This window comes from Brevundimonas sp. S1H14, from assembly GCF_047716865.1.
Classification (GTDB): domain Bacteria; phylum Pseudomonadota; class Alphaproteobacteria; order Caulobacterales; family Caulobacteraceae; genus Brevundimonas; species Brevundimonas naejangsanensis.
On the sequence record NZ_CP136679.1, the window covers coordinates 1 to 56,245 of the forward strand.

A 56,245-nucleotide genomic window follows, 5' to 3' on the forward strand; every position below is an offset into this window, starting at 1 on the left:
GTGTTCTTCATGATCGGGGGCGTGGCGATGGCGGGTATGACGGATCCCAACCGTATCTGGACTGAGGCGGCGGACCGCCTGAAGGCTGAGATCGGCGACGGACCCTTCAGCAGCTATATCGCGCCTTCGGCGGTGCGCGTGGACTCTCAGGGCAATCTGATCCTGGTGACCCCGACCGCCTATGCGCGCGACTGGGTGCGCAAGAACGCCCTGCGCCGGATGAACGAGCTGTGGCTGGGCCTGGACGGCCTGTCGCGCCGTCTGGAGGTCCGTTGCCGCGCCGAGATGGGCTCCGTGCCCCCGGCCTCGGCCTCGCGTGAAGCCCCGCGCTTGTCCTCGATCAGCGCCGCGCCTGCGGCCGCCCCGACCGCACCCGCCTTCGCCCCGGCCACCGACGGCGCCCGCGCCGTGCGCGCTGCGGGCCTGCAGGAGCGCCTGACCTTCGACAGCTTCGTCGAGGGGCACGGCAACGCCTTCGCCCTGGCCATCGCCAAGCAGGTGGCGTCCTGGGCCGACGGCCACTTCAACCCCGTCTTCTTCTGCGGCCCTTACGGCTACGGCAAGACGCACCTGCTGAACGCCATCGCCTGGGAGGCGCAGCGCCTGCGCCCGGACGCCAAGGTGGTCTATCTGACCGCCGAACGCTTCCTGTCGACCTTCGTGCGCGCCATGCAGGACCGCTCGACCGCCGCCTTCAAGGAAAGCCTGCGCTCAGCCGACATGCTGCTGCTGGACGACGTCCAGTTCGTGGGCGGCAAGACCAGCACCCAGGAAGAATTGCTGAACACCCTCACGGCCCTGATCGAGGACGGCAAACGCATCGTCCTGTCGGCCGACCGCGCGCCGGTGGCCCTGACCGATGTCGAGCCGCGCCTGCGCAGCCACCTGGCCGCGGGCCTGACCTGCCCGGTCGAGGCGGCCGATCGCGACCTGAAGGTCGCCGTCGCCCAGTCGCGTCTGAACGCCCTGGCCAAGCTGGGCGTCGTTTCGGGCGAGGCCCGCGCTGATGTGCTGGAACATCTGGTGGACCGCACCCCCGGCTCGATGCGCGAGCTGGAAGGCGCCGTGAACACCCTGGCCGCCGTGGCCGGAAGCCGCCTGTCGACCCTGACCGTCGACGAAGTCCAGACCCTGCTGGGCGCCGCCCTGCGCACGGGTCCTGAGCGCCGCATCACTGTGGACGAGATCCAGAAGACGGTGGCCGAGCACTTCAACCTGAAACAGGCCGACCTGCTGAGCGAGCGCCGCACCCGCGCCATCGCCCGCCCGCGCCAGATCGCCATGTATCTGTGCAAGCAGCATACGACGCGCTCCTACCCCGACATCGGCCGCCGCTTCGGCGGGCGCGACCACACCACCGTCCTGCACGGGGTCCGCAAGATCGAGGAGCTGATGCCCAAGGACGACCAGATCGCCCGCGACGTCGAGGCCCTGACGCGCAAACTGCGCGGGTAAGCACTTCTCACTCGTCGTCATCCCGGCCGAAGCCGTCAGGCGAAGAGCCGGGACCGCCCAGGCCTCGACGGCAAGAAAGCGCGCCAAAGGGAGCGCGGGGCGCGCCCGGCTCCATTCCAGCCTCTGCGCTCTTGGCGGTCCCGGATAAGGGCTGCGCCCTTTCCGGGATGACGCGGGGGCGGAATGTGCGCAGTGCAAACAGGCGATCGCCTGTGGAAATCGGGGGCAGACGGCGCGCAGACGCCTCTGCCCGTTGCCCCTTTCGCTCAATGCGCTAGTGTTCCCGCCCATATTTACGGCGGCGCTGCTTCGACAGGGCCGCGACCGGGCGAGACCATATGCAGCTGACCATCGAACGTTCCGCGCTTCTTCGGGCCCTGGGGCACGTCCAGAGCGTGGTCGAGCGTCGCAACACCATTCCGATCCTGTCCAACGTGTTGCTGAGCGCCGGGCGCGACCGCCTGTCGTTCGCCGCCACCGACCTGGACATGGAGATGGTCGACGAGGCCGAGGCCCAGGTGAACGTCGAGGGCCAGATCACGGCCCCGGCCCACACCCTGTATGAAATCGTGCGCAAGCTGCCGGACGGGGCCGAGGTGTCGCTGACCTATTCGGGCGACGATCCGCGTCTGGTGGTGGCGGCGGGCCGTTCGCGCTTCAACCTGCCGGTGCTGCCGGCGGGCGACTTCCCGGTCATGTCGACCGAGGCGTCGGGCGCGCGCTACACCCTGCCCAAGGAAGACCTGGCGCGCCTGATCGACAAGACGCGCTTCGCCGTCTCGACCGAAGAGACCCGCTACTATCTGAACGGCCTTTATCTGCACACCGTGGCCGACGGCGGCATTCCGCTGCTGCGCGCCGTGGCCACGGACGGTCACCGCCTGGCCTTGGCCGAAACCCCGGCGCCGGAAGGCGCGGCGGGCGGCCCCGGCGTCATCGTGCCGCGCAAGACGGTGGATCAGGTCCGCCGCCTGCTGGACGACGGCGCCGGCCCGGTCGAGGTCCAGGTCTCGGCCCAGAAGATCCGCTTCGAGTTCGGCGAGGCCAGCCTGACCTCCAAGGTCATCGACGGCGCCTTCCCCGACTATCTGCGCGTCATTCCCAAGGGCAACGACAAACAGGCCGACATCGACAACAGCCTGTTCGCCAAGGCCGTGGACCGCGTCGCCACCATCTCGGCCGAGAAGAGCCGCTCGGTGAAGCTGGCCTTCGACAACGACCGGGTGAAGCTGACCGTCCGCAACATGGAGGCCGGTCAGGCCGAGGAAGAAGTCGAGATCGGCTATTCCGACGAGCCGTTCGAAATCGGCTTCAACGCCCGCTACCTGCTGGACGTCGCTGGCCAGATCACCGGCGAGACGGCCCACTTCAAGTTCGCCGATCCCGCCAGCCCGACGCTGGTCCTCGACCCGGCCGACGTGGGCGTCCAGTACGTGTTGATGCCGCTGCGGGTGTAGGGCTAGCCGGTGCTGCCCCTCTTCCGCTCATCCGGGCGGACGCCGGGACCCAGTGAGAACCGGGGACGGTCGGCCGGATGTTCTACGTCTACATTCTGGCCAGTCGCCGCAACGGCACGCTCTATACCGGCTCTACGGATGACTTGCTGAAACGGGTCGCCGAGCATCGCGAGAAGCTGCGCGACGGGTTCACCGCCCGCTACGCTGTCTCTCGTTTGGTTTGGTATGAGGCTCATAACAGTCGAGAGACCGCCTTTCTTCGCGAGCGACGCATCAAGGAATGGCGGCGCGAGTGGAAGCTGGACCTGATCGAGCGTATGAACCCTGAATGGGCTGATCTGTTCGAGACGCTCCTTTGAACCGCGCCGCTTGCGGCCAATGCACTGGGTCCCGGCGTCCGCCGGGATGAGCGGATAGATTGAGCCTCACCTCCCTCGCCCTCACCGACTTCCGCTCTTACGCGGGCGCGACCCTGCCGGTTTCCGGCGGGACGGTGGTGCTGCACGGGCCGAACGGGGCGGGAAAGACCAATCTGCTGGAAGCCATCAGCCTGCTGACCCCCGGCAAGGGGCTGCGCGGTGCGACGGCCGCCGAGATGGGACGGCGCGAGCCGGGCGAGGCGGTCGGGCGGCCCTGGGCCGTGGCGGCGACGCTGCAGGCAGCCGACGGCGACGAAGTGCGTCTGGGCACCGGCGTGCAGACGATGGGGCCGTCGGCGCGGCGCATCGTGCGTATCGACGGCGAGACAGCGCCGCCGGGCCGGCTGCTGGATCATCTGCGCCCCGTCTGGGCCACGCCGGAGCAGGATCGGCTGTTCTCGGATGCGCGGGCCGAGCGGCTGCGTTTCTTCGACCGGCTGGTTTTCGCCGCCCATCCTGACCATGCCGCTGTCGTCTCGACCTATGAAAAGGCCCTGCGCGAGCGGCTGCGCCTGCTGACCGACGAGACACGCCCGGCCGATCCCCTGTGGCTGGACGCGCTGGAGGCCCGGCTGGCCGAGAGCGGCGCCCGAGCCGCCGTGGCGCGCGCCTCTGCCCTGCAAGAGCTTCAGGCCGGGATCGACGCCCGCGCCGACCGCCCTTTTCCTCAGGCCGATCTGGGGCTGGCCGGTCCGGCCGAAGAGATGGCTGCGGCGGGCGCGGACGAGGCCGACATCATCGAGGCGCTGGGCGAAGGCCTGATGCGCGCCCGCGTCCGCGACGCCGCCGCCGGACGCAGCCTGTTCGGCCCGCACCGCTCGGACCTCACCGCCCTGCACCGCGAGAAGAACCGGCCCGCCGCCGAAGGTTCGTCGGGCGAGCAGAAGGCCCTGGCGCTGAACCTGATCCTGGCCCAGGTGACGCGCCTGGCCCATCCTGAATCCGGGCGCCCCGCCCAACCGATCCTCCTGCTGGACGAGGCCCCCGCCCATCTGGACGAAGCCCGCCGCGCCGCCCTGTTCGACGAGATCGAGGCGCTGAAGCTTCAGGCCTTCATGACCGGGACGGAGCGCCCGCTGTTCGCGGCGCTGGAAGGCCGTGCGCAGTTCGTGGCGGTGGAAGGCGGCGGGCTGTCCGGATAGGGCTTAAAGGCTCGCTTTTCCCGTCAAATTTCCTATATATCGGAGACTTCGGGACGTGCTGATTTGCACGCCTGAGACGGGCGGCCTGCGTGTCGCCTCTTCCCTGTCCGCCTGCGGACCCTGAGCCGACGTTTTCATGACCGAACAGACTGCTCCCTCGCCCGAGTACGGCGCCGATTCCATCAAGGTTCTCAAAGGCCTGGACGCGGTGCGCAAGCGCCCCGGCATGTATATCGGCGACACGGACGACGGCTCGGGCCTGCACCACATGGTCTATGAGGTGGTGGACAACGCCATCGACGAGGCCCTTGCCGGGCACGCCGATCTGGTCACCGTCACCCTGAACGAGGACGGCTCGGTCACCGTGACCGACAACGGGCGCGGCATTCCGGTGGCCACCCACACCGAGGAAGGCATTTCGGCGGCCGAAGTCATCATGACCCAGCTGCACGCCGGCGGTAAGTTCGACCAGAACTCCTACAAGGTGTCCGGCGGCCTGCACGGCGTGGGCGTCTCGGTGGTCAACGCCCTGTCGGACTGGCTGGAGCTGGTCATCTATCGCGAGGGCAAGAAGCACAGCGTGCGCTTCGAGCGCGGCGACACCGTGCGGTCGCTGGCGGTCATCGGCGACGCGCCGATGCGCGAGGACAAGGGCCGTCTGCTGACCGGCACCGAGGTCACCTTCTACCCGTCGATCGACACCTTCAGCCACATCGACTTCGACCTGAAGACGCTGGAGCACCGCCTGCGCGAAATGGCCTTCCTGAACTCAGGCGTGGTCATCAAGCTGAGCGACAATCGCGGGCCCGAGCCGGTCGAGATCCTGCTGCACTATGAAGGCGGCGTCGAAGCCTTCGTGCGCCACCTCGACAAGTCCAAGACGCCGATCCTGAAGGACGTCATCGTCATCCGCGGCCAGAAGGACGGCATTGAGCTGGACCTGGCCCTGTGGTGGAACGACTCCTACCACGAGACGATGTTGTGCTTCACCAACAACATCAACCAGCGCGACGGCGGCACCCACCTGTCGGCCTTCCGCGCCAGCCTGACCCGCGTCATGGGCGCCTATATCGAAAGCTCGGGGCTGGCCAAGAAGGAGAAGGTCTCCGTCTCGGGCGAGGATGCGCGCGAGGGCCTGACCTGCGTCCTGTCGGTCAAGGTGCCCGACCCGAAATTCTCCAGCCAGACCAAGGACAAGCTGGTCTCGTCCGAGGTGCGCCCGGCCGTTGAAAGCTTGTGCTCCGAGGGTCTGTCGACCTGGTTCGAGGAACACCCGGTCGAGGCCAAGCTAGTCGTCTCCAAGATCATCGAGGCCGCTTCCGCCCGTGAAGCCGCCCGCAAGGCGCGCGACCTGACCCGCCGCAAGTCAGCGCTGGAGATCTCCTCCCTGCCCGGCAAGCTGGCCGACTGTCAGGAACGCGATCCGGCCAAGTCCGAACTGTTTATCGTCGAGGGCGACTCGGCCGGCGGCTCGGCCAAGCAGGCGCGCAACCGCGAGAACCAGGCCGTCCTGCCCCTGCGCGGCAAGATCCTGAACGTCGAGCGCGCCCGCTTCGACCGGATGCTGTCGTCCGACACCATCGGCACCCTCATCCTGGCGCTGGGCACGGGCATCGGCCGCGACGATTTCGACGCCGACAAGCTGCGCTATCACAAGATCATCCTGATGGCCGACGCCGACGTCGACGGCGCCCACATCCGCACCCTGCTGTTGACCTTCTTCTATCGTCAGATGCCGGAGCTGATCGAGCGCGGCCACGTCTACATCGCCCAGCCGCCGCTCTATAAGGTCTCCAAGGGCAAGCAGCACCGCTACATCAAGGATCAGGCCGAGATGGACGCCTACCTGATCGAGGAAGGCAGCGCCGAGGCGACGCTGGAGCTGGCCTCGGGCGAGGTGCGCGCCAGCATGGACCTGCAGGAACTGGTTCGCGAGGCCAAGGCGTTCAAGGCCCTGGTCGATCGTCTAGCCAGCCGCGCCCCCGCCTTCGCCATCGAACAGGGCGCGTTGGCGGGCCTGTTCGACGAGAGCACAGGCGAACTGTCCGACCGCGCCGCGCGCGCGGCCGAGCGGCTGAACCTCTACGCCGAAGAGGGCGACGGTCCGTGGAGCGGCGAACTGGCCGCCCAGGGCGGCGTGGCCTTCACCCGCGTGCGCCGCGCCGTCAGCGAGACCATCGTGCTTGACGAGGTGCTGGGCCGTTCGCTGGACGCCCGCCGTCTGGCCGAGCGCGCCGCCGCCTTCGACGGCCTGTTCGCCACCCCGGCCGTCTATCGCCGCAAGGACAAGACCACGACCATCCGCGGCCCGCTGGACCTGCTGGCGGCCGTTCTGGACGCGGGCAAGAAGGGCATCGCCATCCAGCGCTACAAGGGTCTGGGCGAGATGAACCCGGAACAGCTGTGGGAGACGACGCTGGACGCCAACGCCCGCACCCTGCTTCAGGTCAAGGTCGAGCATGGCGACGACGCCGACGACCTGTTCGCCAAGCTGATGGGCGATGTGGTCGAGCCCCGCCGCGAGTTCATTCAGGAAAACGCCCTGGACGCCGCCGTCGACGCCTGACGGCTGGAGCGAAATCGGTTCACATGCGATCGCATGTGAACCCAGATATTCGCTCAAGTGATTGATCTGGACCATTGATCTGAGTTCGGATTGATCCAGTCCGAACCGATAATGGTCTAGCGCGAAATCGGTTGAGCTGGACGCAGGTCCGGCTCAACTCAGATATTCGCTCCAGATCAATGGTCTAGAGCATCACCATGACCGTGTGCGCGAGCAGGACGATCAGTCCCGCTCGCTGCACCGCCGCGCCCGGCCAGATCAGCATGGGGATGATGCAGGCGAAACGGACGCCCTGATAGATCAGCAGCATCGGTATAACCGGCGCGATCGGCTCGTTCAGCTTCAGAATATAGACGACATTGACGATGGTGCTGGCGAGCACCGGGATCAGCAGAGCGCCGACGAGCACCGTGCGGTGCTGGGCGTAATAGGTCTCCAGCGACGCGACTTCATCATAGCGGGGCCGGATGACCTGGCTGATGAAGATGTACGGCAGGGCCATCGCCAGACAGACCAAAAGCTCCCCCGCCCCCAGCCTCATGTCGGCCTGGGCGCGGAACAGAGACAACCACTGCTGACAGGCCGCTGTCAGCACGACGGCGCCCAGAAGAGGGACCGTCCACCCGATCATCACCCGGCCGCGCGCCTTGTACATTTCGGCGAAGGCCGTCGCGACATTGGCCACCGCCAGCCCGAGCAGAAGGGCGTAAAAGGCGAAGAGCGCGTCGAATTCCTGCATAGCGTCCCCCGATCGTCGGGACGCATTAGTAACCCCGTTTTTTGAGATCGAAAGCGCTTATTCGTTCAGCCTGCCGAGGGCGCTGGGAGGGCCTCGCCTAAGCGATCTCGACCCGGTTACGGCCGTTCTGCTTGGCGCGGTACAGGGCGTCGTCGGCTTGCTTGACCAGATAGTTCTCATCCGGATGGCCGCCATGTTCGGCGGCGCCGATGGACACGGTGACGTGGAAGGGCGCCAGGCCCGACGCCGTGATGGCCTTGGCCGCCAGGGCCTGACGCATCCGTTCGGCGATGATCGCGGCCTGACGCAGACCGGTTTCAACCAGGACGATCAGGAACTCCTCGCCGCCATAACGGAAGACGAAGTCGCTGGGCCGCACGTTCTCGGTCACGGCCTCGGCCACCTGGCGCAGCACCTCGTCGCCGATCGGGTGGCCGTGTGTATCGTTGATCCTTTTGAAATGGTCCACGTCGAGCAGCAGCACCGACAACGGCGTGTGGTTGGCGTTGGCGAAACCGATCTCGCGGCTCAGGATCGACGACAGGAAGCGCCGATTCAGGGCGCGCGTCAGCGGGTCGCGTCCGCCTTCCATCCCCGCCAGCCCCTGGAACATCTCGTTCAGCAGGAAGGCGACCTCGTCCACCGCCGCCTCCAGCGCCTCCAGCGGCCCGACCAGTTCAGACGAGGCCGCGCCCGGCGTGAAACGGGGCAACAACTCGCCGTCGATACGCTCCATCGCCGCGTTCAGACGCGCCAGATGCGGCGAGCCGTCAAACAGAAAGTCGGCCCGGTGACGGATCCACAGGCCGAAGGGCGAGGCGCTGAGCGCGCCCGCCCCCTCCACCCCGCCCGACGCCAGGATGCGGAACAGTGTCTTCTGGCTCCATTCCATCAGGCCCGCGCGCTGGCTCTCGCGCTCGAAATGGATGTCCTGGTCCAACGAGAAAAGGCGATAGGCCTCGTCCAGCCGCGCGCGATTGCTGGCACCCTTTTCATAGGACTGGCTCATCAGGCGCAGGGCGTGGTCGATGCGCTCGCCGGACAGCCGCAACAGGTCGAAGGCGGCCGGGTCGCAGGCCAGGACGTCCGCCAGTCGCCCCTTCAGCACCGCCGCCCCCGCCATGACCAGATGCATCGGAATCTTGATGCGGGCGTGAACTTCGCCGATCTTGACCTGGCGCGCGACAAAGGCGGCTTCGTCGCCATCAACCTCGGGCGCGAACAGGTCGATCAGCCAGCGACGCAGAGACGGGCTCAGCCGCTCCTGCACCACCGAATGATGCAGGAAGGCGCGCGCCTCCTCATGCGCCAGCAGCGCATCGTAGAAGGCCGCCACCAGGGCCTCGGCGTGGTCCTGAACCAATTGACGCAGGCGGCGCACCGACGCCGGATCGGCGACGCCGAACTGCGCGGCGTCCTGAGTGTCGGCAAGCGCCGGAAATGAAGGCTGCAAGATACGGCTCGATACTGTTACGCGGCGTCGCATCGACGCCCGGCCGGCCTTAGCCCCAAGCGATCAGGCGGACAAGCCGACCGGGCCTCGCCTCATGGTCAGCGCGAGTCGGGGCGCCCGGCTTCGATAAAGGCGCGGATCGTCGGGAACGTCGCCGTCCCGCGCTTGTCCTCGCACACGATCTCCTTGACGTAGGAGTCCAGAGAATTGCGCACGACCGGCTCGAAATCATAGCCGTCGTCGATCCGCTCCTGCTCGGCGCCGTCCGGACCGTAATACACCTCTTCGCCCGCCTTCGACTGATTGGCGGCGCAGCGGAAGCTGACGGTCCCGATGCTGTGCGACAGATCGGTCGGCTCGCCCTTGGCGGGGACGCGGGCCAGCCGGGCGCTGGTGACGCCGCCGGCCTGGGCTATGGAATCGACATCCACCATGAAGGCGGTGGCCGAGCTGCGTGAAATGACGTTCCAGTTCTCGGCCAGGGCGGGCGATGCGGCCAGACCCAGCACAGAGGACAGGACAATGATGGATTTCTTCATGAGAACCTCCCCAGGTCCGGTGATTTCACTCCTGATCTTCGCAAATTTCAATCCATCGCGCCAAAAGCCTGTCGCCGAGGTTTCGCCGCTATCTGACGGCAGTTTGGCGCCATGAGCCGGTTTTCCGCTGTCCTGACCGCCCTTTTCCTGAGCCTGACGACCGTGGCGGCGCCCGCTGCGGCGCGTTCGCCCGCCGTCGCGACCGTCAGCCCCGACGTCGCGCCCGCCGGTTTCCAATCCTCGCGCATCGTCGTGGAAACGCGGGGCCAGGGGCCGGACGTGGTGCTGATCCCCGGCCTGGCCTCGACCTCGGCGGTCTGGAGCCGCACAGCGGCCGCGCTGCAGGACCGCTACCGGGTGCACCTGATCACGGTGCGCGGCTTCGGCCCGCTGGCGGCGGCCGGCAACGCCGAAGGCCGCATCGGCGGCCCGGCGGCGGCGGAGATCCTGCGTTACATCAATGAAGCGGGTCTGGATCGTCCCGCCCTGATCGGCCATTCGATGGGCGGGCAGATGGCCCTGCGCGTCGCGGCCGAGGGCGGGCCCCGCGTCGGCCGGGTCATGGTGGTGGACGCCTCGCCCTTCTTCCCGTCCCTGATCAGCCCCGGCTCGACGGTGGGCGATGTCGAGCCTCTGGCGCGGCTGGCCTATCAGGGCCTGATGCTGCTGGGCGATCAGGCCCTGCGCACTCAGGCCGCCTCTCTGGGCCTTGAACTGGGCGGCGCGGCCGACAGCCTGTTCAACGGCCTGGGCTGGCAGGGGGGCGACCGGCGCGTTCTGGCTCAGGGCCTGTACGAAGTGATGACGGTGGATCTGCGCTCTCGCCTGCCGCTGATCCAGGCCCCGGTCACCGTCGTCTATGGCTGGAGCCCCGACGCCGACAGCCCGCGCAGCCACGTCGACGGCCTGTTCCGCGACGGCTACCGCTCCCTGCCCCGCCCGGCGACCTTCGAGCGGATCGAGGGCGCCGAGCACATGGTCATGATCGACCGACCGCGTCAGTTCCAGCAGGCGGTCGACCGCTTCCTGCGCTGAGGCTTCAGTTCGGCTGAAGCCTGCGGATCGAGGCCAGCAGGCCGGCGTCGTCGCTCATGTCGCCCTCGATGACATACTGGGGCCGCTGCGGCTCGTTGTTGCCGCGCGCCCGCCCGCGATAGACCTTCATCGGCACGGCGATCTGGGCCAGTCCGCTGGGCAGGGTCGGGTTGCGGATTTCCATGTAAACGGTGTCTGCCGAGGTCTCGCGACCGACCTGGACCGCGCCCGCGGTCTTCCACAGATCGACGGCGTCCAAGCAGGCCGAGCCGCAGCTGGAATCGGTCAGGACATAGACACGGCCCGCCATCAACTGGGGCGCGGGCGGGGGCGGGCCGGCGTCTTCCGGGGCTTCGTCGTTGGCGCTGCGCCAATAGGTCTGACCGGCAGCCTGGGCGGTCTTCATGCCGTTCACGGCGGTCTCGGCCCAGGTGATGTACTCGGGAGAGCCGTTCGAAGCGCGAAGTTGGCCGAGGAAATCCGAAATCTGGGCGATGTTGCCGTCCGAGGCGCGCCATTCGACGGCTTCGATGGCCGGCTCGGGGTGGGCGATCATCCAGTCGTCGCCCCACAGGATTTGCGCCATCAGCTGGCTCCAGTGCGAGGAGCCGCCGCCGTTGCCGCGAAGGTCCAGCACCACATAAGGGGCCGCGCGCAGGGCCTCCTGCTTGGTCTTCATGTCGGCGATCAGGGCGGTAAGCTCCGCGTGGGTCTCGCTGGACGGATCGCCGTTGAACGAGGGCGTCGAGATCCACATGCCGCCGTCGTCGAAATGTTTCAGGCCGAAGTCGGGCCAGGCGCGCTGGGCCAGTTTAGCGCGGCGGGCGCCGAGGTCGTCGGGCGTGGCGCGCCAGCTGAGGGCGTAGGTCCGGGTCGCGCCGTCAGCCTCGAAGCGGCACTGACGCATCTCGCTGATCCACGGATTCTGGGCGCTGAGGAACTGCCACTCGCCGAAGAGGACGCGTTGGGCTTCCAGGAACCAGCGGCCCCGGAACTGGCCGATGCGCTGCTCGGCCAGGGCCTCGGCGGCCACGCCGTCGCAGTCGATCAGTTTGGCGCCCAACGGGGGCGTGGCGGCGTCGGCTTCGTCGCGGTCGGCCACCACCTGATCGGCGCCGCGATAGACGGTCAGGAAGCCGGGCCAGCGCGTGGCGAAGCCGTAGTTCGGCTGGGTGACGTTGATGCCGACATGGCCGTCCTCGAAGCTGGCGACATAGGCCCGCAGCGCCCACCACCAGCCGCCCGCGTCGCTGGTGGTTCTGGCCCGCTCCAGCGCGACGGTCAGGCCTTCCTCCAGTCGCGGCCTGAAGGCGGGGTTGAGAGGGTCATAGGTGCCGGGGTGGCTGTCGATCATGATGTCGTGCAGGCCGGTGGCGTCCTGAACCAGGGTCGCCGACCAGTCGCGCGGCTGGTCCATCGGCTTGGCCGCGTCGCTCGCTTCTTGAGCCTGAGCCGCGCTCGTCATCGCCAGACAGGCCGCGCACGACGCCAGAAACCGCTTCATGTCCAATCTCTCTCCCGGTGTGGGAGCAAGAAATGACAGGGCGGCGAGGGGCCTTCCAGTTACGCTTTGGTCATGGTCGCCGGTCAGTCAGAGGCGGCCAGCGCCTCCAGCACGCCCTTGCCATAGCGTTCCAGCTTGCCCGCGCCGACGCCGGAGATGACGGCCAACTGGTCCAGCCCGCGCGGCTCCTGCAGGGCGATCTCAACCAGAGTCTTGTCCTGGAAGATGACATAGGGCGGCACGCGCTGTTCAACGGCGCGGTCGCGGCGCCAGGCGCGCAGGGCCTCGAAGCGGGCGCGCACATCGGCGTCCAGCCCCTCGACCGCCAGATTGCGCCCGGCGTTGCGGCGCGGCTTGTCCAGCGCCACGGCCCGGATCGGCGCCTGACGCACCTGCACCGGCCGCTCGCCGCGATAGACGGCCCTTACCGCCTGCGCCTCGCCTAATCGGATGATCGGCTTGCCGTCGTTGGGGTCCTCGACCAGCAGGCCCTCGAACAGCAGATGGTCGATCACATCGCGCCATGCGGCCAGCGACAGGTCAGCGCCGATGCCCCAGGTCGACAGCCCGGCCTCCCACGGCTGGACGTCCTTGGTCTTGCCCAGCAGGTGATCGACCACGCGCGTCCGGCCGAAGCGTTCGCCCAGCCGCTGGACCGCCGCCAGCGCCTTCTGCGCCGGCACCACGGCGTCGAAGGTGGCGGGCGGGTCGCCGCAGATGTCGCAGACGCCGCACGGCTGGGCGTCCTGCTCGCCGAAATAGCGCCGCACGGCCTGGGGCCGACAGGTCGCGCCGTCCAGCATGGCGAACAGGTGGCGCACCTTGCGGGTCTGAACCTGTTTGACCTCCTCGGCCATCGGCCGCCCCTCAAGGCGACGTAGGGACCAGGCGATATCCGACGGGCCGTAAAGGGTGATGCCCTCAGCCGGTTCGCCGTCGCGCCCCGCGCGGCCGATCTCCTGCCAATAGGCCTCCAGAGAACCGGGCGGATCGGCGTGGATGACGAAGCGCACGTCCGGCTTGTCCACCCCCATGCCGAAGGCGATGGTCGCGACCATGACGGCGCCGTCCTCGGCCAGGAAGCGCTCCAGCCGCCGGTCGCGCTCGCGGGCGTCGAAGCCGGCGTGATAGGCGATGGCGTTGCTTCCGGCGTCTCTCAGGGCGTCGGCCACCCGCTCGCAGCCGTCGCGGCTTCCGCAATAGACCACGCCCGACTTGCCGCGCCGTTCGCGCACCAGTTCGATGACGGCGGCGTCGGTGCGGGCGCGCGAGCCGTTGACCTTGCGTTCGGCCGACAGCTGAAGATTGGGCCGGGCGAAGCTGTCGACGAAGACCCGCGCCTCGCCCAGCCGCAGCGAGGCCAGAATGTCGTCGCGCGTGCGGGCGTCGGCGGTCGCCGTCACCGCGATGCGGGGCGTGCCGGGGAAGGTCTCGGCCAGGCGGCCCAGGGTGCGATAATCGGGCCGGAAGTCATGGCCCCACTGAGACACGCAGTGCGCCTCGTCGATGGCGATCAGGCTGATCGGCAGTTCGGCCAGCCGCTCCAGCATGGCGCCAGACGCCAGCCCTTCGGGCGAGACGTAGAGCAGGTCCAGCTCGCCCGCCCGCGCCGCCCGCCATACGGCCGAACGCTCGTCCATCGTCAGGCCCGAATCCAGACGGGCGGCGGCCACCCCCTGCTGTTTCAGCGCCTCGACCTGATCAGTCATCAGGGCGATCAGCGGCGACACGACCAGACCGACGCCGGGCCGCAGGATGGCGGGCACCTGATAGCAGACGCTCTTGCCGCCGCCGGTCGGCAGCACGGCCATCACATCGCGTCCGGCCAGAACCTCCTGGATCACATCGGCCTGCAGGCCCCGAAAATCGGCATGGCCCCAGACCCGCTCCAGCAGCTTCCGCGCCTCGTCCAGGGTCGGAAAGGCGGCGTCGGTCGGGCGAGGGTCGAACATGGCGGGCGTTGTGCCGTATTCGTTCCGAGGTGTCATCCCGTCATCGCCGCGCAGTCGCGATGCGCGGCCCCCGTTGTCACGAGACCGCTTTCGGGCTTACCTCCGCGCAACAACGGAAAAAGAGCCCCGCATGACGGACACGCCCGCCGGAACCGGCAAACGCATCGAACTGACCATACGCGCCCTGATCCTGGGGTGTCTGCTGGCGGCGGTCTTCACGGCGGCCAACACCTATCTGGGCCTGAAGGTCGGCCTGACCTTCGCCTCGGCCATTCCGGCGGCGGTCATTTCGATGGCCCTGCTGCGGGCGTTCCGGGGCTCGACCATCTGGGAGAATATGACCGTCCAGACCGTCGCCTCGGTCGGCGGCGCCATGAGTTCGATCATCTTCGTCCTGCCCGGCCTGGTCATGATCGGCTGGTGGATGGACTTCCCGTTCTGGGAATCGATGATGATCTGCATCCTCGGCGGCGTACTGGGGGTGACCTTCTCCATCCCCCTGCGCCGCACCCTGGTCGTTCAGGGCGGCCTGCCCTACCCCGAAGGCGTCGCCGCCGCCGAGGTGCTCAAGGTCGGCTCGCCCGGCGCTGAACAGACCGAAGAGGCCGTGCGCGAGAACCGGTCGGGCCTGTTCGTGGTCATCGGCGGGGCGATCGCCTCGGCCTTCTTCGGCTTCCTGGCCGCCGCGCGGGTCTTCGCCGCCGAAACCGCCGCCTTCCTGCGCCTTCCTGCCGCGCTGGGCGGCGGGGCCACCGGCGTCGGCTTCTCCATGCAGTTCGCCCTTCTGGGCGCCGGTCACCTGATCGGCCTGGCCGTCGGCCTGACGCAGCTGTTCGGCCTCGTTCTGGCCTGGCTGATCTTCGTGCCCATCCTGACCTCGCCAGAGTTCGCGGCCTGGGCCGTGGCCCACGGCCTGCCGTCGGTGGCCGCCTCCGTCCCGGCCGACGCCGGGGCGGAAGGCCTGGCCATGACCGTCTGGGCGCAGGAGGTCCGCTTCATCGGCGCCGGCGTCATCGGCGTGGCCGCCCTGTGGACCCTGGCCAAGCTGGCCAAGCCTTTGGTCGCGGGTCTGGCCTCGGCCCTGACGGCCCAGTCGCGCCGCGCCCACGGCGAGGCGCTGGAGCTGACCGAGCAGGACATTCCCATCAAGATCGTCGGCCTGTTGTCGGTCGCCGCCCTGGTCGGCATCGCCGTCCTGCTGGCGATCGTGGCCCAGGGCACGGCCCTGGCCGGTTCGGCGCCCCTGCTGGTCATCGGCGGCCTGGTCTATGTCGTGGTCATCGGCTTCGCCGTGGCGGCCATCTGCGGCTATATGGCCGGGCTGATCGGCTCGTCCAACAGCCCCGTCTCGGGCGTCGGCATCCTGGCCATCATCATCGCCTCTCTGCTGATGCTGGGCGTCCTGGCCGTGGCGGGCGTACCGGCCGACCCTTCGGTCATCGCCTTCGCCCTGATCGTCACCGCCATCGTCTTCGCCGTGGCCGTCATCGCCAACGACAACCTGCAGGACCTGAAGACCGGCCAACTGGTCGAGGCAACCCCCTGGCGTCAGCAGACCGCCCTTCTGGTCGGCGTCGTCGCCGGCGCCCTGGTCATCCCCTTCGTGCTGGACATGATGAACCAGGCCTTTGGCTTCGAAGGCGGCCCGCCCGCCATCGTGCAAGGATCACAGACGCTGGCGGCGCCTCAGGCCACCCTGATCTCGGCCCTGGCCAAGGGGGTCATCTCGGGCGACCTGCGCTGGGACCTGATCGGCATCGGCGCCGTGGTCGGCGTTCTGGTCATCATCCTCGACGTCGTCCTGCGCCGCACGACCAACGACAAGATCAAGCTGCCGCCGCTGGCTGCGGGCATCGGCGTCTATCTGCCTGCCGCAGTCACCACCATGCTGGTCATCGGCGCGGTCTGCGGCTGGCTGTACGACCGGGCGGTCCGGTCGACCCGTTATGCCGATGTGGCCCGCCGCATGGGCGTGCTGCTGGCGTCCGGCCTGATCGTCGGCGAGAGCCTGTTCGGCGTCTTCACCGCCGCCGTGATCGTCAGCGCCAAGAACGAAGCGCCCTTCGCCCTGCTTCCGGCCGACAGCGGCTGGCCCGCCATGTGGGCCGGGCTGATCGCCTTCGCAGGTCTGACCTACGCCCTGTACGCCTGGGTGCGCCGCCGCGCCGCCAAGGTCTAAGGACGACCTATAGAGCGGCGGCGAACGCCTCCGCCGCCCGACTGGCGCCGCGTTCGCGGTGCCGCAGCCGATAGAAGGGCCGCTCGGGCAGGTCGAGCGGCAGACGGACCAGCCGCCCCGCCTCGATCAGGGGCCGGGCGGCCAGTTCCGAGATGGCGGTGACAAGGCCGCCCCCTGCGCCGCCGCCGGCCGCCACCGCCGTCAGGATGGCTTCATTGGACGGCAGCACCAGCGCTGTCTTCAGGTCGAACGCGGCGATACCGCGCGGCAGGGCCGCCTCGAACTCGCTACGGGTGCCCGAGCCGGGCTCGCGCAAGGCCCAGTCCAGCGCTTTCAGGTCCGCCGCCGTCAGCGCCGCCTCGCGTCCGACCAGCGGATGATCCGGCGCCGCCACCACGATCAGCCGATCGGCGCCGATACGAATCCGCTCCAGACGCGGCGCATCCTCGGCCCCCTCGATCAGACCCAGTTCCGCCTCGCCCGCCAGCACGGCCTCGACGACCCGATGGGTGTTGCCGATCGACAGATGCAGCTCCACGCCCGGATGGCTCTGGGCGAAGGCGGCCATGCGCGGCGGCAGCCAATAGGCGGCGATGGTCTGGCTGGCGAACAGCCGCACCGAGCCGCGCTTCAGCCCCGCCAGCTCGTCCAGCAGCCGTTCGGCCGCCTCGGCCCGCGCCAGCACCGCCCTGGCTTCCGGCAGAAAGGCCGTCCCCGCCGCATTCAGCGCCAGCCCCCGCCCAACCCGGTCGAACAGCCGTGTTCCGTGCCGCGTCTCCAGCGCGTGAACCGCCGCGCTGACCGCCGACTGCGTCAGATGCAACGCCTCGGCCGCTCGCGTCATATGCAGGCGGTCGGCCACGGCGACGAAGATGCGGAGTTGTTCCAGCGTCATGCGTAATTGATCAAATATATTGATCGTTAAGTCCATAACTAGGCGTTGGATTGATCAGATGACAGCGCCGATAAGGCGGTCATGACCGTCGCCCTCGACCCCGCCGCCCCCTCTAGTCGCCTGATCGGCCCTCTGCGGCTGCTGCCTGGCGTGGCCCTGTCCGCCGCCATCGGCGCCGTCGCCTTCGGCCTTCAGTTGTTCGAGGCGCGCCTGTTCGGGCAGGCGTGGATCGAGGGGCTGGTGCTGGCCATCCTGATCGGTGCGGCCCTGCGTCTGGTGTGGACGCCGTCGTCGCTATGGTCGCCGGGCGTCAGCTTCAGCGCCAAGACCCTGTTGGAGGTGGCCGTGGCCCTGCTGGGCGCCACCGTCTCGGGCGCGGCCGTCGCGGCATTGGGGCCGTGGCTGCTGCTGGCCATCGTCGGCGTCGTCGCCCTGGCCATCCTCGGCGGCTATGCCCTGGGCCGGGCCTTCGGCCTGCCGCACGCGATGGCCCTGCTGGTCGCCTGCGGCAACGCCATCTGCGGCAACTCCGCCATCGCCGCCGTCGCCCCCGTCATTGAGGCCGAGGGACAGGATGTCGCCGCCGCCATCGGCTTCACCGCCGTTCTGGGCATCGCCGTCGTGCTTCTGGTCCCCGTGGTCGGCGCCCTGATGGGCTATGACGCCACGCGCGTCGGGGTGCTGGCGGGCCTGACCGTCTACGCCGTGCCGCAGGTGCTGGCCGCCGCCGCGCCCGCCGGTCTGGCCGCCGTGCAGACAGGCGCCGTGGTCAAGCTGGTGCGCGTGCTGATGCTGGGACCGGTCTGTCTGGTTCTGGGCCTGATGCGGTCGAAGCAGGCCGCAGGCGGGCGCGGGCCGAAGCTGCATCAGATGGTGCCCTGGTTCATCCTGGTCTTTCTGGCCCTGATGGCGGTGCGTTCGCTGGGCTGGCTGCCGGAAGCGATCCTGCCGCCGCTGCAGGTTTCGGTTTCGGCCCTGACGCTGATCGCCATGGCGGCGCTGGGGCTGATGGTCGATCCGCGCGCCGTGGTCCGGGCCGGACCGCGCGTCGCCGCCGTCGCCGCCCTGTCCGCCCTGCTGATCGGCGTCCTGGCCCTGGGCGTGATCGCCTTCCTTCCGCTGGGTTGATCGGCAGGACGCGCACCGGACTGGCGTTTTGGCCCGCATCCCTGTAAGAGGCGCCCCGAACCCTTCCCTTTTCTGCAATCTTCTTGCAGCGGCGCGGCCCATCCGTGACCGAACACAGTCCGCCCGAGCCCGACATGAACCTTCGTAACGTCGCTATCATCGCCCACGTCGACCATGGCAAGACGACCATGGTGGACGCCCTTCTGGCCCAGTCCGGCCTGTTCCGCGCCAATGAGGCGACGACCGAACGCGCCATGGACTCCGGCGATCAGGAGCGTGAGCGCGGCATCACCATCCTGGCCAAATGCACGTCGATCCTTTGGAACGGCAAGGCGGGCGAAACGCGCATCAACATCATCGACACGCCGGGCCACGCCGACTTCGGCGGCGAGGTCGAACGCATCCTGGGCATGGTGGACGGCTGCGTCCTGCTGGTCGACGCCGAAGAGGGCGTCATGCCCCAGACCAAGTTCGTGCTGACCAAGGCGCTGAAGATGGGCCTGCGTCCCATCCTGTGCATCAACAAGGTCGACCGCGCCCACGCCGACCCGGACCGCGTGCTGAACGAGACCTTCGACCTGTTCGCCGCCCTGGGCGCCACGGACGAGCAGCTGGACTTCCCCGTCATTTACGCCTCGGGCCGTTCGGGCTGGGCGACGCTGGATCTGGCCCAGCCGAACGACAACCTGCACCCGCTGTACGACCTGATCGTCGACCACGTCCCGGCCCCGGCCGCCCAGGCGCGCGTCAACGAGCCGTTCCAGATCCTGAACGTCCTGATCGAAAGCGACCCCTTCCTGGGCCGCCTGCTGACCGGTCGCATCCACTCGGGCAAGGCGGTTCCGGGCATGGCCATCAAGGCCCTGTCGCGCGACGGCAAGACCATCGAACAGGGCCGCATCACCAAGGTGCTGGCCTTCCGCGGCCTGAAGCGCCAGCCGATCGACGAGGGCGTCGAGGCGGGCGACATCGTCGCCATCGCCGGCATGTCCAAGGCCACCGTGGCCGACACCCTGTGCGCGCTGGAAGTGACCGAGGCGCTGGACGCCCTGCCGATCGATCCGCCCACCATCTCCATGACCGTGGGCGTGAACGACAGCCCGCTGGCCGGCCGCGAAGGCGACAAGGTCCAGTCGCGCGTCATCCGCGACCGCCTGCTGAAGGAAGCCGAGGCCAACGTCGCCATCCGCATCACCCAGACGCCGGACTCCGACGCCTATGAAGTCGCCGGTCGCGGCGAACTGCAGCTGGGCGTGCTGATCGAGAACATGCGCCGCGAAGGCTTCGAACTGTCGATCAGCCGTCCGCGCGTGGTCTATCAGACCGGCGAGAACGGCGAGCGCATGGAGCCGATCGAAGACGTCGTCATCGACGTCGACGACGAGTTCTCGGGCGTGGTCATCGAGAAGCTGTCGGCCCGCAAGGCCGAGCTGACCGACATGGGCCCCTCGGGCGCCGGCAAGACCCGCATCCAGCTGAAGTGCCCGTCGCGTTCGCTGATCGGCTATCAGGGCGAGTTCCTGACCGACACGCGCGGCTCGGGCGTGCTGAACCGCGTCTTCAGCCACTATGAGGGCCACAAGGGCGCTATCGAGGGCCGTCTGAAGGGCGTGCTGGTGTCGAACTCGGACGGCGACACGGCGGCCTTCGCCCTGTGGAACCTGGAAGACCGCGGCGTCATGTTCGTCGGCGCCGGCGAAAAGACCTACCAGGGCATGATCATCGGCGAGAACAGCCGCTCCGACGACCTGGACGTCAACCCGATCAAGGGCAAGCAGCTGACCAACGTCCGCGCCTCGGGCAAGGACGAGGCCGTGCGCCTGACCCCGGCGCGCAAGATGAGCCTGGAGCAGGCCATCGCCTATATCGAGGAAGACGAACTGGTCGAGGTCACGCCCAAGTCGATCCGCCTGCGCAAGGAGGTCCTGAACCCCTCCTTCCGCAAGAAGCGCGTCCGCGCCGACTGATGCGATATCTCCCTCCCCTTCATGGGGAGGGTGGCCGAGCCGTCAGGCGAGGCCGGGTGGGGGCGGCGCGGCGAACAGCCCGCCGCCTTTGTCTTGCCTGATGCAGAAGCGCATGGCCGTTTCGCGCAGCCCTCCCCACCCGGCGCTGCGCGCCACCCTCCCCATGAAGGGGAGGGAAAAGATCGCTAGCGCCTCAATCCCAGCAGCCCCAGCCAGCCGCCGCTGGTCAGCAGGGCCACGTCCAGCAGGGCCAGAGGCAGCGGCGTGCTGGGCGGGGCGGCGATGAACTTTGATCGCCAGGCGGGGCCGAACTTGGCCTTGTAGGCGCGCAGGCCCTGGAAGCCGTAGACGGCGCCGCCTTCCTCGAACACCAGGGCGCCGACCCGGGCGAAGACCGGAGCCGTCCGCCGGTCCTCAAGGCCCGACAGCGGCGCCATGCCCAGATCCAGCCGCGCCAGACCTTGATCGCGCGCCCACTGCGCGGTGCGGGTGAACAGATAGTCCATCACCCCGTTCGGCCCCTGGGGGTCGTAGCGCATCAGGTCGATCATGACCTCCCCGCCGCCCGCCCCGCTCAACAGATTGGCGAAGGCGACGATGCGGCCGTTCTCGCGCACCAGGGCCAGGGGCTGGCGGTCCAGGTAGTCGATATCGAACCGGCCGAGCGAAAAGGCCTTCTCCGAGCCGTTGTGGTGCCTCAGCCAGACGTCCGACACGGCGCGCAGTTCGGCCTCCAGCCCGCGCGCCGCGCCGGGCGGGGCCACTTCGAAACCGGCGCCCTCGCGTTCGGCGCGGTTGACGGCGGTGCGCAGGTTCTGCCTGCCCTTGCCCTCGGTCGTGAACCGGGCGGTGTCGATCACGGCGGCTTCCCCGACCTTGCGGACCGCCAGACCCAGGGTCGCCAGGTCCGCCAGCAGCCCTTCGCCTACCGAATAGAAGACCGCCGCCCCGCCGTAACTGTCGGCCAGCTGGGCGAAGGTCCACAACAGCTCCAGCCGTTCCGCCGCCAGGCCCGCCGGTTCGCCCATGGCGATCCAGCGGCGCCCCCGCACGCGATAGGCGATGAAGCTGCGGCCGGACGGACTGAACAACAGGGCCTTGTCGCCCAGCAGGGCCAGCTCCGCCTCGGGAGCGGCCAGTTCAGCGCTCCTCAGCGCCTGCCGGGCGCGTTCGACCTCTTCCGGGGCGGCGGGGCCGTGGGTGCTGGCGCCCGGCGCCGTCGTCAGCGAACGTATGGCCACCGCCAGGGTCAGCACCGCCAGCACCGCCCCGGCGCGCAGGAAGCCCGACGCCTGTTTGTCGACAAGAAAGGTCCACCACAGCTCGTCCGTATAGGCGGTGTCGCGATAGGCGAAGAAGCCCAGCCACAGCATGGCCGCCACCGCCGCCGCCAACATGAGCAGCCACCCCGGCCGCAGCGGCTCTCCCAGACGCGAGCGGCGATTGAAGGCCGCCCGGCATGGCGTCAACAGGGCCGCCGCCACCGTCAGTTCGATCGCCTGGGCCCAGTCCAGCCCCCTCAGCAACGAAAAGACCGCTCCGACCAGAAGGACCGCCAGCGCCGCATAATAGGCGCCGCGCCGCCGTCGCCACAGCCCCGCCGAGATCAGCAGCAGAACAAAACCGGTCACGCTGGCGGCGAAGTGCGACAGGTCGATCAGCAGCGGCGGATAGAAACGGCCCAGCGCCGCCAGCCGGTCATTGAAAGCCGGCGTCACCGCCGACAGCAACATCACCCCGCCCAGCAGGAAGGTGGCGGCCGCAAACATCTGCGGCGTCAACTCATAGGCCAGGCCCGCGAGGCGGCGCGTGATGCGCCACGGGTCATGTTTTGCGCTGGTTTTGGTCAACCACCCTCCGGTGAGCAAGAATCGGCCGTTTGGGGCCAGTAAAAGGTCATTTCAGGGCAGACGAAACCATCCGCGATCACAGGGGTTCATTTTTTCGCGAGCGCCGAGCTCGCCTTCCAGGAGTTTCTCATGATCCGCAAAACCGCCCTGCTGACCGGCATCGCCGGCGCCTTGTTCATCGCCGCCCCTGCCTTCGCCCAGGACGCCACGACGTCGCAGACGCCCGAACCGGCTCCCGCTGAGGCGGCTGCGGCTCAACCGCAGAGCCTGACCCTGACGCCGGGTACGACCGTCAAGAGCGCTGACGGCTCCGAGATCGGCAAGCTGGTCGGCGTCCAGAACGGCGCCAACGGCCAGGAACTGACGGTCCGCACCGCCGATGGCCAGGTCCGCCCGGTGCCGCTGGCCGGCATCCGCCAGGACGGCTCTGACATCGTTGTCGACGCCAGCGCTTCGGATGTCCAGTCGGCCCCGCCGATTCCTTCGGATACGGCCGAGCCGACCCCGGACGCCGCTCCGGCTGATGCGCCGAGCAGCGACGAGCCGACCGGCGATGAACCGACCGACGAACCTTACTAAGAGTCTGGTTCACGACAAAAGGGGCGGCCCTTCGGGCCGCCCCTTAGTTCGTGGTCGTACGACCGGCGCTAGGCGCGTCGCTTCACCAGGCCCAGCAGGAACAGCAGCACTACGGCGCCGATCGTGGCGACGATGATGCCGACGATCCAGTTGCCGGCCGCGTCCACGCCCAACAGATTATTGGCCAGGAACCCGCCGATCAGCGCGCCGACCACGCCGACGATCAGATTGGTCAGCAGGCCGTGGTCCCGCTTCATGATCTTCTCCGCCAGCCATCCGGCGACGATGCCGATGATGATCCAAGCGATGAATCCAAATCCACCCATGTTTCTTCCTTCCTGAAAAGGCTGTCCGCCTTGGCCGTTAATGCGCGTACGCCGCGGCGGTTGCCTCATGTCATGCGCCTTCCCCGCTGAGGGGAAGTCGGCACGCCGTTTGCGAGCTTCCTCCTGTCACGTGCCGAACCGGCACAGCCTCCACGATGGGATAGGGTCATGGCCGCCGAAATCGACCTGCACCTGGGCCGTCGCCTGCGCCGACGTCGCCGTCTTCTGGGTCTGACCCAGCAGCAGTTGGGCGATCGCGTGGGCGTCCGCTTTCAGCAGATCCAGAAATACGAATGCGGCGCCAACCGCCTGTCCGCCGCCCGCCTGTGGGAACTGGCCGAAGCGCTGGAAACGCCCGTCACCTATTTCTACGACGGCCTGTCCGCCGAGCCCGCCGCCCTGCCGACCCCCCCCCTGCACCCGACGCTCAACGCCGCCTGACGCTCGCCCCTCCCATCTGCCGACCCTCGTCCTGCGTCAAAGGACCGTGTATCCGGGTCGCATGACCGAGCTGGAATCCTTCGCCGTCGAGCTATCGCGTGAGGCTGCGCGCGTCGCCCTGCCCTTCTTCCGCGGCGCCTTCGCTCAGGAAGACAAGGGCGTCCCCGGCACCTTCGACCCCGTCACCGAAGCCGATCGCGCGGCCGAGGCCGCCATCCGCCGCCTGATCGCCACCCGCTATCCCGACCACGGCGTCATCGGCGAGGAGTACGGCGAGGATCGGCCCGACGGCGAACACGTCTGGGTGCTGGACCCCATCGACGGCACCCGCGCCTTCATCGCCGGCCTGCCTTTGTGGACCACCCTGATCGCCCTGCGCCAGGACGGCGCCCCCGTCATCGGCGCCGTCGGCCAGCCTTATCTGGGCGAGATATTCCTGGGCGGCCCGTCCGGCGCGCGCCTGCTGAAAGGCGATGTCGAGGTTCCGCTCAAGACCCGCTCCTGCCCGAATCTGGATCAGGCGCTGATCGCCACCACCGACCCCGAAATCTTCACCGGCGCCGACCGGGCCGCCTGGGACCGGCTGCGCGCCTCGGCCCGCCTGGCCCGGCTGGGCTGCGACGGCTACGCCTACGCCATGGTCGCGGCGGGAAGCATCGACCTGGTGGCCGAGAGCGAGCTTCAGGTTTGGGACTGGTCGGCGCACAAACCTCTGGTCGAGGCGGCGGGCGGCCGGTTCACCGACTGGAGCGGCCAGCCGCCGCATGAGGCCGACGGCCGCGTCCTGGCGGTCGGCGACGCCCGCCTGACCAATCAGGCCCTGCCCCTGCTGGCCGCCGCTTGACTGATCAGGCGGGCTCGGCCGTCCGCGCCGCCGGAGAGGTCGAGGCCGCTTCCGGCCCCGGCGCCACATAGTCGGCCAGGGCGTCGAACTCGTGCAGGAAGACCCCGCGCAGCTCGTCGACCTCCATGATCACCTCATGTTTGGCGGCAGGGACCTCGACATAGCGGCCGCGTCCCATGCGCCGGGCCGCCCAGCGGTTGGTCTGCTTCCAGACCTTGTCGTCCTCGGCCGCCTGGACCACGCAGACCGGAATCTTCACGCTCTTGAGCGCGCGCGGTTTCAGCGCCCGCTCGCCCGCATCCAGGGCAAAGGCCAGCCAGCCCCAGGTCGGCCCGCCGATGGCAAGGTGCGGACAGGCGTAAAGCTGCTGACGCCACAGGTCGTAGCGCGCCCGGTCGGACGTCAGGGCGTCGTTATCGAAGGTGTGGTCGAAGGGGTCGTCCGGATCGTCCAGCACATAGTCGCCGCCCTTGCCGTGGCGCAGCGCCCAGCGCACCGCCAGCTTGACCGTCCACATCGAGCGTTTGCCGGTCTTGATCCGCAGCATGGGGCTGGACAGGACGGCACCGCCGAACCGGCTCTCGCCCGTCTCCAGCGTCAGCAGGTTCAGACACCCGCCCATCGAATGGCCGACCATGATCCAGGGCTTCGGCGCACGCGCCTCATAGGCGTCCAGCAGGCGGGCGTAGTCGTCCAGGAACTCCTCGACCGCCCGGGCGTGGCCGCGCAGCCGGTCCGGCAGCAGCCGCGCCGACAGCCCCTGCCCCCGCCAGTCGTGCGCCAGCACGCAGAAGCCGCGCGCCAGGAAGTTGCCGATCAGCTCGAAATACTTCTCGATCGGCTCGGTGCGGCCGGGGCTCAGCACCACCGTCCCGCGCGGCGTCTTGGCCTGCAGGGTCGAAGGCGTCCAGAAACCGGCGCGCAGCCGCAGGCCCCCGGCGCCCCGGAACCAGTCGCCCTGGCCGCCCGGCGGACAGGCGGCGCCCGGCACTCCCATCAGCGGCGCGTGAGCGGCGAAGGCGGCGGGGCGGCTCACTCGGGTTTCCTGAACTTCAGCGTCATGCGGTCGCTTTCGCCGATGGCGTCATATTTCGTCCGGTCGAACTCGGGATCGGCGGGCTGGCCCATCGGCGCCGTCAGACGGCGCGGCGCCAGGGTCTCGACCCCGAACGGATGATCCTTGGTGTCGTCCGGATTGGCGTTGATCTCGGACGCCTCGACAAAGACGAAGCCCGCCTCTTCGGCCAGTTGGCGCACGAAGGCTTCCTGCACATAGCCGTTGGCGGCGGCCGGGTCCTGATCCTCGTCCGGCTGAAGACGATGCTGTTCAATCCCCAGGATTCCGCCCGGCCGCAGAGCCGTAAAGGCGTCGGCGAAGGCCTTTTCGGCGATCCCCGCCGCCATCCAGGCGTGAATATAGCGCATGAACAGCACCATATCGGCCGCGCCCGCCGGAGCCACCGGGTCCGAGCCTGGCCCGAAGGCGGTGAACTGCACCGGCCCGTACAGCTTCTTGGATCCCAGGATACGGGCCTTCAGCGCATTGTTGATGGCGACCTGGGCCGGGTCGGCGTTCGGCCCCTCGACAAAGCCCGCCAGATACAGCGTCCCGCCGCCCCGGTTCAGATAGGGGGCCAGGATCTCGGCGTACCAGCCGCTGCCGGGCCAGAAGTCCACGACCGTCATCTTCGGCTGCAGGCCGAAGAAGCGCAGCGTCTCGACCGGGTGGCGCCAGACGTCGCGCGCCTTGTCGTCCGCCGTGCGCCACGATCCGGCGACCGCCCATTCCAGCGAGCCTTCGGGCGGGCCCTTGGGCGCCTCAGGCGCGGGCGTCGGCGCCTCGTCCTTGCGGCCGCAGCCGGCCAGGCCGAACAGGGGCGCGACCAGGGCCAGAGCGCTGGCGCCGGTCAGGACGGATCGCCGCGTCGATCGTTCTGTCATGCGCGCTTCCTCTCGCCGCCTGCCTGCTCGTTCAGGGTGTTCGTCTGGGGCTTAAGGCGCTTCTGCGCCAGGGTCAAAACCACGCACTGCATTGTCATGTGGCGCGTCAGTCAGCGGCGTAGGGCTTGCGGAAGCGCAGGGTCATGCGGTCGCTTTCGCCGATCGCGTCCAGCGCCGCGCGTTCATCGGACGTCAGCGTCCGGCCGTCGCGCTCCGAGGTGCGGGTCGGCTTCAGGCTCCAAACGCCGAAGGGGTGGTCCCTATCGTCCTTCGGGTTGGCGTTCAGCTCGCTACGGGCCTCCAGTTCGAAGCCCGCGCGGCGGGCGGCGTGGATCAGCCAGCTTTCGGGGACATAGCCGGTCGGCGCCGTATCGGCGACGTTCAGCCCATCGGCCGCGCGGTGCTGTTCCACCGCCAGCACGCCGCCGGGCTTCAGCGCCTTGAAGAAGGCCGCCAGATAGGGCTCGGCCCGGCCGTCGCGCGACCAGTTATGGAAGGCGCGGGCCACCACGACCATGTCCGCCGCCCCGTCCGCGACGCCCATGCCCTCGGTCGGACGGTTGACCGGGACGTAGCGCCCGCCGGTCGCCGCCGCATAGGGCTCCAGGATGTTGCGCCACCACCCGGCCCGCCCCGGCTCGATCTCCACCACCGTCAGGCCCGGCTGCAGCCCCCAGAAGGTCAGGGTCTCGAACGGGTGGCGCTCGCTGTCGCGGGCGCGGTCCGCCTCAGGTCGGTCGGTCGAGGCCACGGCCGCCTGAAGCGCCGCGTCCTCGCTAAGGGTCGGCATCTCCATCGACAGGCCCTGACGGCGCGGCAGGGCCGCCGCCTCGGACGGCGCCGCCTGCGCCAGGGCGGCTGTGGCGACAAGGGGCGAGCCGAGAACGGCCCCGGCGAAGGCTATGAAGGCGAGGGTTCGCATGAGGGCTCCGGCCGCTTCCCAATACTGAAAGTAAAATCCTTACGGCGCTTCGCGGCCGCCGCAAGGCGTCGATGCGGCGGAGCGGCGATTTCGCGCGGCCCCTTGCGCCCGAAAAATGGCCTCCTACCTCTTCATCCGAGAGCGCCGATCCTCGGGCTCTCCAGACCTGACGGGGCCGAATGCGGACCGCCGGGGCTGAAACCCTCCGTCGTCCGGGGCCAAAATCGCCGGGCGGCTCAACCTTGCTGAATGTCAGAAGGATGACCCATGCGTACCTATGATTTCTCGCCGCTGTACCGTTCCGCCGTCGGCTTCGACCGTCTGGTCCGTCAGTTGGAAACCGCCGCGCGCTCCGGCCCTGAAAACGGCTGGCCTCCCTATAACATCGAAACGACGGGCGAAGACGCCTATCGCATCGAGATCGCCGTCGCCGGTTTCTCCGCCGATGAGCTGAACATCGAGGCCAAGGAAAACCTGCTGACCGTCACCGGCAAGAAGGCCGCCAATGACAGCGACGGCGCCCAGCGCACCTTCCTGCATCGCGGCCTGGCCGAGCGCGACTTCGAGCGCCGGTTTCAGCTGGCCGACTATGTGGTGGTCAAGGGCGCGGCCCTGGCCCACGGCCTTCTGACCATCGAGCTGAAGCGCGAACTGCCCGAGGCCCTCAAGCCCCGCAACATCGAGATCGCCGCCGGCTCGCCCCTGATCGAGGGCAAGGCCGAACCCAAGGCCAAGAAGGCGGCTTAAGACCTTTTCGCCTGAGTGACCGATCCAAGGGGCGGCGTTCGCGTCGCCCCTTTTTCGTGGGCGGATGCTAACCCGCGTTCAGGTCGGAAAGGTCCAGCCCGCGCGCGCCGCTGGTCTGGGCCCCGGTGAAGTCGGCCTGCCGGGTCTGGGCGCCGTGCAGGATCGCCCGGCTGAGGTCCGCCTCGCTCAGCACGGCCCGACGCATGTCCGCTCCCGTCAGGTCGGCGCCGCGCAGGTTCGCCCCGCTCAGATCGGCGGGCATCAGCCGATCCGCCGTCAGCATCAAGGGCCCCAGTTGCGCCTCGCGCAGGTCCGCTCCGTTCAGCCGCGCTCGCGTCAACCGCGCCCCGCGCAGATCCGCCCGACGCAGATTGGCCGAGCGCAGGTCGGCGCCTTCCAGCTGCGCCCCCTGAAGCTGAACCCCTTCCATGTCCAGGCCGTAGAAGACCGCTCCCTTGGCCGACAGGGCCGTCAGGTTCAGCCCGCGAATGCTCTCCAGCGGCCTTAGATCGACCCCGTCGAACACCGAGGGCTGGCCCTCGGCGCCGCCCGTCTCGCACCACTGGGCGTGTTCGCGCAGCATCTCGGCGGCAGGCATCTCGCTGACCGGCTCGCCCGCCGGGCGATTATCGACCAGGGCGCCGTCCATATTCGCCCCGTCGGTCCGCCACATGGCCGCCTTGACGCCCACCAGGATGGCGTCGCTGAGGTCTGCGCCCGACAGGTCGGCGCCCGACAGGTCCGCCCCGGCCAGATCGGCGCCGCGAAAGCTGGCCTGTTTCAGATTTGCCCGGACCAGCTTGCAGTCCTTCATGACAGCGTCGGTGAAGTCGGCGGCCACGGCGATCACGCCGGTCATGCGCGACCGCTGAAGATTGGCGCCCGCCAGCACGGCCCCCTGCGCCTCCGTCTCCGACCGCTTGCGCGCCTCGACGACGCGGAAGCCCAGCTTGGCGTCCTTGGCGGCGATAGTGCCTTCGCGCAGGTCAGCCTCGAACAGGTCGGCGCCCGACAGGTCCGCGCCGCGCAGGCAGGCCCCGCGCAGATCGGCCCGGCGCAGGCTGGCGTCGACCAGGGTCGCATCCTGCATGTCCGCGCCGAAGAAGTTGGCGTTGTCCAGCTTGGCCCCGGTCAGGTCGCAGCCGATCAGGCAGGCGGCGGTGAAGTCGGCGTCGGCCAGGTTCCGCCCGCGCAGGGACACGCCCGACAGGTCCATCCAGGCGAAGACCGCCCGCGCCCCGCCCGGCCGCGCCTGCCACAGCCGGTCGTGCTTCAGGCAGACGGCGTCGACCTCTTCCTGAGTCAGTTTCCTGCGGACGGGTTCGACGGCCTCGCTCATGGGGCCGTTTATGGCTTACGCCGGATTAAGGAAGTTTTTCGGAAACAAGGGTTTTCCCGCTTCCTATTCCGTGAGCAGCCCCTGTTCGCGCAGGGCCTCGGCCAGCTCGCCGTCCTGGGTCCACAGGCGGGTGTAGCCCGCCTCGCCCAGCCGGTTCAGCTCGGTCGTCAGATCGGCGCGCGGCGCGGCGGCGAACCGTCCGTCGAAACCCGCGCCGTCCTCGCTGATCCGCACCATCGGACGGCCTGTCTCAAGCCGATGCAGGAAGCCTTCGCACAGGACGGCGGCCTCATCCGACAGCAGTCCCGTCTCGACCTTCAGGCCCGACTGGCGCAGCCGCTCCGTGCCCCGGCCCGAGGCGAAGGGCGACGGGTCCAGCGCCGCGATCACCACCCGCTCGACCCCGGCCTCGGCCAGGAAGTGGGCGCAGGACTTGCGGCCCGACGAACGGGCGCCGCACGGCTCCAGCGTCACATAGGCGGTCGCGCCCTTCACGGCCTCGCCCGCCTCGGGCACGGCCTGTTCCTCAGCGTGCGGGCGTCCGCCCGGCGCCGTCGCCGCCTCGGCCAGCACGACCCCGTCCTTGACCAGAACGCAGGCTACGGCCGGATTGGGCCAGGTCTCGCCCATGCGGCTCAGGGCCAGGTCGATGGCCCGCCGCATGAAGACAGCGTCGTCCGCCGCCCCGCTCACGCGATAACTGGCAGGGCTTGCGCCCGCCCCTCGTCCAGATAGCGGGCGGCGACCGGCTTCAGGTCCGCGTCCAGATCGATCTCCAGCGGGTTGCCGGTCGGGATCTCGACATCGACGATCTTGTCGTCCGGCACCGCGAACAGCAATTTGACGATGGCGCGCAGGGAGTTGCCGTGGGCGGCGATCAGCACGTCCTCGCCCGCCTTCAGGCGCGGGGCGATCTCGGCGTCCCAATAGGGCTGCACCCGGTCCAGCGTCGTCTTCAGGCTCTCGGTGTCCGGGATCTCCTTACCGGCGTAGCGGGGATCGCCGGCGAAATCGAACTCGCCGCCCGGCGCCAGCGGCGGCGGCGGCACGTCATAGCTACGGCGCCAGACCTTGACCTGATCCTCGCCGTGCTTGGCCGCCGTCTCGGCCTTGTCCAGCCCGGTCAGGCCGCCGTAATGGCGCTCGTTCAGGCGCCAGTCCTCGATGACCGGCACGTTCTTGAGACACGCCGAGTCCAGCGCCAGGGCGCCGGTGCGCTTGGCCCGCTTCAGCACCGAGGTGAACATGACGGCAGGCTTGAACCCCGCCTGCGCGATCAGCTCGCCGCCGCGCCGGGCCTGGGCCTCGCCCTCAGCCGTCAGGTCGACGTCGACCCAGCCGGTGAAGCGGTTCTCCAGGTTCCATTGGCTCTGGCCATGGCGCAGCAGGATCAGGCGGGTCATCAGGGTCTCCGGGAGCATCCGTATCTTGAGGTTCTCGCTAGGCCCCCGACGCGGGGGCGGTCAAGGTTTCGCCGCATCAGAATAAAGACGGCAGCCATAACAAGGGTCGCGCGTTGTGGCCTCTCGAGCGGGGGAAGGCTATAGGGCCAGACAGATTTGCGACCCCGCGCCTCTCAGCGGCCTATCCAGGAATAACCATGCAAAAGCCCCGTCAGGACATCCGCCCCAACACAGCGGAGTATGAAACCCTGCCCCTGGTCAAACCGACCGGCTTTCGCGAATACGACGCCCGCTGGATTCTGGAAAAAGAGATCAACCTGCTGGGCATTCAGGCCCTGGGCCTCGGCCTGGCCACCTATGTCCACGAGATCGGCCAGACGCCGAAGATCGCCGTCGGCCACGACTTCCGCGGCTATTCCCTGTCGGTGAAGCAGGCGCTGATCCTGGGCCTGCTGGAAGGCGGGATGGAGGTGCTGGACATCGGCCTGGCCCTGTCGCCGATGGCCTATTACGCCCAGTTCGCCCTGGACTGCCCCTGCGTCGCCATGGTCACCGCCAGCCACAATGAGAACGGCTGGACCGGCGTGAAGATGGGCGCACAGGCGCCTCTGACCTTTGGCCCTGACGAGATGGGCCGCCTGAAGGAAATCGTCCTGAACGGTCAGGGCGTCGCCCGCCCCGGCGGTCGGCTGGAGCGCGTCGAAGGCTTCCGCGAGACCTACATCAAGGACGTGGCGTCCAAGGTGAAGCTGTCTCGCCCGCTGAAGGTCGTGGCCGCCTGCGGAAACGGCACGGCCGGAGCCTTCGCCCCCGAGGTTCTGCGCCTGATGGGCGCCGAAGTGATCGAGATGGACACCGACCTCGACTACACCTTCCCCAAATACAATCCGAACCCGGAAGATCACGCCATGCTGGTGCAGATGGCGGCCAAGGTGAAGGAGACGGGCGCCGACCTGGCTCTGGGCTTCGACGGCGACGGCGACCGCTGCGGCGTGGTCGATGACACGGGCGAGGAGATCTTCGCCGACAAGATCGGCCTGATGCTGGCCCGCGACCTGTCCGCCATCCACCCGAACGCCACCTTCGTCGTCGATGTGAAATCGACCGGCCTGTACAAGACCGACGAGGTGCTGAAGGCCAACGGCGCGACCACCGTCTACTGGAAAACCGGCCACTCCTACATCAAGCGAAAGACCGCCGAACTGGGCGCCCTGGCCGGGTTCGAGAAGTCGGGCCACTTCTTCCTGTCGGGCGATCTGGGCCACGGCTATGACGACGGTCTGGTGGCGGCGGGCGCTGTGCTGGCCATGCTGGACCGCAATCCCGGCAGGAGCCTCAGCGAACTGAAGACCGCCCTGCCTGACGCCTGGACCAGCCTGACCATGTCGCCCCACTGCGACGACGAGCTGAAGTATGACGTGCTGGCCAAGATCGTGAAGGAATACGAGGATCTGGCGGCGTCCGGCGGCTCGATCCTGGGCCGCAAGATCGTCGAGGCCATCACCGTCAACGGCGTGCGTGTCCACCTGGAGGACGGCTCCTGGGTGCTGGTCCGCGCCTCTTCCAACAAGCCGGAACTGGTCGTCGTGGTCGAGAGCATGCGCTCGGCCGACGACATGCGCGACCTGTTCCGCAAGGAGATCAAGCCGCGCCTGGCCGCCCACCCGGAAATCGGCGCCTTCAACCAGGAAATCTGATTCCGGTTTGACCGGCGGCGGCGTCGTGGACAATGGTCGTTCCATGAACGACGCCGCCTCCCTCCCCGTGGTCATCGTCGGCGGCGGGTTCTCCGGCGCCATGCTGGCCGCGCGCCTGGCCGAACAGGGGCAGGCCTCGGTTCTGATCGAGCGCAGCGAACAGGTCGGCCTCGGCGTCGCCTATTCGGCTGTGCTGGACGCGCACCGCCTCAACGTCCGCTCGGAGCGGATGAGCGCCCGCCCCGACCGGCCGGCCGACTTCACCGACTGGCTGGCGCTCCACGCCCCCGATTTCGCCGATCCCAACGGCTTCGCGCCGCGCCGCCTCTACGGCCGCTATGTGCAGGACCGGCTTGCGCAGACCGAGGCCGCCCATCCCGGCCTGATCCGCCACGTGAAGGGCGAGGCTGTCCGCATCGAGGGCGAGACCGTCATCCTCGCCGACGGCGCCCGCCTCTCCGGCCGCGCTATGGTGCTGGCCACCGGCAATCCGCCGCCACGCCCAGCCGTGGCGGGCGCCGCCCCCCGACGCATCGCCGACCCTTGGAGCCCCGACGCTCTGAGCGCCATCGCCGCCGCCGACGACGTGGTGATCCTCGGTTCGGGCCTGACCATGGTCGATGTCGTCCTGGCGCTTCAGGCCCAGAACTGGCGCGGCCATGCGACGGTCGTATCGCGGCGCGGTCTGCTGCCGCTGGCTCACGGCGCCCATCACGACGCCCCCCTCGACCTGCCGCCCGAGGCGCGGACCGGCGCCCTGTCCGACCGTCTGGCCGCCGCCCGTCGGCTGGCGCGCGACCACGGCTGGCGCCGCGTGATGGAGGGTTATCGCCCGATCACCCTCGACCTGTGGCGCGCCGCAGCATCCGCCGAGCGCGCCCGCTTCCTGCGCCATCTGCGCCCTTGGTGGGACGTGCATCGCCACCGCATCGCGCCTGAGGTCGCCGCCGAACTCGAGGCGTTGAAGGCGGCAGGCCGCCTGACGGTCATCCCCGGCCGCGCCCAGGCGGTCGCCGCTGATGGCGAAGGCGCGACGCTGACCGTCCGTACACGGAATGGCGCGACACAGACGCTGTCCGCCGCCTGGCTGATCGACTGCACCGGCCCCGGCCACGACGCCGCTCGCGCGCCGCTGACCGCCGCCCTGATCGCTGAAGGCCGCGCCCGCCTCGACGTGGCCGACCTCGGCCTCGACCTGGACTCAGACGGACGCGTCCTGCACGCCGACGGTGCCCCCGACCCCGCCCTGTTCGCTCTCGGCCCCCCCGCCCGCGCCGCCTTTTGGGAAACGGTCGCCGTGCCGGACATCCGCCAGCGGATCGAGGCGCTGACCCGCGTCCTGAGCGCCTGATCGTCATCCACACAGCTAGGGGCGAATTTTCCAGCCTCCATGCAACCTCCTCCACAGTCTAGCCGCTGGCGGGCCTTTCCGTGGTCGGCTATCACCGGGTCAGGAGAGGAAACATAAAAATGAACCGCCACCGCACGCGCGTCCTCGGCGACCGCACCCTCGCGCCTGAAACCCTGATGATGGGCTACGGCTATGATCCAGCCCTGTCGGAGGGCGCGATCAAGGCGCCGCTGTTCCAGGCCTCGACCTTCGTCTTCAAATCGGCCGAGGACGGCAAACGCTTCTTCGAAGTCGCCTATGGCCTGCGCCAGCGCGACCCGGACGAGGCGCTGGGCCTGATCTATTCGCGCATCAACAACCCGAACCTCGAAATTCTCGAAGACCGCCTCGCCGTCTGGGACAAGGCCGACAAGGCTCTGGTCTTCTCCAGCGGCATGGCCGCGATCTCGACCGCCATGCTGGCCCTGGTGCGGCCCGGCGACGTCATCGTCTATACGGCCCCGGCCTATGGCGGCACCGAATACCTGTTCGACCGCATCCTGCCCCGCTACGGCGTCAAGGCGATCAGCGTCCCCGCCGCCGAGGGCGCCGACGCCCTGGACGCGGCCATGATCGCGGCGGCCGCGCAGGCCAAGACCACCGGCGGACGCCTCGCCGCCGTCTATCTGGAGACCCCGGCCAATCCGACCAACCAACTGGTCGACATCGCCCGCGGTGTCGGGCGCCAGGGCCCTGGATCAGGCCGAACCTCCGGCAGTCGCCGTCGACAACACCTTCCTCGGCCCTCTGTGGCAGAGCCCGCTGGAACTGGGCGCCGACCTCGTCCTCTATTCCCTGACCAAATACGTCGGCGGCCACTCGGACCTGATCGCGGGCGGCTGCATGGGCGGGGCGGACCTCATGGCGCGCGTCGGCGAGATGCGGACCATCTGCGGCACGACCGCCGACCCGCACACCGCCTGGCTGCTGCTGCGCAGTCTGGAGACCCTGCACATCCGCATGGAGCGCGCGCAGAACAACGCCCTGATCCTGGCCGAACGCCTGCGCGCCGATCCGCGCGTCAGCGCCGTCCTGACGGCGGGCGGCCCGGACGCTTCGCCAGAACAGCAGGCGATCTTCGAAGCCCAATGCAAGGGCTCCGGCTCGACCTTCTCGCTGGAACTGCCGGGCGGCGAGGCCGAGGCCTTCCGCATGCTGAACGCGCTTCGCCTGTTCAAACTGGCCGTCAGCCTGGGCGGCGCCGAGAGCCTGGCCTCCCACCCCTCCAGCATGACCCATTCGGACTATACGCCCGAAGCCAAGGCGCGCAGCGGCATCGGCGACAATCTGGTGCGCCTGTCGGTCGGGATCGAGAACGTCGAGGACCTGTGGGCCGACCTGGATCAGGCCCTGTCCGCCATCTAACGGCGCAAGCGGCGGGCGATCAGCCCGCCGCCTTCACCGCCTCGGCCACATCATTGACCACGCGCTTGACCAGGGCCTCGTCGTCGCCCTCGGCCATGACGCGGATCAGCTTTTCCGTGCCCGAGGGGCGGACCAGAAGACGGCCCGCGCCGTTCAGGGCGGCTTCCGCCTCGGCCATCGCCGCCTTGACGTTCGCGTCCTCCAGCGGCTTTCCAGCCGTATAGCGGACGTTCTGAAGCAGTTGCGGAACCGGCTCGAACTGGCGCGCCAGCTCGCTCATCGGCGCACCCGCCTCGACCAGCACAGCCAGCACCTGCAGCGCCGCCATCAGGCCGTCGCCGGTCGTGGCGTGATCCTTCAGGATGATGTGGCCCGACTGCTCGCCGCCGATGTTGAAGCCGCCCTCGCGCATCCGCTCCATGACGTAGCGATCGCCGACCTTGGTGCGCTCCAGCGTCAGACCCTCAGCCTTCAGGCGGCGCTCCAGACCCAGGTTGGACATGACGGTGGCGACCACGCCCCTGCCGTTCAGCCGCCCGCGCTTGGCCCAGTCCAGACCGATCAGGGCCATGATCTGATCGCCGTCGACCACATGCCCCTTCTCATCGCAGATGATGACCCGGTCGGCGTCGCCGTCCAGCGCGATGCCGATGTCGCAGCGATAGCGTTTCACCGCCTCCGACACCGTGGCCGGATATGTTGAGCCGCACTCGGCGTTGATGTTCAGGCCGTTAGGCTCCACCCCGACGGGGAAGACCTCGGCGCCCAGTTCATAGAGGGTCGTCGGCGCCACGCGGTAGCCCGCGCCGTTGGCGCAGTCGATGGCGATGCGCAGGCCCTTCAGGCTCAGCCGCTTGGGGAAGGCCTGTTTGGCGATCTCGATATAGCGCGGCGGGGCGTCGTCGATGCGCTTGACCCGGCCCAGCTTGTTCGACGGCGCCAGATCCTGATCCAGAGCCCCGTCCATCATGGCTTCGAGCTTCAGCTCGATCTCGTCCGACAGTTTGTAGCCGTCCGGGCCGAACAGCTTGATGCCGTTGTCGGCGTAGTCGTTGTGCGAGGCCGAGATCATGATGCCCAGATCGGCCCGCATCGAGCGGGTCATCATCGCCACGCCCGGCGTCGGCAGAGGGCCGAAGGTGCGCACATCCATGCCCACCGAAGCCAGCCCCGCCACCAGCGCCGGCTCGATCATATAGCCGGACAGGCGGGTGTCCTTGCCGATCACCACCAGATGGCGCCGGTCGTCGTCGGTGCGGAACAGCCGCCCGGCGGCCAGGCCGACGCGCAGGGCCACCTCGGCCGTCATCGGATGGGTGTTAGCCCGGCCGCGAATGCCGTCGGTGCCGAAGTATTTTCTCTCGCCCAAGAGGCCGTCCCTCGCTGGCGGCCCCGGAATTGCAAAGAAACCTTCCGAAACCCATTTTTTGATGTCGCCGCCCCCGCGATTTCCTAGAGCGGAGTTCCAGGGCGGAGACTGAACCCTCTCGCTTACCTCAATTTCGCGGCCCGGCGCAAAAAGCGGCGGCTGCGTTCCGTTCGGAGCAGACCTCATGTGCGGCATCATCGGCGTCACCGGAACCGGCCCCGTCGTCCCTCGCCTGATCGACAGCCTGAAGCGGCTTGAGTATCGCGGCTACGATTCCGCTGGGATCGCGGTCCAGTCCGAGGGCCGCATCGAGCGCCGCCGCGCCAAGGGCAAGATCCGCGAACTGGAAGCCGTGCTGGCCGCCGAGCCGGTCGCCGGGACCGTCGGCGTCGGCCACACCCGCTGGGCCACCCACGGCGCGCCGACCACGACCAACGCCCACCCGCACAAGGCCGGGCGCGTCTGCCTGGTCCACAACGGCATCATCGAGAATTTCGCCGAGTTGAAGGCTGAGATGGAGGCCGAGGGCCGCATCTTTGAAAGCCAGACCGACACCGAGGTCGTCGCCCACCTGCTGGACCACAAGCTTGCGGCCGGAATGGCGCCGCTGGACGCCTTCAAGGCCACGCTGGACCGTCTGACCGGCGCCTATGCCCTGGCCGTGCTGATTGAGGGCGAGGACGAACTGATCCTGGGCGCCCGTCGCGGCAGCCCCCTGGTCGTGGGCTGGGGCGAGGGCGAGATGTATCTGGGTTCTGACGCCCTGGCCGTCGGCCCCTTCACCCAGAAGATCTCCTATCTCGAAGAGGGCGATTTCGTCGCCGTAACCCGCACCGGCGCGCGCATGTTCGACGCCTCGGGCCGCCCGGCCGACCGCGCCGTGGTTCAGGTCTCGGCCTCTTCGGCGCTGGTCGAGAAGGGCGAATACCGCCACTTCATGGAAAAGGAGATCCACGAACAGCCCGACAGCGTCCAGCACACCCTGTCGGAATACCTCGACCTCGTCTCCGGCAAGGCCAAGGTTCAGACCGTGGACTTCGCCGCCCTCGACCGCATCCAGATCGTCGCCTGCGGCACGGCCTTCTACGCCGCCCAGATCGGCAGATACGCCTTTGAGAAATACGCCGGGCTGCCCTGCGACGTCGAGATCGCCTCGGAGTTCCGCTATCGCGACCCGGCCCTGTCGCCGGGCACGCTGGCCGTCGCCGTCAGCCAGTCGGGCGAGACCGCCGACACCCTGGCGGGCCTGAAATGGTGCAAGGCGCAGGGGCTGAAGACCGCCGCCGTCGTCAACGTCCACACCTCCTCGATGGCGCGTGAGGCTGAAACCCTCTGGCCGACCCACGCCGGGCCGGAAATCGGCGTCGCCTCGACCAAGGCCTTCACCGCCCAGGTCGCCGCCCTGCTGTCCCTGGCCGTCGCGGCGGGCGTAGCGCGCGGCAGGATCGACGCCGTTCAGGAAGCCGAGCTGGTCAAGGCCCTGTTCGAGGCGCCGCGTCTGATCTCCGAAGCCCTGCAGATGGACGCGGGCATCCACGCCCTGACTCTGGACCTGGCCAAGGCGCGCGATGTCCTGTTCTTGGGGCGCGGCCCCATGTTCCCCCTGGCGATGGAAGGCGCGCTGAAGCTGAAGGAGATCAGCTACATCCACGCCGAGGGCTATGCGGCGGGCGAGCTAAAACACGGCCCCATCGCCCTGATCGACGAAGAGACCCCCACCGTGGCCCTGGCCCCGCTGGACGACCTGTTCGAGAAGACCGCTTCCAACCTTCAGGAAGTCGCCGCGCGCGGCGGCCCGGTCATCATGATCGCCCCCGAAAAGGCGCCTGACCCGCACGGCGCCGGCATCCGCCGCGTCCACGCCCCCGACTGCCCGGCCCTGATCGCGCCTTTGGTCTACGCCGTGCCGATGCAACTGCTGGCCTATTACACCGCCGTCCAGAAGGGCACCGACGTCGACCAGCCCCGCAACCTAGCCAAGTCGGTGACGGTGGAATAGGCGAACCCGATCAGCCAAGGGGCGTTTGGAAGCTTCACAAATTACGCCTATGACAGGCGCCCCAAGGCTGATCAGGACGATCCATGACCACCTCCCCCGCCCGCCTTCGCCCAGCCCCTCTGCGCAAGGCGGTCCTGCCCGTAGCCGGTCTCGGCACGCGGGTTCTGCCCGGCACCAAGACCACGCCGAAGGAGCTGCTGAACGTCGTCGACCGGCCGATCCTCTCCTACATCGTGGAAGAGGCGCGCGAGGCGGGGATCGAGCACATCGTCTTCGTCACCGGCCGCGCCAAACAGGCCATCGAGGACTATTTCGACCACCAGATCGAGCTTGAGGCCCAGCTCCTGGCCAAGGGCAAGACCGAGATTCTGGCGACCATGAACGCCGAACTGGCCCAGGCCGGGGAAATGAGCTTCACCCGCCAGATGCAGCCCAAGGGCCTGGGCCACGCCGTCTGGTGCGCCCGCGACATCATCGGCCCCGAGCCCTTCGCCGTCATCCTGCCCGACGTGATCGTGGATTCGCAGCCGGGCGCCCTGAAGCAGTTGGCCGAGGTCTACGCCGAGGTCGGCGGCAACGTCATCGGCGTCGAGGCCGTGCCCGAGGCCGACACCCACAAATACGGCATCATCGACCCCGCCTCTCACAACGGCCGCCGCTACGGCATGAAGGGCATGGTCGAGAAGCCCGCCCAGGGCTCGGCGCCGTCCAATATGTCGATCTCGGGCCGCTACATCCTGCAGCCGGAAATCTTCGACCTGCTGGAGACGCAGGAGCGCGGCGCCGGCGGCGAGATTCAGCTGACCGACGCCATGGCCCGGCTGATGCAATCGCAGACCTTCACCGCCTATGAGTATGAAGGCGTGACCCACGACTGCGGCGACAAGATCGGCCTTCTGCGCGCCAACGTCGCCCTCGCCCTGAAGCGCCCCGACCTGGGCGACGCGGCCCGCGCCGCCATTGAAGGCCTGCTGTAAATTCCCTTCTCCCCCTGTGGGAGAAGGTGGCAGGCGAAGCCTGACGGATGAGGGGTGGCGACGGCGCGTTTGCAAACCTGCCGCTACTGTCCCGCCTCGTCGTCTAAAGGTCGCACTCACACCCCTCATCCGAGCGCCTTCGGCGCCCACCTTCTCCCACAAGGGGAGAAGGACGAACGGCGCCTGCACATCAGGCTTTGAAAACCTCTTTTATTTCAAGGTCCCGGTCTCTGCGTCCCCCTGTCTAGCCCGCCTTACCGCCCCACCGCCGCATTATCCCTGCGCGGCCCAGCCAATCCCTCCGATTTCAGACGATTCAGACGAATTGGACTCTGTTTTTCCGTCCTGCGTCGCTTTAGCCGCTTCTCGCGCGCCACGCTTTCGCCTTCTCACGCGTTCGGCTAGGCAAGAGGGGGCGTTGAAAACGAGGTTCGACCGATGCGCGTGATGATTCTGGGCGGCGACGGCTTCTGCGGCTGGCCCACGGCCCTGCACCTGTCGGCGCGCGGCTGGGAGGTGCTGATCGTCGACAACCTCAGCCGACGCAACATCGACAATGAGCTGGAAATCCGCTCCCTGACCCCGATCCGCACGATGGGCGAGCGCATCGCCGCGTGGAAAGAGGTCTCAGGCCGCACCATCGACTTCGTCAATCTGACCGTCGGCAAGGAGTTCGACCGCCTGGTCGCCCTGATCGGGGACTGGGCGCCGGACAGCGTCGTCCACTTCGCCGAACAACGCGCCGCCCCCTATTCGATGAAGTCGGCGCGGCACAAGATCTACACCGTCGACAACAATCTGAACGCCACCAACCACCTGCTGGCCGCCATCGTCGAGAGCGGGCGGGACGTGCACCTGGCGCACCTGGGGACGATGGGCGTCTATGGCTACACCACGGCGGGCCTGCGCATTCCCGAGGGCTATCTGAAGGTCACCGTCGATACGGACCACGGCCCCACCGAGCAGGAAATCCTGTTCCCGCCGAACCCCGGCAGCATCTATCACATGACCAAGACGCAGGACGCCCTGCTGTTCCAGTTCTACGCCAAGAACGATTCCCTGCGGATCACCGACCTGCATCAGGGCATCGTCTGGGGCGCCCAGACCGAGGAAACCCGTCAGGACGAGCGCCTGATCAACCGCTTCGACTATGACGGCGACTACGGCACCGTGCTGAACCGCTTTCTGATGCAGGGCGCGCTTGGCTATCCACTGACGGTGCACGGCTCGGGCGGCCAGACACGCGCCTTCATCCACATTCAGGACACGGTGCGCTGCGTCGAACTGGCGCTGAACAACCCGCCCAAACGCGGCGAGCGGGTCAAGATCCTCAACCAGATGACCGAGAGCCGCCGTGTCCGCGACCTGGCGCATATGGTGGCCGAGATGACGGGCGCGCCGGTCCACAACGTCGCCAATCCGCGTCAGGAGGCTGACGAGAACGAACTGGTCGTCGCCAATGACCAGTTCCGCGAACTGGGGCTGAAGCCAATCACCCTGGCCGAGGGCCTGATGGCCGATGTGACCGAGATCGCCCGCCGCTACGCCGACCGCGCTGACCGCAGCAAGATCCCTTGCGTCAGCGCCTGGAACGCCGGCCGCGCCGAGGCCTTGAGGGACGAGACCGAAGCAAACGCCGCCCCTGCCCCCGTCCGCGTCCTGTCCGCCTGAGAGACCGAAGCCTGATGACCGAACCCGCCGCCGCCCCGTCCCTGTTGGTCTTCGGCGGCGGCTATCTGGGACAGGCGGCGGCGCGCGAGGCCCTGCAGCGCGGCGGCGCGTCCTTCGCCACCTCGCGCGATCCACAGACCCGTCAGGCGTTGGCGGCGCAGGGGATCACGCCCGTCGATCCGGCTGACGCCAAGGCTCTGGGCGAGGCCCTGGCCGCCGCACAGGCCGTGCTGATCACCACGCCGCCGGACGCTCACGGCTGCCCCGCCCTGCGCGCCCTGACGCCGCTGGCGGGCGACGCCTGGCCCGACTGGATCGGCTATGTCTCCTCCACCTCCGTCTACGGCGACCGGGCGGGCGGCTGGGCCTTCGAGGGTGATCCGCTGAACGCCGCCACGCTGGAAGGCGCCCGCCGCGCGCGGGTCGAGCGCGACTGGCTGGACGGCGCCCAGGGCATGGGACTGACGCTGCAGGTCTTCCGCCTGCCCGGCTTCTACGGCCCTAGCCGCAGCGTCATCGACCGCCAGCGCGCCGGAACCGCGCGTCTGGTGAAAAAGCCCGGCCAGGTATTCAACCGCATTCACGTGGACGACATCGTCTCAGGCCTGTTCGCCTCCATGGCCCGACCGCGCCCAGGCGGCGTCTATAATCTGACCGACGACGAGCCGACCGCCGCCGACGTCGTAACCGCATGGGCCGCCGAGCGCTTGGGCTTGCCTCGTCCGCCCGAAGTCGACTGGACCGCCCCCGAGGTCAGCGAGGCCATGCGCCGCTTCTATCTGGACTCCAAGCGCGTCTCCAACGCCCGCGCCAAGGCCGAGCTGGGCTGGCGCCCCCGCTATCCCTCTTACCGCGAGGGGCTGGAAGCGATCCTGACGTCAGAAGCCTGACGTCAGCCCGGCTTGCGCGCGATCAGGTCGATCAGGGCCGAGACGCCCGAATGACCGGGGCCTTCGTTCAGTTCGGCGTCATAGATGTCGATCCGCTCGATATCGAAGTCGGCGAAGGTCTCGCGCAGCAGAGCCTCTGTATAGAGGTTCTCCTCCACCCCCGGCCCGCCCGTGCCATAGGCCAGTTGCTCGGGCCGATAGCCTTCCAACAGCAGCAGGCCGCCGGGCTTCAGCGCCGCCTTCATTCGGGCGAACATCCGGTCGCGCGCGGCCGGGCCGACGAACTGGATGAAGACGCCGACGACCACGTCCATCGTCCCCTCGGGCCATGCCCAGTCGTCCAGCCCGCCGATCTGGGCATCCAGCGCCACGCCGCGTTTCGTCGCCAGCGCCCGCGCCTTCTCCACCGCACGCGGGGAAATGTCGAAGGTCAGGACGTCCAGCCCCTGCTGCGCCAGCCAGACGCCGTTGCGGCCTTCGCCGTCGGCGACGGACAGGGCCTTCAGCCCCGACCTCAGCCGCTCCGCCTGCCGCGCCAGAAAGGCGTTGGGCGCCTCGCCGAAGCGATAGGCGTCAACGGCATAGCGTTCATCCCAGAAGGCGCGCGTGTCGGACGCAGCAGTCATCAGCGATCTCCCTTGAAGCTCAAGGGGATATGGCGTCGCCGCCCCGGCTCGCAAGCATCAACGCCCCGCGTCGCTCAAGCCGCGAGGGTCCGCGACCCGAGCATAGCGACACTTAAAATGGCAGGATGTTGCGCTGGCGGCTGTAGCTCATGGTGCCGACATTGGCGCCCAGACGCACGCCGACGCCGGTGCGGATCGGCGCCAGGACGATGCCGTCGGCGCGCTGATAGTTCACGCCAAGGCCCGCGACCAGATAGGCCGAGCCTTCAACGCCCGGATAGCGGCGATAGAGCATGTCGGGGTGATACAGGCCGTAGACCAGGGTGAAGACCCGGCTGGCGTTGCCGCCCCAGTCCCAGCCGATGGAGGCCCCCTGCCAATAGACTTCCTGCGACGCCGACAGGTCCTTCATATGCAGGGCGCCGCGGCCATAACGCAGACCGGCGACGACAGCGCCAGCGCCTTCCTCGCCCGCGATATAGGCGGTCGGGCGGTCGCCCTGTTCGGCGAAGATGCGCTCGATGGCGCCGCCCACGGCCTCGGCGGCGATGCCCAGCTCGCGCGACCCGGCCGCGACCAGTTCGTCGAAGGTATAGGCCTGGGCGTTGTTGTCCGAGGCGATCGGATAATTTGGATCAGCCGGCGGGCGGCTGGCGCAGGCGCCGAGGCCGGCGGGCAGGGCTCCGGCGGCGGCGAGGCCGAGGCTGGTGCGGATCAGTTGGCGGCGGTGCATGGTCGAGGCTCCCGGCTAAGGACGGTCCGCCCGACGTCGCGGGCTTGGCCTACCGTCCGTGCCTTTTACGGCAGCCTTGGGGCTTTAAGGTTAACCGAAGATTGCTTGGCCGCAGAAGTTCCGGCGGCCCGTGTCTCAGGCCGCCGGTTTTTTCTGTCTTCAGGCGCGCAGGGTTCCGCCCGCCTTGGCCGCCGCCGCCTTGACCTTGGCCATCAGGGCCTCGATTTCGGCCTCGGCCAGGGTGGCGGCGCGGGGCTGGATCTCGACCTCGATGGCGACCGACTTCTGGCCTTCGGGCACGCCCTGGCCGCGATAGACGTCGAACACGCGAACATCGGCGATCAGCGCCTTGTCGGCGCCCGCCACCGCGCGGGTCAGATCGCCCACGGCCTTGGCCTCGTCCATCAGGAAGGCGAAGTCGCGGGTCAGGGGCATCAGGTTCGGCAGGTCCGCCGCGCCGCGCGCCTTGCCGGATTTGCCGCGCGGTTCCGGTACGGAATCGAGCACGATCTCGAAGGCCAGCATGGGGCCGTCGGCGTCCAGCGCCTTCAGCACGCGCGGGTGCAGGGCGCCGAACTCGACGATGACGTTCTTGGGGCCCAGTTGCAGCCGGGCCGAACGGCCGGGGTGCCACCAGTCGCGGTTGGAGCCCTGGGCCAGTTGCAGGGAGGCGACCGGGGCGCCGATCTCTTCCAGCACGGCCAGCAGGTCGCCCTTCAGCGCGAACAGGGGGTCTTCCCCCGCCCCGCCCCAGTGACGGTCGGCGTGCGGCGCGACCAGACCGGCGATGACGGTGCGCTGGCCGGTCGGCTGATCGTCCAGATAGATGGGGCCGATCTCGAACAGGGCGACGTCGGCGTGGCCGCGCGCGGCGTTGCGCGCCGCCGCCTGGATCAGGTTCGGCAGCACCGAAGGACGCATGCAGTCCAGATCCGCCGCGATGGGGTTCTCCAGCACCAGCCGCTCGTCCCCGCCGCCGAACAGGGCCGCGATCGACTGCTTGGTGAAGGACCAGGTGACGGCCTCGGCATAGCCCAGGGCGGCCAGGGCGCGACGGGCCGTGCGCACGCGCGCCTGACGCGGGCTCAGCACCCCGCCGGGGGCCGGGGCGACGGGCGGCAGGGGCGCGTCGGGCAGGGCGGCGTAGCCCTCGATGCGGGCGACCTCCTCGACCAGATCGGCCGGGCCCTCGATGTCGCGGCGCCACGACGGCGGCGTCACCGACCAGGGCGAGCCGCGCATGACGGTGAAGCCCAGGGCGAACAGGATCTCGAAGATCCGGTCCTCGCTGAGGTCCATGCCTGACAGGCGCTTCACATAGGCCGGATCGAAGGCGAAGGCGGCAGGTGCGGCCGGAGCCTCGCCCGCTGCCGTGACCGTCGACGGCTCGCCGCCGCACAGGTCGAGGATCAGTTGCGTGGCCAACTCCAGCCCCGGCACGACCGAGGCCGTGTCCACGCCGCGCGCAAAGCGATACTGCGCGTCCGAATTGATCCCCAGCGAGCGGCCCGTCTGGGCGGTGACGATGGGGTCGAACCAGGCGCTTTCGACGAAGACGTCGACCGTGTCGTCCGAGCACCCTGTCGAGACACCGCCCATGACGCCGCCCAGGCCGATGGCGCGCTGGCCCCCGGCGTCGGCGATGACGCAGTCGGCGGCGCCCGGCGCATAGGTCTTGCCGTCCAGCGCCTCGATCTGATCAGCCTCGCCGCGACCGGCGCGCACGACGATCCCCTCGCCCGACAGGCTCGCCAGATCATAAACGTGCAGCGGCCGCGCGCGGTCGAAGGAAATCAGGTTGGTGATGTCGACGAGGCGATTGATCGGACGCAGGCCGATGGCCGTCAGCCGTTGCTGCAGCCATTCCGGCGACGGGCCGTTGCGCACGCCCCGGATCACGCGACCGGCGAAAACCGGGCACAGTTCGGGCGCCTCCAGGGTCACCGAGACGGGGCTGTCGAAAGCCCCGGCGACCGGCGCGATCTCCGGCGTCGTCAGCTTGCCGAGCCCAGCGGCGGCCAGGTCGCGGGCGATGCCCGCCACGCCCAGCCAGTCGGGACGGTTCGGCGTCACCTCGAAGTCGATGACCGGCTCGGCGCCGAAGACGCCCGCAGCGGGCGCGCCGACCTGCAGATCGTCGGCCAGCTCAAGAATGCCGTCGCTGTCGTCGGCCAACTCCAGCTCGGCGGCCGAGCACAGCATGCCGTTGGACACCACGCCGCGCACCGGCTTCTCGACCAGGGTCACGCCCAGCCCCGGCACATAGGCGCCGATGGGAGCATAGATGGTGGTCAGGCCCGCCCGCGCGTTCGGGGCGCCGCAGACGATCTCCTTCATCCCGTCGACGGTCTCGACCTGACAGACCTGCAGCCGGTCAGCGTTCGGGTGACGCTCGGCCGACACGATCCGGGCGACCGTGAAGGGGGCCAGGGCGGCGATCGGGTCGTGGACCTGCTCGACCTCCAGCCCGGCCATGGTCATGGCCTCGGCGACCTGATCGACCTGCGCCTCGGTATCGAGGTGGGCCTTCAGCCAGGAAAGCGTGAACTTCATTGGGTCGATCCCGACTGGGACAGCGCCGCCACCATGTTGTCGAGGAACTCCGACGGGCCGGTGAAGCCGACGCCCAGGAAGTTGCAGTTGATGAACTGGCAGTTCTTGAACGGGATCGGCCCGGTGACGCGCTGCGGCCCCATCGGGGTCAGCATCAGATTACGCGGGTCGCCCTTGGCGTCGCCCATGTTGCAGCCGTCGAAATTGCAGCCTTCCAGCGGCAGCAGGACCGCAGGCCCTTCCATCAGGCAGTTCTCGAACCGGCGGTTCTCGATGGCGGGCAGCCCGACGCGCGCCGTCTCCATGAACAACTGGGGCAGCCACACGTTCTTGCCGACATAGGTGGGGCCGGGGCCGAGCGCTTCGAGGGTGATGGTGGTGTCAGTCATTGGAATCTTTCAAAGAACACAGGAGAGGGCGAACGGCGCCGCTCCCGGCGCCCGCAGGCGTCACCCCTTAGTTTGCGCCTCGGCGCGGGCGCTCAGCAGGCCCTGCTCCATTTCGTCCAGCGCCTCCTTGGCGCCGGTGAAGGCCACCTGCACGAAACGGCAGCGCACGAAGCGACAGTTGGACATGCCGATCGCCCCGGCGATCATGGAGCCGCGCGGGTCCAGCAACAGGGTGCGCGGGTCCTCGGCCACGCCCATGTTGCAGCCGTCAAAAGCAGTGCCGTTCATGATCGCCATCACCGCCGGGCCTTCGATCAGGCATTCGGTGAAGGTCTTGCCGTCGATGAAGACCTGTCCGGCGTTCATGTGATGCACGGCCAGAGACGGCAGCCAGACGGCTTCCTTCTCAAACGTGGTGCGGGCGACGATCTCGCGGCCCAGTTTTTCTTCGGGCGACATCTCGGTCTGGTCGGTCATTGGCGTGTTCCAGTTCAGCTGAGGCCCGACGCCGGATTCGGCGCGGCGAAGGCGGAGAAGCCGTAGTGCGCCAGCCAGCGCGTATCGGCCTCGAACATGGGGCGCAGGTCCGGCACCCCGTATTTGAGCATGGCCAGGCGGTCGACACCCATGCCGAAGGCGAAACCCTGATACTCGTCCGGGTCGATGCCGCAGTTGCGCAGGACGTTCGGGTGAACCATCCCGCAGCCCAGAATCTCCAGCCAGTCCTCGCCCTCGTTCAGGGTCAGCTTGCCGCCGGAACGATCGCAGCGGATGTCCATCTCGGCCGAGGGCTCGGTGAAGGGGAAGTGGTGCGGACGGAAACGGGCGTGAACGTCGTCCAGCTCGAAGAAGCGGGCGATGAAGGTCTCCAGCGTCGTCTTCAGATGGCCCATGTGGATGTCGCGGTCGATCACCAGGCCTTCGATCTGGTGGAACATCGGCGTGTGGGTCGCGTCGGAATCCTTACGGAAGGTGCGGCCCGGCGCGATGATGCGGATCGGCGGCTTCTGCGACATCATGGTGCGGACCTGCACCGGGCTGGTGTGGGTGCGCAGCACCTTGCGCTCGCCCGTTTCCGGGTCGGGCTTCAGGAAGAAGGTGTCGTGCATTTCCCGCGCCGGATGCTTGGGCGGGAAGTTCAGGGCGGTGAAGTTGTGGAAATCGTCCTCGATGTCCGGCCCCTCGGCGACCGAGAAGCCCATGTCGGCGAAGACGGCGACCATTTCGTCCATGACCTGCATGGTCGGATGCACCCCGCCCTTGCGGCGCGGGCGGCTGGGCAGGGTCAGGTCGACGCGCTCGGCCAGCAGGCGGGCGTCCAGCTCGGCGGCCTCCAGCTCGGCCTTGCGGGCGGAAAGAGCCGACGACACCCGGTCGCGCAGGCCGTTGATGACGGGGCCGCGCTCGCGGCGCTCATCCGGGCTCAGCGCCCCCATGCCTTTCAGCAGGCCCGAGATCGAGCCGGACTTGCCGAGGGCGGCGACGCGGATGTCCTCCAGACCCGCCACGCTCTCGGCCGAGCCGATGGCGTTGATGAGGTCCAGTTCCAGTTGAGCGAGATCGGTCATGAGGGTCGTCTAGCCGCTAGGAACGAAAGCAAAAAGCCCCCCGGCGCGAACCGGAGGGCTTTTGCTTCATCCCGTGAGGGAGAAAGGCCTGGAGCCTGATCGGTTGAAGGGAAATCGCTTCGCGATTTCACTGATGCCGTGAATCAGGCTCCCACTTTAATTTTAAGCGAATATCTGAGTTCAGATGCTTTCGCATCTGAACCGATTTCGCTTTAGGCCAGGGCCGCGCGAACCTTGTCGGCGATGCCCTTGAAGCCGGCTTCATCGGCGGCGATGGCGGCCAGAACCTTGCGGTCCAGCTCGATGCCCGCCTTGTTCAGGCCGTGCATGAACTGCGAATAGGTGAAGCCTTCGGTGCGGGCCGCGGCGTTGATGCGCTGGATCCACAGGGCGCGGAACGAGCGCTTCTTGTTGCGACGGTCGCGGTAGGCGTACTGACCGGCGCGATCCACTGCGGCCTTGGCGGCGCGGATGGTGTTCTTGCGGCGGCCGTAGAAGCCCTTGGCCTGCTTCAGGACTTTCTTGTGCTTGGCGTGGGACGTAACGCCCCGAGTGACGCGAGCCATTGTGATTTTTCCCTTCGGGAAGTCCCTACCGCTCGGCCCGCGGGGCCTCGCTGCTTGAGGGACTTAGTTCAAATTCTATGCGGTTGAGAGATCGTGTCTGCGTGCGCCGATCAGGCGTACGGCATGTAGGACTTGATCTTCTTGGCGTCGGCGTCGGCCATGACCGAAGTGCCGCGGTTCTGGCGGATGTACTTCGAGTTGTGGCTGATCAAACGGTGGCGCTTGCCGGCCACGCCAGCCTTGACCTTGCCCGTCGCGGTGAATTTGAAGCGCTTCTTGGCGCCCGACTTCGTCTTCAGCTTCGGCATTTTCACTCTCTGTCTTTTAGAGGGCTACCGCTCTTCGAGCTACTTGAGCCCGACCAGCGCTAACCTGATTTAAGACCGCCCAGGCATGCCTGTTCGCCCGGCGGTCCGGTACGCGAAGGCGCGGCTTTTACGCCAAGAGGCGGGCAGAGGCAAGAAGAGTCCGCGCTGGCCCGGTCACGCCTGAGCCGAACGACGGCGCACGGCGCGCCCGGCGTTGATCGCCATGGCCGCTGCGGGAACGGTCAGGGCGGCGCCGGCCAGGAAGGGCCAGTTCGGCCCGACCGCCGAATACAGCACCCCGGCGACGATAGGGCCGACGATGCGCGCCATCGAGCCCGCCGCCATGTTCAGCCCCAGCATGGCGCCCTGCCGGTCCGGCGGCGACGAGCGGCTGATCATGGCCGAGATGTTGGGCATGGCCAGCGACATGCCGCAGGCCCCGATCCCCATGATGACCGGAATGATCCACCCAGCGACCAGTGGAAGACTGAACAGGCCCATATCGATCCGTCCCGCCGGGAACCAGGCGACCGGTGCCGCCACCTGAAGCACCATCGACAGGCCGAACAGCAGCATGCCGACCGCCAGCACCCGCGCCTCGCCGAAGCGCCGCGCCAGCCGCCCGGCCACCAGCCCCTGGTTCACCGCCGAGATCAGCCCCACGATCATGAAGCTGAGCCCCACCTCGCGCGCCGTCCAGGCATAGCGATGCTCGGCCCACAGGCCAAAGGCGGCCTCCATCGCCGAAAAGCCCGCCAGATAGATCAGGCTGACCATCAGGACGCGCGAGATCACCTCATCGGTGCGGGCGAAGCTGACGCCCGACAGGAAGGCGGGACGCGGCGCGGCCGGGTCCGCCCTGGTGCGGCTCTCGCGCAGGAAGAACATCACCCCCAGCGCCGCCGCCACCGCCGCGCCTGAGCCGGCGAAGATCGGCAGCTGATAGCCGACATGACCCATCTGCGGCTGGGCCAGGAGACCGCCCAGCCCCGGCCCGACTATGAAGCCCAGACCGAAGGCCGCGCCGATCAATCCCATGCGCCCGGCCCGGCGCTCGGGCGGGGTGACATCGGCGATATAGCCCTGAACCGTCGAGATGTTGCCTGCGCCCAGGCCGGTGAACAGCCTCACCGCCACCGCGACCCAGATGTTGGGCGCGAACGCCAGCAGCAGATAGCCCACGGCGTTGGCCGCCAGCGTCGCCAGCAGCACCGGCTTGCGCCCGATCCGGTCCGACAGCCGCCCCCAGAAGGGCTCGGCGAAGAACTGGCCCAGGGAATAGGCCGAGAACATCAGGGTGATCTGCCACGGCTCGGCCTGCAGGCTCTGGGCGAAGAACGGCAGCAGCGGCACCACCAGCCCGAACCCGACCAGATTGATGAACACCACGGCGAACAGAACCGCCAGGGTCGGCGCCTGCGCCTTGGGAGACAGGGAAACGGACATGATCCCGCCTTAGACCATTTTCGGCGCGGTCGGAATCAACCGTCGCTAGAACGGCGGCTGAAAATTATCCGAAGCTGACGCCGGACAATCACAGAGCGCCTCGGCCGCCGCCGTGGCTCAATCGGCCGGGTTATGGACTGTCAGAAAGCGCACGGTTTCGCGTAGCATCCTCTGACGCGTCTCCGGCCGGGAAAGCCAGTGATCCTCGCTTTCCAGCTCGACCAGCTCCACCGGCTTGCCCGCGCGGCGCATGGCGTCGGCCATGACGCGGCTCTGCTCGATATTGACCACCGTGTCGTTCTTGCCGTGGATCAGCAACAGCGGGCCTTCAACCTGATCCGCCAGCATGGCGGGAGACAGGGCGTCCAGCGCCCGATCATTCAGCTTTTCGGCGCCCATGAAGCGGTTCCAGTAACGCACAGCGTGGCTGTTCCGCTCGCCCTGACGGTTCGCCACGCGGTTGACCATCCGCCTCAGGTCGGAAACGCCGTTGACGGACACCGCACAGCGATACGGCTCCTTATCGATCGTCAGCCCCGCCATCGCCGCATAGCCGCCATAGCTGCCGCCGACGATACAGACCCGCGCAGGATCTATGACGCCCTCCGCCGCCAGCCAGCGCACGCCGTCCGACAGGTCCGTCTGCATCTTGCGCCCCCATTCGCCGTAGCCCGCCTCCATGAAGGCGCGCCCATACCCCGAAGAGCCCCGGAAGTTGGGCTGCAGAACAGCATAGCCTCTGGATGCGAGAGCCTGAGCCCAGTAGTCGAACCCAGCGACGTCGCGAGCCGCCGGCCCCCCGTGCGCCAGAACAATCAGGGGCAGGTTCGTCGGCGTCTCCACGCCCGGCGGCAGTGTCAGATAGCCGGGAATCTCCAACCCATCCGCCGCTGTATATGTGATCGGCCGCACAACGCCGACCTGCTCGGCCAGAATGGTCGGATAGGCCTCGGCCACGATGTTGGCCTCGCCCGCATCGAAGTCGACGAGCTGATAGACCCCTGACTCGCCCGTATCGATGAAGACCACGACCAGATTCAAGGCATCGGTCCAGGATATGAGTTGCGGAGCCTTGCCGGGAAAGGCCCGCGCAATCGCCTGCCACCGGCGCCCCGCCGCAGCGTCCAGGAACTCGTAACCGACGCCGTCTTCATCCTGATAACTCCCGCCGATCAACAGACCGGTGCGAGGATGGTGGATCAGCCGGGTCGGATGCCGCTCAAACGGGAGACGGACCCAGTCGCCGCTCGCGACATCGACCTCGAACAGCACATGGCCGGTCTCGGATTCGGCGGTGTCGGAAAGGTCGGGCCGCCTGGCGCTGACGATGACCGTATTGGCGCTGCGCCCCATGCCGACCAGACTGGGCGTATCCAGCGCCGCATCGACCGCCCATGCCTGCCGCAGGCGCCATCCTTCACGCAGATGCAGCGACCAACGGCCATGACGTTCGACATAGCGCGACTCGGCGATCACCTCGCCCTCGGCGTTCAGGACATAATCTTCCGTATCGCGGTCCATCGCGGAAACCGACCGGCCGCGTCCGCTGCTCAGATTGATTCTGTGAAGGTCGATCTGACCTGTGAGGACATTGACGCCTCGCGCAAAGACAGCGTCGCCCTGCGACGTCCGGCGAACGGCCGCGCCGCCATAAAGGGTCGCCAGAACATCGGGGGTCGCGCGGAGCACCTGGACGATGTCCTTGGTCTTCAACTCCAGCATCATGCCAAAGAACAGTTCTGAGCGCGGCACCCCAAGAAGCGGCAGGCTGTGTGTCTGCGAGGTGATGATCAGAATCCGCTCTTCGCCGATCCAGCGCAGGTCGCGGACCTTGGCCTCCCCGATCGAGGCGGCGAAGACGCTTTCGCCGGTGGTTATCCGGCTGACCGCCAGGGCGCGCTTCTCGCCGACCACCATGACCCGGGCGATCAGGTCGCCGCTGGGCGAAAGCTCCACATGGTCAACGGCGGGGGCGGCGCCATAGGCGTCAAGCGCGGGCGCGTCGGCCGCGACACGTCCTGCCCAAATCGACATGGCCAGAACCAACGCCAGGACGATCGCCCCTGCCCGCAAGCCTCCCATTCCGCCCCTCCGTCGGCGCCCTTAAACCGCACCTAACCTGACAGCGTTCGCCCAGCGTGCAAGGCGTTAAAAAACCCCGACCTTTCGGTCGGGGTTCCTGAAACGCGATATCAGCGATGCGAGATCAGCGCGGCGCCAGGATCATGATCATCTGACGGCCTTCCATCTTGGGCGCGAACTCGACCTTGGCCTCTTCCTCGAAATCGGCCTGGACCTTGTGCATCAGCTTCATCCCCAGTTCGGGGTGGGCCATTTCGCGGCCGCGGAAGCGGATGGTCACCTTGACCTTGTCGCCGTCGTCGAAGAAGCGATGCATGGCCTTGGCCTTCACATCGTAGTCGTGGCTGTCGATGTTCGGGCGGAGCTTGATTTCCTTCAGCTCGACGACCTTCTGACGCTTGCGCGCCTCAGCCTTCTTTTTCTGTTCCTGGAAACGATGCTTGCCGTAGTCGAGAATCTTGCACACCGGCGTTTCGGCGTTGGCGACGATCTGAACCAGGTCCAGGCCTGCCTCTTCGGCGGCCTCCAGCGCGGCGGACAAAGGCATGACGCCCTGTTTTTCCCCATTCTGGTCGATGAGCAGAACGCGGGCGGCGCGGATATCCTGGTTGATGGGCGGCCCGTCCTTTACGGGCGGCGCTTGCATGGGACGGCGAATGGGCGTCGTTTCCTTATGTGATCAGAAGATAGGCGAAATGAGCGGTCGAAGGCGATCGACGCCAGGCGCCATTCCCTTCGAGCGGCGCGAATATGGCGATAGAAGGCCCGGATTTCAAGGCTTCTCGGGGTTAAACCCGTTTGCGACATAGGCGTCGTGCAAGGCCAGCACCCCGTCGAACACATGATCGACGCTCAGGTCCTCGATCGGGGCGAACTGGCCGCGCGTCTCATTTGAGGCGACAGTGCGCGTCTTCGGGCCCCACGGCCCATAGAGCCACCACTCGGTCGGACCGAACAGGCCCAGTGTCGGTCGCCCCAGCGCCGCCGAGACGTGCATCAGCCCGCTGTCGTTGCCGACGAACAGGGTCGCCCGGTCGATGGAGGCGGCCGAGCACAGGATGTCGCCCTTGCCCACGCAGTCGATGCCGCGCAGCCCCGCCGCCTCCAGCGCCGGGGTGGCGGGCGGCCGGTCGCCGGGGCCGCCGACCGGCATGAAACGCCAGCTGTCGAAGCGCGGCTCGGCCTTCAGCTTCTCGACCAGCGCGCCCCAGCGGTCGGCGGGCCACGACTTGCCGGGCTGGTGCGCGATGGGGGCGAGCGCGATGATCGGGCCGGGACCGGCGCCGCCTGCCAGCTGCGGGTCGATGACGGCGGCCGCCTCGGCGCGCGCCTGATCGTCAAGAAAGATTTCCGGGTCCAGCGGCGTCGCCGAGCCCATCAGGCGCGACACCATCTCGACCTTGCGCAGACCCGTCTCCCAGCGACGGTTGTAGACGATGCGCCGCTTCGCCGGGATCAGATACGCCAGGGCCGAGCCGCGGATGTCCACGACCATGTCCCACTGCGTCCCGCGCACCTGTTTCCACAGATCGACCCAGTGTCCGGCGGCCTTCTTCTTGTCGAGGATGATGACGCGCTCGACGTTCGGCGCCGAACGGAAGAAGGGGGCGGGCGGCCGGCCGCAGGCGACGGTGATCTGAACGCCCGGCAACTGGCGCGCGATCTCTCGGATCACGCCAGAGGAGATGACGCAGTCGCCGATGCGGTTGGAGCTGACGAACAGGGCTTTGGGAGCAGACAAGCGGGCGCCTCGCGGCCTCTGTGAACAATCGTCGTCTCTGCTAAAGCCATTCCGTGAGGAATGACAGTCCGAGGAGTTTCCATGTCCGACTTCGACACGCTGGCCCGCCCCAACGGCGAGACCCTGGCCTATAAGGCGGTCAAGGGCGACGGCCCGACGGTCATCTGGATCGGCGGCTTCCGTTCGGACATGGAAGGGACCAAGGCCCTGGCGCTGGACGCCGCCGCCCGCGAGCGCGGCTGGAACTACGTCCGCTACGACCATTTCGCCCATGGCGTGTCGAGCGGCGACTGGAAACAGGCGACCATCGGCCGCTGGCGCGAGGACGCGATCGCCCTGATCGACAGCCTTCAGGGGCCGGTGATCCCGGTGGGCTCGTCCATGGGCGGCTGGGTCGCCCTGCTGGCGGCGCTGGCGCGGCCGGAACGGATCAAGGGCGCGGTGCTGGTCAATCCGGCGCAGGACTTCACCGAAAAGCTGATGTGGCCGGGTCTGGCTGACCACGAGCGTCAGGCCATCCTGCGCGACGGCGAGACGGTCATCACCGAAGAAGGCCTCGGCTCCTATGTCCTGACCCGGCGGATGTTCGAGGAGGCCCGCGACTGGTTGCTGCTGGACGGCCGGATCGACATCAGCGCCCCGGTGCACGTCCTGCAGGGGCGCGCCGACGACGTGGTGCCGTGGCGCCATCAGGTCGAGCTGGCCGAACGCCTGAACGGCGGCGACCTGCGGCTCGACCTGATCGAGGGCGGCGACCACCGGCTGTCGAGCCCTGCGGAGCTGGAACGGCTGATCGATGCTGTGGAGGCGATGCGGGGCTGATCCCCGCACCGCCATAACGGCCGATCAGGCCATCACAGGATGAACCGGCTCAGGTCGACGTTCTTGGCCAGGTCGCCGACCTTCTCGCGCACCTTGTCGCCGTCGAAGGTCAGGGTCTGGCCGGACAGGTCGGAGGCCTTGAAGCTGGTCTCTTCCAGCACCCGCTCCATCACCGTCTGCAGACGGCGCGCGCCGATGTTCTCGACGGTGGAGTTGGCGGCTACGGCGGCGTCGGCCATGGCCTCGACCGCGTCGTCGGTGAAGACCAGTTCGACCCCTTCGGTCGCCAGCAGGGCCTGGTTCTGACGGATCAGATTGGCCTCCGGCTCAGTCAGGATGCGCTTGAAGTCGTCGCGGGTCAGGGCCTTCAGCTCGACCCGGATCGGCAGGCGGCCCTGAAGTTCCGGCAACAAGTCCGACGGCTTGGCGACGTGGAAGGCGCCCGAGGCGATGAACAGCACATGGTCGGTTTTCACCGGACCGTATTTGGTCGAGACGGTCGTGCCCTCGATCAGGGGCAGCAGGTCGCGCTGCACCCCTTCGCGCGACACATCGGCGCCGCCGCCGCGATCCTGACGCGCAGCGACCTTGTCGATCTCATCCAGGAAGACGATGCCTTCGTTCTCGGCCAGCAGCAGGGCCTCCTTGGTCAGGCTCTCCTGATCCAGCAGCTTGTCGCTCTCTTCTGTGACGAGGGGCGTCAGGGCGTCGCGCACGGTCAGCTTGACCGTCTTGGTGCGGCCGCCTCCCATCTTGCCCAGCATCTCCGACAGGTTCAGCAGGCCGACATTGCCGCCGCCGCCCGGCACATCCAACCCTTGCAGCGGGGAGGTCGTGTCCGCCAGAGCGATCTCGATCTCCTTGTCGTCCAGTTCCCCCGCGCGCAGTTTTTTGCGGAAGGCCTCGCGCGTCGCAGGCTGCGAGCCGGGTCCGACCAGGGCGTCGAGGATGCGTTCCTCGGCCTGACCTTCGGCGCGGGCCTTCACGCCCGAACGGCGCTTGTCGCGCACCATGACCAGGGCGCTTTCGACCAGATCGCGCATGATCTGATCGACGTCGCGGCCGACATAGCCGACCTCGGTGAACTTGGTGGCCTCCACCTTGAGGAAGGGCGAGCCGGCAAGCCGCGCCAGACGCCGGGCGATCTCGGTCTTCCCCACGCCCGTCGGACCGATCATCAGGATGTTCTTGGGCGTGACCTCGTCGCGCAGGTCGTCCGACACGCGCTTAC

The 56,245-nt window shown here is 68.3% G+C and carries 48 protein-coding genes and 2 pseudogenes (1 of these 50 cut by a window edge); 22 read left to right on the forward strand and 28 right to left on the reverse strand.

Annotated elements, in window-relative coordinates:
* Positions 1-27 precede the first annotated feature (27 nt).
* From dnaA to gyrB, 5 genes are all read left to right on the forward strand, one after another.
* Positions 28-1,455: a chromosomal replication initiator protein DnaA gene (gene dnaA, locus RSD66_RS00005; protein ID WP_415288554.1), complete on the forward strand. Its 1,428-nt coding sequence runs from the start codon at positions 28-30 to the stop codon at positions 1,453-1,455.
* Between the two features lie 338 nt (positions 1,456-1,793).
* The gene (dnaN, locus tag RSD66_RS00010) at positions 1,794-2,912 is read left to right on the forward strand and encodes a DNA polymerase III subunit beta (RefSeq protein WP_003166402.1); all 1,119 of its coding nucleotides are present in this window, start codon (positions 1,794-1,796) and stop codon (positions 2,910-2,912) included.
* Between the two features lie 77 nt (positions 2,913-2,989).
* The gene (locus tag RSD66_RS00015) at positions 2,990-3,271 is read left to right on the forward strand and encodes a GIY-YIG nuclease family protein (protein ID WP_024355022.1); all 282 of its coding nucleotides are present in this window, start codon (positions 2,990-2,992) and stop codon (positions 3,269-3,271) included.
* A gap of 59 nt (positions 3,272-3,330) precedes the next feature.
* Positions 3,331-4,473: a DNA replication/repair protein RecF gene (gene recF, locus RSD66_RS00020; protein ID WP_415288555.1), complete on the forward strand. Its 1,143-nt coding sequence runs from the start codon at positions 3,331-3,333 to the stop codon at positions 4,471-4,473.
* Positions 4,474-4,609: 136 nt separating this feature from the next.
* The gene (gene gyrB / locus RSD66_RS00025) at positions 4,610-7,039 is read left to right on the forward strand and encodes a DNA topoisomerase (ATP-hydrolyzing) subunit B (protein ID WP_415288556.1); all 2,430 of its coding nucleotides are present in this window, start codon (positions 4,610-4,612) and stop codon (positions 7,037-7,039) included.
* Between the two features lie 184 nt (positions 7,040-7,223).
* On the opposite strand, the gene RSD66_RS00030 is transcribed toward gyrB, so the two are convergent.
* The 3 genes from RSD66_RS00030 to RSD66_RS00040 all read right to left on the reverse strand — a co-directional run bounded on the left by RSD66_RS00030 (position 7,224) and on the right by RSD66_RS00040 (position 9,770).
* On the reverse strand, positions 7,224-7,778 hold the full coding sequence (locus RSD66_RS00030; protein ID WP_119413781.1) for a hypothetical protein: 555 nt from the start codon (positions 7,776-7,778) through the stop codon (positions 7,224-7,226).
* A gap of 97 nt (positions 7,779-7,875) precedes the next feature.
* On the reverse strand, positions 7,876-9,231 hold the full coding sequence (locus RSD66_RS00035) for a diguanylate cyclase (protein WP_119413782.1): 1,356 nt from the start codon (positions 9,229-9,231) through the stop codon (positions 7,876-7,878).
* Between the two features lie 98 nt (positions 9,232-9,329).
* A complete protein-coding gene (locus RSD66_RS00040; protein WP_024355028.1) occupies positions 9,330-9,770 on the reverse strand; it encodes a hypothetical protein in 441 nt (146 codons plus the stop codon).
* A 111-nt stretch (positions 9,771-9,881) separates the two neighbouring features.
* Between RSD66_RS00040 and RSD66_RS00045 the strand changes: the two genes are divergently transcribed.
* Positions 9,882-10,805: an alpha/beta fold hydrolase gene (locus RSD66_RS00045; RefSeq protein ID WP_024355029.1), complete on the forward strand. Its 924-nt coding sequence runs from the start codon at positions 9,882-9,884 to the stop codon at positions 10,803-10,805.
* A gap of 4 nt (positions 10,806-10,809) precedes the next feature.
* Here RSD66_RS00045 and RSD66_RS00050 read toward each other — a convergent pair whose 3' ends face one another.
* Both RSD66_RS00050 and recQ read right to left on the reverse strand, forming a co-directional pair.
* The gene (locus tag RSD66_RS00050; protein ID WP_415288557.1) at positions 10,810-12,309 is read right to left on the reverse strand and encodes a S41 family peptidase; all 1,500 of its coding nucleotides are present in this window, start codon (positions 12,307-12,309) and stop codon (positions 10,810-10,812) included.
* Between the two features lie 83 nt (positions 12,310-12,392).
* Positions 12,393-14,261: a DNA helicase RecQ gene (recQ, locus tag RSD66_RS00055; protein ID WP_415289612.1), complete on the reverse strand. Its 1,869-nt coding sequence runs from the start codon at positions 14,259-14,261 to the stop codon at positions 12,393-12,395.
* A gap of 130 nt (positions 14,262-14,391) precedes the next feature.
* On the opposite strand from recQ, the gene RSD66_RS00060 reads away from it, so the two are divergent.
* A complete protein-coding gene (locus RSD66_RS00060) occupies positions 14,392-16,440 on the forward strand; it encodes an OPT family oligopeptide transporter (RefSeq protein WP_415288558.1) in 2,049 nt (682 codons plus the stop codon).
* Positions 16,441-16,447: 7 nt separating this feature from the next.
* Here RSD66_RS00060 and RSD66_RS00065 read toward each other — a convergent pair whose 3' ends face one another.
* Positions 16,448-17,335 carry a LysR family transcriptional regulator gene (locus RSD66_RS00065; RefSeq protein ID WP_415288559.1) on the reverse strand — a complete coding sequence of 296 codons (888 nt, stop codon included), beginning with the start codon at positions 17,333-17,335 and terminating at the stop codon, positions 16,448-16,450.
* 81 nt (positions 17,336-17,416) lie between these two features.
* On the opposite strand from RSD66_RS00065, the gene RSD66_RS00070 reads away from it, so the two are divergent.
* Both RSD66_RS00070 and typA read left to right on the forward strand, forming a co-directional pair.
* Positions 17,417-18,463: a YeiH family protein gene (locus tag RSD66_RS00070; RefSeq protein WP_415288560.1), complete on the forward strand. Its 1,047-nt coding sequence runs from the start codon at positions 17,417-17,419 to the stop codon at positions 18,461-18,463.
* Between the two features lie 134 nt (positions 18,464-18,597).
* Complete coding sequence (gene typA / locus RSD66_RS00075) at positions 18,598-20,430, forward strand: translational GTPase TypA (protein WP_024355035.1); 1,833 nt, start codon at positions 18,598-18,600, stop codon at positions 20,428-20,430.
* 185 nt (positions 20,431-20,615) lie between these two features.
* Here typA and RSD66_RS00080 read toward each other — a convergent pair whose 3' ends face one another.
* Positions 20,616-22,280 (reverse strand): phosphatidylglycerol lysyltransferase domain-containing protein, encoded by a 1,665-nt coding sequence (locus tag RSD66_RS00080; RefSeq protein ID WP_415288561.1) that lies wholly within the window; start codon positions 22,278-22,280, stop codon positions 20,616-20,618.
* 129 nt (positions 22,281-22,409) lie between these two features.
* Between RSD66_RS00080 and RSD66_RS00085 the strand changes: the two genes are divergently transcribed.
* The gene (locus RSD66_RS00085; protein ID WP_119413791.1) at positions 22,410-22,859 is read left to right on the forward strand and encodes a superoxide dismutase; all 450 of its coding nucleotides are present in this window, start codon (positions 22,410-22,412) and stop codon (positions 22,857-22,859) included.
* Between the two features lie 68 nt (positions 22,860-22,927).
* On the opposite strand, the gene RSD66_RS00090 is transcribed toward RSD66_RS00085, so the two are convergent.
* Entirely contained in the window at positions 22,928-23,185 is a 258-nt protein-coding gene (locus RSD66_RS00090) for a GlsB/YeaQ/YmgE family stress response membrane protein (RefSeq protein WP_024355038.1), read from the reverse strand.
* 168 nt (positions 23,186-23,353) lie between these two features.
* On the opposite strand from RSD66_RS00090, the pseudogene RSD66_RS00095 reads away from it, so the two are divergent.
* Both RSD66_RS00095 and hisN read left to right on the forward strand, forming a co-directional pair.
* A pseudogene (locus tag RSD66_RS00095) lies at positions 23,354-23,569 on the forward strand (helix-turn-helix domain-containing protein); the annotation flags it as partial.
* Between the two features lie 118 nt (positions 23,570-23,687).
* Positions 23,688-24,470, forward strand: a complete 783-nt coding sequence (gene hisN, locus RSD66_RS00100; RefSeq protein WP_415288562.1) for a histidinol-phosphatase — start codon at positions 23,688-23,690, stop codon at positions 24,468-24,470.
* Positions 24,471-24,474: 4 nt separating this feature from the next.
* Here the strand turns inward: hisN and RSD66_RS00105 are convergent, their stop codons facing one another.
* The 3 genes from RSD66_RS00105 to RSD66_RS00115 all read right to left on the reverse strand — a co-directional run bounded on the left by RSD66_RS00105 (position 24,475) and on the right by RSD66_RS00115 (position 27,333).
* Positions 24,475-25,506, reverse strand: coding sequence for an alpha/beta fold hydrolase (locus RSD66_RS00105; RefSeq protein WP_119413793.1), 1,032 nt, complete (start codon positions 25,504-25,506; stop codon positions 24,475-24,477).
* Positions 25,503-26,411, reverse strand: a complete 909-nt coding sequence (locus RSD66_RS00110; RefSeq protein WP_415288563.1) for a class I SAM-dependent methyltransferase — start codon at positions 26,409-26,411, stop codon at positions 25,503-25,505. The genes RSD66_RS00105 and RSD66_RS00110 overlap by 4 nt, the downstream gene beginning before the upstream one ends.
* 106 nt (positions 26,412-26,517) lie before the next feature.
* Positions 26,518-27,333: a class I SAM-dependent methyltransferase gene (locus RSD66_RS00115; RefSeq protein ID WP_415288564.1), complete on the reverse strand. Its 816-nt coding sequence runs from the start codon at positions 27,331-27,333 to the stop codon at positions 26,518-26,520.
* 267 nt (positions 27,334-27,600) lie between these two features.
* Here RSD66_RS00115 and RSD66_RS00120 point away from each other — a divergent pair, with 267 nt between their 5' ends.
* Positions 27,601-28,080 carry an Hsp20 family protein gene (locus tag RSD66_RS00120; protein ID WP_024355044.1) on the forward strand — a complete coding sequence of 160 codons (480 nt, stop codon included), beginning with the start codon at positions 27,601-27,603 and terminating at the stop codon, positions 28,078-28,080.
* Between the two features lie 67 nt (positions 28,081-28,147).
* Here the strand turns inward: RSD66_RS00120 and RSD66_RS00125 are convergent, their stop codons facing one another.
* The 3 genes from RSD66_RS00125 to gpmA form a co-directional block, all read right to left on the reverse strand.
* Positions 28,148-29,419, reverse strand: coding sequence for a pentapeptide repeat-containing protein (locus RSD66_RS00125; protein ID WP_024355045.1), 1,272 nt, complete (start codon positions 29,417-29,419; stop codon positions 28,148-28,150).
* A gap of 63 nt (positions 29,420-29,482) precedes the next feature.
* Positions 29,483-30,112 carry a bifunctional diaminohydroxyphosphoribosylaminopyrimidine deaminase/5-amino-6-(5-phosphoribosylamino)uracil reductase RibD gene (locus RSD66_RS00130; protein WP_415288565.1) on the reverse strand — a complete coding sequence of 210 codons (630 nt, stop codon included), beginning with the start codon at positions 30,110-30,112 and terminating at the stop codon, positions 29,483-29,485.
* Positions 30,109-30,822: a 2,3-diphosphoglycerate-dependent phosphoglycerate mutase gene (gpmA, locus tag RSD66_RS00135; RefSeq protein ID WP_415288566.1), complete on the reverse strand. Its 714-nt coding sequence runs from the start codon at positions 30,820-30,822 to the stop codon at positions 30,109-30,111. The genes RSD66_RS00130 and gpmA overlap by 4 nt, the downstream gene beginning before the upstream one ends.
* Before the next feature lie 197 nt (positions 30,823-31,019).
* On the opposite strand from gpmA, the gene RSD66_RS00140 reads away from it, so the two are divergent.
* The 4 genes and pseudogenes from RSD66_RS00140 (at position 31,020) to RSD66_RS00155 (ending at position 35,274) form a co-directional block, all read left to right on the forward strand.
* Positions 31,020-32,519 (forward strand): phosphomannomutase/phosphoglucomutase, encoded by a 1,500-nt coding sequence (locus RSD66_RS00140; protein ID WP_415288567.1) that lies wholly within the window; start codon positions 31,020-31,022, stop codon positions 32,517-32,519.
* Between the two features lie 43 nt (positions 32,520-32,562).
* On the forward strand, positions 32,563-33,870 hold the full coding sequence (locus tag RSD66_RS00145; protein WP_415288568.1) for an FAD/NAD(P)-binding protein: 1,308 nt from the start codon (positions 32,563-32,565) through the stop codon (positions 33,868-33,870).
* A 179-nt stretch (positions 33,871-34,049) separates the two neighbouring features.
* A pseudogene (locus RSD66_RS00150) lies at positions 34,050-34,571 on the forward strand (aminotransferase class I/II-fold pyridoxal phosphate-dependent enzyme); the annotation flags it as partial.
* 13 nt (positions 34,572-34,584) lie between these two features.
* Entirely contained in the window at positions 34,585-35,274 is a 690-nt protein-coding gene (locus tag RSD66_RS00155; RefSeq protein WP_415288569.1) for a PLP-dependent transferase, read from the forward strand.
* A 19-nt stretch (positions 35,275-35,293) separates the two neighbouring features.
* Here RSD66_RS00155 and glmM read toward each other — a convergent pair whose 3' ends face one another.
* Entirely contained in the window at positions 35,294-36,643 is a 1,350-nt protein-coding gene (glmM, locus tag RSD66_RS00160; RefSeq protein WP_415288570.1) for a phosphoglucosamine mutase, read from the reverse strand.
* A gap of 184 nt (positions 36,644-36,827) precedes the next feature.
* Between glmM and glmS the strand changes: the two genes are divergently transcribed.
* The 4 genes from glmS to RSD66_RS00180 all read left to right on the forward strand — a co-directional run bounded on the left by glmS (position 36,828) and on the right by RSD66_RS00180 (position 42,180).
* Positions 36,828-38,642, forward strand: coding sequence for a glutamine--fructose-6-phosphate transaminase (isomerizing) (gene glmS / locus RSD66_RS00165; RefSeq protein ID WP_415288571.1), 1,815 nt, complete (start codon positions 36,828-36,830; stop codon positions 38,640-38,642).
* Between the two features lie 83 nt (positions 38,643-38,725).
* A complete protein-coding gene (gene galU / locus RSD66_RS00170; protein ID WP_415288572.1) occupies positions 38,726-39,619 on the forward strand; it encodes a UTP--glucose-1-phosphate uridylyltransferase GalU in 894 nt (297 codons plus the stop codon).
* Positions 39,620-40,057: 438 nt separating this feature from the next.
* A complete protein-coding gene (locus RSD66_RS00175; RefSeq protein ID WP_415288573.1) occupies positions 40,058-41,290 on the forward strand; it encodes an NAD-dependent epimerase/dehydratase family protein in 1,233 nt (410 codons plus the stop codon).
* Between the two features lie 14 nt (positions 41,291-41,304).
* Positions 41,305-42,180, forward strand: a complete 876-nt coding sequence (locus RSD66_RS00180) for an SDR family NAD(P)-dependent oxidoreductase (protein ID WP_415288574.1) — start codon at positions 41,305-41,307, stop codon at positions 42,178-42,180.
* A 2-nt stretch (positions 42,181-42,182) separates the two neighbouring features.
* Here RSD66_RS00180 and RSD66_RS00185 read toward each other — a convergent pair whose 3' ends face one another.
* From RSD66_RS00185 to RSD66_RS00240, 12 genes are all read right to left on the reverse strand, one after another.
* The gene (locus RSD66_RS00185) at positions 42,183-42,806 is read right to left on the reverse strand and encodes an SAM-dependent methyltransferase (protein ID WP_415288575.1); all 624 of its coding nucleotides are present in this window, start codon (positions 42,804-42,806) and stop codon (positions 42,183-42,185) included.
* 112 nt (positions 42,807-42,918) lie between these two features.
* Entirely contained in the window at positions 42,919-43,539 is a 621-nt protein-coding gene (locus tag RSD66_RS00190; RefSeq protein WP_024355057.1) for a DUF1134 domain-containing protein, read from the reverse strand.
* A 159-nt stretch (positions 43,540-43,698) separates the two neighbouring features.
* Complete coding sequence (gene pheT / locus RSD66_RS00195; protein WP_415288576.1) at positions 43,699-46,092, reverse strand: phenylalanine--tRNA ligase subunit beta; 2,394 nt, start codon at positions 46,090-46,092, stop codon at positions 43,699-43,701.
* Positions 46,089-46,481 (reverse strand): hypothetical protein, encoded by a 393-nt coding sequence (locus RSD66_RS00200; RefSeq protein WP_415288577.1) that lies wholly within the window; start codon positions 46,479-46,481, stop codon positions 46,089-46,091. Before RSD66_RS00200 ends, pheT begins: the two co-directional genes overlap by 4 nt.
* Before the next feature lie 60 nt (positions 46,482-46,541).
* The gene (locus tag RSD66_RS00205; protein WP_415288578.1) at positions 46,542-46,958 is read right to left on the reverse strand and encodes a hypothetical protein; all 417 of its coding nucleotides are present in this window, start codon (positions 46,956-46,958) and stop codon (positions 46,542-46,544) included.
* A 14-nt stretch (positions 46,959-46,972) separates the two neighbouring features.
* Positions 46,973-48,049, reverse strand: coding sequence for a phenylalanine--tRNA ligase subunit alpha (pheS, locus tag RSD66_RS00210; RefSeq protein ID WP_025976288.1), 1,077 nt, complete (start codon positions 48,047-48,049; stop codon positions 46,973-46,975).
* Between the two features lie 212 nt (positions 48,050-48,261).
* Complete coding sequence (rplT, locus tag RSD66_RS00215) at positions 48,262-48,615, reverse strand: 50S ribosomal protein L20 (RefSeq protein WP_003166434.1); 354 nt, start codon at positions 48,613-48,615, stop codon at positions 48,262-48,264.
* A 110-nt stretch (positions 48,616-48,725) separates the two neighbouring features.
* Complete coding sequence (gene rpmI / locus RSD66_RS00220; RefSeq protein WP_003166435.1) at positions 48,726-48,923, reverse strand: 50S ribosomal protein L35; 198 nt, start codon at positions 48,921-48,923, stop codon at positions 48,726-48,728.
* A gap of 174 nt (positions 48,924-49,097) precedes the next feature.
* Entirely contained in the window at positions 49,098-50,369 is a 1,272-nt protein-coding gene (locus tag RSD66_RS00225; RefSeq protein WP_415288579.1) for an MFS transporter, read from the reverse strand.
* A gap of 117 nt (positions 50,370-50,486) precedes the next feature.
* On the reverse strand, positions 50,487-52,451 hold the full coding sequence (locus RSD66_RS00230; RefSeq protein ID WP_415288580.1) for an alpha/beta hydrolase family protein: 1,965 nt from the start codon (positions 52,449-52,451) through the stop codon (positions 50,487-50,489).
* Between the two features lie 124 nt (positions 52,452-52,575).
* A complete protein-coding gene (infC, locus tag RSD66_RS00235; RefSeq protein WP_024355064.1) occupies positions 52,576-53,097 on the reverse strand; it encodes a translation initiation factor IF-3 in 522 nt (173 codons plus the stop codon).
* A gap of 126 nt (positions 53,098-53,223) precedes the next feature.
* The gene (locus RSD66_RS00240) at positions 53,224-54,192 is read right to left on the reverse strand and encodes a glycosyltransferase family 9 protein (protein WP_415288581.1); all 969 of its coding nucleotides are present in this window, start codon (positions 54,190-54,192) and stop codon (positions 53,224-53,226) included.
* Between the two features lie 81 nt (positions 54,193-54,273).
* On the opposite strand from RSD66_RS00240, the gene RSD66_RS00245 reads away from it, so the two are divergent.
* Positions 54,274-55,014, forward strand: coding sequence for an alpha/beta fold hydrolase (locus RSD66_RS00245; RefSeq protein WP_415288582.1), 741 nt, complete (start codon positions 54,274-54,276; stop codon positions 55,012-55,014).
* Positions 55,015-55,046: 32 nt separating this feature from the next.
* Here RSD66_RS00245 and hslU read toward each other — a convergent pair whose 3' ends face one another.
* Positions 55,047-56,245 carry the 3' portion of an ATP-dependent protease ATPase subunit HslU gene (gene hslU, locus RSD66_RS00250; RefSeq protein WP_415288583.1) on the reverse strand. The gene runs 109 nt beyond the window's last position, so only the last 1,199 of its 1,308 coding nucleotides appear in the window; the start codon falls outside the window, past its right edge — the gene reads right to left on this strand; the stop codon is at positions 55,047-55,049.

Bases quoted from the DNA above. Each gene is read 5' to 3' on its own strand.
- RSD66_RS00230 (WP_415288580.1), bottom strand. From the start codon at position 52,451: ATGGGAGGCTTGCGGGCAGGGGCGATCGTCCTGGCGTTGGTTCTGGCC.
- pheS (WP_025976288.1), bottom strand. From the start codon at position 48,049: ATGACCGATCTCGCTCAACTGGAACTGGACCTCATCAACGCCATCGGC.
- RSD66_RS00040 (WP_024355028.1), bottom strand. From the start codon at position 9,770: ATGAAGAAATCCATCATTGTCCTGTCCTCTGTGCTGGGTCTGGCCGCA.
- RSD66_RS00085 (WP_119413791.1), top strand. From the start codon at position 22,410: ATGATCCGCAAAACCGCCCTGCTGACCGGCATCGCCGGCGCCTTGTTC.
- gyrB (WP_415288556.1), top strand. From the start codon at position 4,610: ATGACCGAACAGACTGCTCCCTCGCCCGAGTACGGCGCCGATTCCATC.
- RSD66_RS00145 (WP_415288568.1), top strand. From the start codon at position 32,563: ATGAACGACGCCGCCTCCCTCCCCGTGGTCATCGTCGGCGGCGGGTTC.
- RSD66_RS00115 (WP_415288564.1), bottom strand. From the start codon at position 27,333: ATGCGAACCCTCGCCTTCATAGCCTTCGCCGGGGCCGTTCTCGGCTCG.
- RSD66_RS00185 (WP_415288575.1), bottom strand. From the start codon at position 42,806: ATGACTGCTGCGTCCGACACGCGCGCCTTCTGGGATGAACGCTATGCC.
- RSD66_RS00175 (WP_415288573.1), top strand. From the start codon at position 40,058: ATGCGCGTGATGATTCTGGGCGGCGACGGCTTCTGCGGCTGGCCCACG.
- RSD66_RS00140 (WP_415288567.1), top strand. From the start codon at position 31,020: ATGCAAAAGCCCCGTCAGGACATCCGCCCCAACACAGCGGAGTATGAA.
- pheT (WP_415288576.1), bottom strand. From the start codon at position 46,092: ATGAAGTTCACGCTTTCCTGGCTGAAGGCCCACCTCGATACCGAGGCG.
- rplT (WP_003166434.1), bottom strand. From the start codon at position 48,615: ATGGCTCGCGTCACTCGGGGCGTTACGTCCCACGCCAAGCACAAGAAA.
- galU (WP_415288572.1), top strand. From the start codon at position 38,726: ATGACCACCTCCCCCGCCCGCCTTCGCCCAGCCCCTCTGCGCAAGGCG.
- RSD66_RS00120 (WP_024355044.1), top strand. From the start codon at position 27,601: ATGCGTACCTATGATTTCTCGCCGCTGTACCGTTCCGCCGTCGGCTTC.
- RSD66_RS00045 (WP_024355029.1), top strand. From the start codon at position 9,882: ATGAGCCGGTTTTCCGCTGTCCTGACCGCCCTTTTCCTGAGCCTGACG.
- RSD66_RS00245 (WP_415288582.1), top strand. From the start codon at position 54,274: ATGTCCGACTTCGACACGCTGGCCCGCCCCAACGGCGAGACCCTGGCC.
- recQ (WP_415289612.1), bottom strand. From the start codon at position 14,261: ATGTTCGACCCTCGCCCGACCGACGCCGCCTTTCCGACCCTGGACGAG.
- typA (WP_024355035.1), top strand. From the start codon at position 18,598: ATGAACCTTCGTAACGTCGCTATCATCGCCCACGTCGACCATGGCAAG.
- RSD66_RS00090 (WP_024355038.1), bottom strand. From the start codon at position 23,185: ATGGGTGGATTTGGATTCATCGCTTGGATCATCATCGGCATCGTCGCC.
- infC (WP_024355064.1), bottom strand. From the start codon at position 53,097: ATGCAAGCGCCGCCCGTAAAGGACGGGCCGCCCATCAACCAGGATATC.
- RSD66_RS00205 (WP_415288578.1), bottom strand. From the start codon at position 46,958: ATGACCGACCAGACCGAGATGTCGCCCGAAGAAAAACTGGGCCGCGAG.
- RSD66_RS00180 (WP_415288574.1), top strand. From the start codon at position 41,305: ATGACCGAACCCGCCGCCGCCCCGTCCCTGTTGGTCTTCGGCGGCGGC.
- RSD66_RS00225 (WP_415288579.1), bottom strand. From the start codon at position 50,369: ATGTCCGTTTCCCTGTCTCCCAAGGCGCAGGCGCCGACCCTGGCGGTT.
- hisN (WP_415288562.1), top strand. From the start codon at position 23,688: ATGACCGAGCTGGAATCCTTCGCCGTCGAGCTATCGCGTGAGGCTGCG.
- gpmA (WP_415288566.1), bottom strand. From the start codon at position 30,822: ATGACCCGCCTGATCCTGCTGCGCCATGGCCAGAGCCAATGGAACCTG.
- RSD66_RS00050 (WP_415288557.1), bottom strand. From the start codon at position 12,309: ATGAAGCGGTTTCTGGCGTCGTGCGCGGCCTGTCTGGCGATGACGAGC.
- RSD66_RS00015 (WP_024355022.1), top strand. From the start codon at position 2,990: ATGTTCTACGTCTACATTCTGGCCAGTCGCCGCAACGGCACGCTCTAT.
- RSD66_RS00110 (WP_415288563.1), bottom strand. From the start codon at position 26,411: ATGACAGAACGATCGACGCGGCGATCCGTCCTGACCGGCGCCAGCGCT.
- RSD66_RS00190 (WP_024355057.1), bottom strand. From the start codon at position 43,539: ATGCACCGCCGCCAACTGATCCGCACCAGCCTCGGCCTCGCCGCCGCC.
- rpmI (WP_003166435.1), bottom strand. From the start codon at position 48,923: ATGCCGAAGCTGAAGACGAAGTCGGGCGCCAAGAAGCGCTTCAAATTC.
- RSD66_RS00060 (WP_415288558.1), top strand. From the start codon at position 14,392: ATGACGGACACGCCCGCCGGAACCGGCAAACGCATCGAACTGACCATA.
- dnaA (WP_415288554.1), top strand. From the start codon at position 28: ATGGCGGGTATGACGGATCCCAACCGTATCTGGACTGAGGCGGCGGAC.
- RSD66_RS00070 (WP_415288560.1), top strand. From the start codon at position 17,417: ATGACCGTCGCCCTCGACCCCGCCGCCCCCTCTAGTCGCCTGATCGGC.
- RSD66_RS00065 (WP_415288559.1), bottom strand. From the start codon at position 17,335: ATGACGCTGGAACAACTCCGCATCTTCGTCGCCGTGGCCGACCGCCTG.
- glmS (WP_415288571.1), top strand. From the start codon at position 36,828: ATGTGCGGCATCATCGGCGTCACCGGAACCGGCCCCGTCGTCCCTCGC.
- dnaN (WP_003166402.1), top strand. From the start codon at position 1,794: ATGCAGCTGACCATCGAACGTTCCGCGCTTCTTCGGGCCCTGGGGCAC.
- RSD66_RS00200 (WP_415288577.1), bottom strand. From the start codon at position 46,481: ATGACTGACACCACCATCACCCTCGAAGCGCTCGGCCCCGGCCCCACC.
- RSD66_RS00030 (WP_119413781.1), bottom strand. From the start codon at position 7,778: ATGCAGGAATTCGACGCGCTCTTCGCCTTTTACGCCCTTCTGCTCGGG.
- RSD66_RS00125 (WP_024355045.1), bottom strand. From the start codon at position 29,419: ATGAGCGAGGCCGTCGAACCCGTCCGCAGGAAACTGACTCAGGAAGAG.